60 protein-coding genes and 2 pseudogenes (2 of these 62 running past the window's edge) are annotated in these 55,382 nt (G+C 60.6%); 36 read left to right on the top strand and 26 right to left on the bottom strand.

What is annotated here, in order from left to right; translation table 11 throughout:
- A protein-coding gene (locus Q0908_RS13625) for a TIGR03862 family flavoprotein (RefSeq protein WP_299285347.1) crosses the window boundary here: on the bottom strand, positions 1-547 show its 5' end (the start). Its footprint begins 632 nt before the window's first position; the window shows 547 of its 1,179 coding nt (coding positions 1-547); it begins with the start codon at positions 545-547; its stop codon lies beyond the left edge, outside the window.
- Positions 544-1,875, bottom strand: coding sequence for a mechanosensitive ion channel domain-containing protein (locus Q0908_RS13620; RefSeq protein ID WP_299285344.1), 1,332 nt, complete (start codon positions 1,873-1,875; stop codon positions 544-546). Before Q0908_RS13620 ends, Q0908_RS13625 begins: the two co-directional genes overlap by 4 nt.
- Positions 1,876-1,950: 75 nt before the next feature.
- Here Q0908_RS13620 and Q0908_RS13615 point away from each other — a divergent pair.
- The 3 genes and pseudogenes from Q0908_RS13615 to Q0908_RS13605 all read left to right on the top strand — a co-directional run.
- Positions 1,951-2,091 (top strand): annotated as a pseudogene (locus tag Q0908_RS13615) (HNH endonuclease); the annotation flags it as partial.
- Positions 2,092-2,175: 84 nt separating this feature from the next.
- Positions 2,176-2,592: a hypothetical protein gene (locus Q0908_RS13610; protein WP_299285341.1), complete on the top strand. Its 417-nt coding sequence runs from the start codon at positions 2,176-2,178 to the stop codon at positions 2,590-2,592.
- The gene (locus tag Q0908_RS13605) at positions 2,589-3,080 is read left to right on the top strand and encodes an ImmA/IrrE family metallo-endopeptidase (RefSeq protein WP_299285338.1); all 492 of its coding nucleotides are present in this window, start codon (positions 2,589-2,591) and stop codon (positions 3,078-3,080) included. The genes Q0908_RS13610 and Q0908_RS13605 overlap by 4 nt, the downstream gene beginning before the upstream one ends.
- Here Q0908_RS13605 and Q0908_RS13600 read toward each other — a convergent pair.
- Entirely contained in the window at positions 3,070-3,276 is a 207-nt protein-coding gene (locus Q0908_RS13600; RefSeq protein WP_299285335.1) for a DUF6471 domain-containing protein, read from the bottom strand. The two genes, Q0908_RS13605 and Q0908_RS13600, sit on opposite strands and share 11 nt — an antisense overlap.
- Positions 3,277-3,380: 104 nt before the next feature.
- Here Q0908_RS13600 and Q0908_RS13595 point away from each other — a divergent pair, with 104 nt between their 5' ends.
- The 4 genes and pseudogenes from Q0908_RS13595 to Q0908_RS13580 form a co-directional block, all read left to right on the top strand.
- Complete coding sequence (locus tag Q0908_RS13595) at positions 3,381-4,349, top strand: IS1595 family transposase (RefSeq protein ID WP_299285332.1); 969 nt, start codon at positions 3,381-3,383, stop codon at positions 4,347-4,349.
- A 213-nt stretch (positions 4,350-4,562) separates the two neighbouring features.
- On the top strand, positions 4,563-4,739 hold the full coding sequence (locus tag Q0908_RS13590) for a hypothetical protein (RefSeq protein ID WP_299285329.1): 177 nt from the start codon (positions 4,563-4,565) through the stop codon (positions 4,737-4,739).
- Between the two features lie 68 nt (positions 4,740-4,807).
- Complete coding sequence (locus Q0908_RS13585) at positions 4,808-5,383, top strand: hypothetical protein (protein WP_299285326.1); 576 nt, start codon at positions 4,808-4,810, stop codon at positions 5,381-5,383.
- A gap of 460 nt (positions 5,384-5,843) precedes the next feature.
- Positions 5,844-6,002 (top strand): annotated as a pseudogene (locus Q0908_RS13580) (HNH endonuclease); the annotation flags it as partial.
- Between the two features lies 1 nt (position 6,003).
- On the opposite strand, the gene Q0908_RS13575 reads toward Q0908_RS13580, so the two are convergent.
- From Q0908_RS13575 to Q0908_RS13565, 3 genes are all read right to left on the bottom strand, one after another.
- Entirely contained in the window at positions 6,004-6,180 is a 177-nt protein-coding gene (locus tag Q0908_RS13575) for a hypothetical protein (protein ID WP_299285323.1), read from the bottom strand.
- Positions 6,181-6,244: 64 nt separating this feature from the next.
- Positions 6,245-6,853 carry an enoyl-CoA hydratase/isomerase family protein gene (locus tag Q0908_RS13570; RefSeq protein ID WP_299285320.1) on the bottom strand — a complete coding sequence of 203 codons (609 nt, stop codon included), beginning with the start codon at positions 6,851-6,853 and terminating at the stop codon, positions 6,245-6,247.
- Positions 6,850-7,602: an SDR family oxidoreductase gene (locus tag Q0908_RS13565; RefSeq protein ID WP_299285317.1), complete on the bottom strand. Its 753-nt coding sequence runs from the start codon at positions 7,600-7,602 to the stop codon at positions 6,850-6,852. Before Q0908_RS13565 ends, Q0908_RS13570 begins: the two co-directional genes overlap by 4 nt.
- Before the next feature lie 130 nt (positions 7,603-7,732).
- Between Q0908_RS13565 and Q0908_RS13560 the strand changes: the two genes are divergently transcribed.
- The 6 genes from Q0908_RS13560 to lpxK all read left to right on the top strand — a co-directional run bounded on the left by Q0908_RS13560 (position 7,733) and on the right by lpxK (position 14,014).
- The gene (locus Q0908_RS13560) at positions 7,733-9,265 is read left to right on the top strand and encodes a DUF2125 domain-containing protein (RefSeq protein ID WP_299285314.1); all 1,533 of its coding nucleotides are present in this window, start codon (positions 7,733-7,735) and stop codon (positions 9,263-9,265) included.
- 103 nt (positions 9,266-9,368) lie between these two features.
- Positions 9,369-10,718, top strand: a complete 1,350-nt coding sequence (locus Q0908_RS13555) for a TldD/PmbA family protein (protein ID WP_299285311.1) — start codon at positions 9,369-9,371, stop codon at positions 10,716-10,718.
- The gene (locus tag Q0908_RS13550) at positions 10,705-11,490 is read left to right on the top strand and encodes a 3'(2'),5'-bisphosphate nucleotidase CysQ (RefSeq protein ID WP_299285308.1); all 786 of its coding nucleotides are present in this window, start codon (positions 10,705-10,707) and stop codon (positions 11,488-11,490) included. The genes Q0908_RS13555 and Q0908_RS13550 overlap by 14 nt, the downstream gene beginning before the upstream one ends.
- Before the next feature lie 69 nt (positions 11,491-11,559).
- Positions 11,560-11,802 carry a DUF4170 domain-containing protein gene (locus Q0908_RS13545; protein ID WP_299147152.1) on the top strand — a complete coding sequence of 81 codons (243 nt, stop codon included), beginning with the start codon at positions 11,560-11,562 and terminating at the stop codon, positions 11,800-11,802.
- A gap of 8 nt (positions 11,803-11,810) precedes the next feature.
- Positions 11,811-13,031, top strand: a complete 1,221-nt coding sequence (locus Q0908_RS13540; RefSeq protein ID WP_299285304.1) for a glycosyltransferase N-terminal domain-containing protein — start codon at positions 11,811-11,813, stop codon at positions 13,029-13,031.
- Positions 13,031-14,014 carry a tetraacyldisaccharide 4'-kinase gene (lpxK, locus tag Q0908_RS13535; RefSeq protein ID WP_299285301.1) on the top strand — a complete coding sequence of 328 codons (984 nt, stop codon included), beginning with the start codon at positions 13,031-13,033 and terminating at the stop codon, positions 14,012-14,014. Before Q0908_RS13540 ends, lpxK begins: the two co-directional genes overlap by 1 nt.
- A gap of 89 nt (positions 14,015-14,103) precedes the next feature.
- On the opposite strand, the gene Q0908_RS13530 is transcribed toward lpxK, so the two are convergent.
- The 3 genes from Q0908_RS13530 to Q0908_RS13520 are packed head-to-tail and all read right to left on the bottom strand — an operon-like array spanning position 14,104 to position 16,438.
- Positions 14,104-15,222 (bottom strand): CaiB/BaiF CoA-transferase family protein, encoded by a 1,119-nt coding sequence (locus Q0908_RS13530; RefSeq protein WP_299285298.1) that lies wholly within the window; start codon positions 15,220-15,222, stop codon positions 14,104-14,106.
- Positions 15,222-15,920, bottom strand: coding sequence for a thioredoxin domain-containing protein (locus Q0908_RS13525; RefSeq protein ID WP_299285294.1), 699 nt, complete (start codon positions 15,918-15,920; stop codon positions 15,222-15,224). The genes Q0908_RS13530 and Q0908_RS13525 overlap by 1 nt, the downstream gene beginning before the upstream one ends.
- A complete protein-coding gene (locus Q0908_RS13520) occupies positions 15,917-16,438 on the bottom strand; it encodes a DciA family protein (protein WP_299285291.1) in 522 nt (173 codons plus the stop codon). Before Q0908_RS13520 ends, Q0908_RS13525 begins: the two co-directional genes overlap by 4 nt.
- A gap of 82 nt (positions 16,439-16,520) precedes the next feature.
- On the opposite strand from Q0908_RS13520, the gene mutY reads away from it, so the two are divergent.
- Together mutY and Q0908_RS13510 are read left to right on the top strand one after the other, a co-directional pair.
- Positions 16,521-17,564: an A/G-specific adenine glycosylase gene (mutY, locus tag Q0908_RS13515; RefSeq protein WP_299285288.1), complete on the top strand. Its 1,044-nt coding sequence runs from the start codon at positions 16,521-16,523 to the stop codon at positions 17,562-17,564.
- Between the two features lie 86 nt (positions 17,565-17,650).
- A complete protein-coding gene (locus tag Q0908_RS13510) occupies positions 17,651-18,787 on the top strand; it encodes an alkane 1-monooxygenase (protein WP_299285285.1) in 1,137 nt (378 codons plus the stop codon).
- On the opposite strand, the gene Q0908_RS13505 is transcribed toward Q0908_RS13510, so the two are convergent.
- From Q0908_RS13505 to Q0908_RS13485, 5 genes are all read right to left on the bottom strand, one after another.
- Complete coding sequence (locus Q0908_RS13505) at positions 18,784-19,158, bottom strand: GFA family protein (protein ID WP_299285282.1); 375 nt, start codon at positions 19,156-19,158, stop codon at positions 18,784-18,786. The genes Q0908_RS13510 and Q0908_RS13505 overlap by 4 nt on opposite strands.
- Positions 19,158-20,510, bottom strand: coding sequence for an adenylate/guanylate cyclase domain-containing protein (locus Q0908_RS13500; RefSeq protein WP_299285279.1), 1,353 nt, complete (start codon positions 20,508-20,510; stop codon positions 19,158-19,160). The genes Q0908_RS13505 and Q0908_RS13500 overlap by 1 nt, the downstream gene beginning before the upstream one ends.
- Positions 20,511-20,651: 141 nt before the next feature.
- Entirely contained in the window at positions 20,652-21,752 is a 1,101-nt protein-coding gene (locus tag Q0908_RS13495) for a site-specific DNA-methyltransferase (RefSeq protein WP_299285276.1), read from the bottom strand.
- A gap of 112 nt (positions 21,753-21,864) precedes the next feature.
- Positions 21,865-22,455: a ribonuclease HII gene (locus Q0908_RS13490; RefSeq protein ID WP_299285273.1), complete on the bottom strand. Its 591-nt coding sequence runs from the start codon at positions 22,453-22,455 to the stop codon at positions 21,865-21,867.
- Between the two features lie 197 nt (positions 22,456-22,652).
- Entirely contained in the window at positions 22,653-23,147 is a 495-nt protein-coding gene (locus Q0908_RS13485; RefSeq protein WP_299285270.1) for a hypothetical protein, read from the bottom strand.
- 164 nt (positions 23,148-23,311) lie between these two features.
- On the opposite strand from Q0908_RS13485, the gene Q0908_RS13480 reads away from it, so the two are divergent.
- The 3 genes from Q0908_RS13480 (at position 23,312) to Q0908_RS13470 (ending at position 25,205) form a co-directional block, all read left to right on the top strand.
- On the top strand, positions 23,312-23,593 hold the full coding sequence (locus Q0908_RS13480; protein ID WP_299285267.1) for a hypothetical protein: 282 nt from the start codon (positions 23,312-23,314) through the stop codon (positions 23,591-23,593).
- The gene (locus tag Q0908_RS13475; protein WP_299285264.1) at positions 23,565-24,269 is read left to right on the top strand and encodes a hypothetical protein; all 705 of its coding nucleotides are present in this window, start codon (positions 23,565-23,567) and stop codon (positions 24,267-24,269) included. The genes Q0908_RS13480 and Q0908_RS13475 overlap by 29 nt, the downstream gene beginning before the upstream one ends.
- A gap of 156 nt (positions 24,270-24,425) precedes the next feature.
- Complete coding sequence (locus tag Q0908_RS13470) at positions 24,426-25,205, top strand: HpcH/HpaI aldolase/citrate lyase family protein (RefSeq protein WP_299285262.1); 780 nt, start codon at positions 24,426-24,428, stop codon at positions 25,203-25,205.
- A 103-nt stretch (positions 25,206-25,308) separates the two neighbouring features.
- Here Q0908_RS13470 and Q0908_RS13465 read toward each other — a convergent pair whose 3' ends face one another.
- Positions 25,309-26,436 (bottom strand): DUF3095 domain-containing protein, encoded by a 1,128-nt coding sequence (locus Q0908_RS13465; RefSeq protein WP_299285259.1) that lies wholly within the window; start codon positions 26,434-26,436, stop codon positions 25,309-25,311.
- Positions 26,437-26,541: 105 nt separating this feature from the next.
- Here Q0908_RS13465 and Q0908_RS13460 point away from each other — a divergent pair, with 105 nt between their 5' ends.
- From Q0908_RS13460 to Q0908_RS13445, 4 genes are all read left to right on the top strand, one after another.
- Positions 26,542-27,714 carry an MFS transporter gene (locus Q0908_RS13460; RefSeq protein WP_299285256.1) on the top strand — a complete coding sequence of 391 codons (1,173 nt, stop codon included), beginning with the start codon at positions 26,542-26,544 and terminating at the stop codon, positions 27,712-27,714.
- A gap of 68 nt (positions 27,715-27,782) precedes the next feature.
- Positions 27,783-28,805, top strand: a complete 1,023-nt coding sequence (locus Q0908_RS13455; RefSeq protein ID WP_299285253.1) for an aspartate-semialdehyde dehydrogenase — start codon at positions 27,783-27,785, stop codon at positions 28,803-28,805.
- 174 nt (positions 28,806-28,979) lie between these two features.
- Entirely contained in the window at positions 28,980-30,602 is a 1,623-nt protein-coding gene (locus Q0908_RS13450; RefSeq protein ID WP_299285250.1) for a DUF4139 domain-containing protein, read from the top strand.
- Between the two features lie 285 nt (positions 30,603-30,887).
- Positions 30,888-31,097, top strand: a complete 210-nt coding sequence (locus Q0908_RS13445; protein ID WP_299285247.1) for a hypothetical protein — start codon at positions 30,888-30,890, stop codon at positions 31,095-31,097.
- 240 nt (positions 31,098-31,337) lie between these two features.
- On the opposite strand, the gene Q0908_RS13440 is transcribed toward Q0908_RS13445, so the two are convergent.
- Genes Q0908_RS13440 through Q0908_RS13430 form a run of 3 tightly spaced genes read right to left on the bottom strand, consistent with a single transcriptional unit; the run spans position 31,338 to position 33,310 of the window.
- On the bottom strand, positions 31,338-31,649 hold the full coding sequence (locus tag Q0908_RS13440) for a transcriptional regulator (protein ID WP_299285244.1): 312 nt from the start codon (positions 31,647-31,649) through the stop codon (positions 31,338-31,340).
- A 12-nt stretch (positions 31,650-31,661) separates the two neighbouring features.
- On the bottom strand, positions 31,662-32,633 hold the full coding sequence (locus Q0908_RS13435; protein WP_299285241.1) for a sodium-dependent bicarbonate transport family permease: 972 nt from the start codon (positions 32,631-32,633) through the stop codon (positions 31,662-31,664).
- Positions 32,634-32,659: 26 nt separating this feature from the next.
- Positions 32,660-33,310 (bottom strand): carbonic anhydrase, encoded by a 651-nt coding sequence (locus Q0908_RS13430; RefSeq protein ID WP_299285238.1) that lies wholly within the window; start codon positions 33,308-33,310, stop codon positions 32,660-32,662.
- Positions 33,311-33,479: 169 nt separating this feature from the next.
- On the opposite strand from Q0908_RS13430, the gene Q0908_RS13425 reads away from it, so the two are divergent.
- The 3 genes from Q0908_RS13425 (at position 33,480) to Q0908_RS13415 (ending at position 36,088) form a co-directional block, all read left to right on the top strand.
- Positions 33,480-33,860: a hypothetical protein gene (locus Q0908_RS13425; protein ID WP_299285235.1), complete on the top strand. Its 381-nt coding sequence runs from the start codon at positions 33,480-33,482 to the stop codon at positions 33,858-33,860.
- Positions 33,861-33,929: 69 nt separating this feature from the next.
- The gene (locus Q0908_RS13420) at positions 33,930-35,309 is read left to right on the top strand and encodes a M17 family metallopeptidase (protein WP_299285232.1); all 1,380 of its coding nucleotides are present in this window, start codon (positions 33,930-33,932) and stop codon (positions 35,307-35,309) included.
- Positions 35,306-36,088: an NlpC/P60 family protein gene (locus Q0908_RS13415; RefSeq protein WP_299285229.1), complete on the top strand. Its 783-nt coding sequence runs from the start codon at positions 35,306-35,308 to the stop codon at positions 36,086-36,088. Before Q0908_RS13420 ends, Q0908_RS13415 begins: the two co-directional genes overlap by 4 nt.
- An 84-nt stretch (positions 36,089-36,172) precedes the next feature.
- Here the strand turns inward: Q0908_RS13415 and Q0908_RS13410 are convergent, their stop codons facing one another.
- Positions 36,173-36,481 (bottom strand): DUF2794 domain-containing protein, encoded by a 309-nt coding sequence (locus Q0908_RS13410; RefSeq protein WP_366869183.1) that lies wholly within the window; start codon positions 36,479-36,481, stop codon positions 36,173-36,175.
- A gap of 149 nt (positions 36,482-36,630) precedes the next feature.
- Between Q0908_RS13410 and paaI the strand changes: the two genes are divergently transcribed.
- Complete coding sequence (paaI, locus tag Q0908_RS13405) at positions 36,631-37,065, top strand: hydroxyphenylacetyl-CoA thioesterase PaaI (protein ID WP_299285223.1); 435 nt, start codon at positions 36,631-36,633, stop codon at positions 37,063-37,065.
- The gene (gene paaK, locus Q0908_RS13400) at positions 37,062-38,354 is read left to right on the top strand and encodes a phenylacetate--CoA ligase PaaK (RefSeq protein ID WP_299285220.1); all 1,293 of its coding nucleotides are present in this window, start codon (positions 37,062-37,064) and stop codon (positions 38,352-38,354) included. Before paaI ends, paaK begins: the two co-directional genes overlap by 4 nt.
- Here paaK and Q0908_RS13395 read toward each other — a convergent pair.
- Positions 38,351-38,968: a TetR/AcrR family transcriptional regulator gene (locus Q0908_RS13395; RefSeq protein WP_299285217.1), complete on the bottom strand. Its 618-nt coding sequence runs from the start codon at positions 38,966-38,968 to the stop codon at positions 38,351-38,353. The genes paaK and Q0908_RS13395 overlap by 4 nt on opposite strands.
- 173 nt (positions 38,969-39,141) lie before the next feature.
- Between Q0908_RS13395 and Q0908_RS13390 the strand changes: the two genes are divergently transcribed.
- The 6 genes from Q0908_RS13390 (at position 39,142) to Q0908_RS13365 (ending at position 43,875) form a co-directional block, all read left to right on the top strand.
- Positions 39,142-40,065, top strand: coding sequence for an AEC family transporter (locus Q0908_RS13390; protein WP_299285214.1), 924 nt, complete (start codon positions 39,142-39,144; stop codon positions 40,063-40,065).
- Between the two features lie 97 nt (positions 40,066-40,162).
- On the top strand, positions 40,163-40,993 hold the full coding sequence (gene fghA / locus Q0908_RS13385) for an S-formylglutathione hydrolase (protein WP_299285211.1): 831 nt from the start codon (positions 40,163-40,165) through the stop codon (positions 40,991-40,993).
- Complete coding sequence (locus Q0908_RS13380; protein ID WP_299285208.1) at positions 40,990-41,439, top strand: YaiI/YqxD family protein; 450 nt, start codon at positions 40,990-40,992, stop codon at positions 41,437-41,439. The genes fghA and Q0908_RS13380 overlap by 4 nt, the downstream gene beginning before the upstream one ends.
- Positions 41,436-42,056 (top strand): HAD-IA family hydrolase, encoded by a 621-nt coding sequence (locus Q0908_RS13375; RefSeq protein WP_299285205.1) that lies wholly within the window; start codon positions 41,436-41,438, stop codon positions 42,054-42,056. The genes Q0908_RS13380 and Q0908_RS13375 overlap by 4 nt, the downstream gene beginning before the upstream one ends.
- Positions 42,053-42,964: an ornithine cyclodeaminase gene (locus Q0908_RS13370; protein WP_299285203.1), complete on the top strand. Its 912-nt coding sequence runs from the start codon at positions 42,053-42,055 to the stop codon at positions 42,962-42,964. Before Q0908_RS13375 ends, Q0908_RS13370 begins: the two co-directional genes overlap by 4 nt.
- Positions 42,961-43,875 (top strand): alpha/beta hydrolase, encoded by a 915-nt coding sequence (locus Q0908_RS13365; RefSeq protein ID WP_299285201.1) that lies wholly within the window; start codon positions 42,961-42,963, stop codon positions 43,873-43,875. Before Q0908_RS13370 ends, Q0908_RS13365 begins: the two co-directional genes overlap by 4 nt.
- A gap of 3 nt (positions 43,876-43,878) precedes the next feature.
- Here the strand turns inward: Q0908_RS13365 and Q0908_RS13360 are convergent, their stop codons facing one another.
- Entirely contained in the window at positions 43,879-45,120 is a 1,242-nt protein-coding gene (locus tag Q0908_RS13360; RefSeq protein ID WP_299285198.1) for an MFS transporter, read from the bottom strand.
- A 138-nt stretch (positions 45,121-45,258) separates the two neighbouring features.
- Here Q0908_RS13360 and zapE point away from each other — a divergent pair, with 138 nt between their 5' ends.
- Positions 45,259-46,314 (top strand): cell division protein ZapE, encoded by a 1,056-nt coding sequence (gene zapE, locus Q0908_RS13355; RefSeq protein ID WP_299285195.1) that lies wholly within the window; start codon positions 45,259-45,261, stop codon positions 46,312-46,314.
- Here zapE and Q0908_RS13350 read toward each other — a convergent pair.
- The 5 genes from Q0908_RS13350 to Q0908_RS13330 all read right to left on the bottom strand — a co-directional run bounded on the left by Q0908_RS13350 (position 46,311) and on the right by Q0908_RS13330 (position 53,244).
- Positions 46,311-46,817, bottom strand: coding sequence for a hypothetical protein (locus Q0908_RS13350; RefSeq protein WP_299285192.1), 507 nt, complete (start codon positions 46,815-46,817; stop codon positions 46,311-46,313). The genes zapE and Q0908_RS13350 overlap by 4 nt on opposite strands.
- A gap of 200 nt (positions 46,818-47,017) precedes the next feature.
- Entirely contained in the window at positions 47,018-48,298 is a 1,281-nt protein-coding gene (locus tag Q0908_RS13345; protein WP_299285189.1) for a folylpolyglutamate synthase/dihydrofolate synthase family protein, read from the bottom strand.
- Positions 48,295-49,203: an acetyl-CoA carboxylase, carboxyltransferase subunit beta gene (gene accD, locus Q0908_RS13340; RefSeq protein WP_299285186.1), complete on the bottom strand. Its 909-nt coding sequence runs from the start codon at positions 49,201-49,203 to the stop codon at positions 48,295-48,297. Before accD ends, Q0908_RS13345 begins: the two co-directional genes overlap by 4 nt.
- A gap of 58 nt (positions 49,204-49,261) precedes the next feature.
- Positions 49,262-50,167 carry a CPBP family glutamic-type intramembrane protease gene (locus Q0908_RS13335; RefSeq protein ID WP_299285183.1) on the bottom strand — a complete coding sequence of 302 codons (906 nt, stop codon included), beginning with the start codon at positions 50,165-50,167 and terminating at the stop codon, positions 49,262-49,264.
- Complete coding sequence (locus Q0908_RS13330; protein ID WP_299285180.1) at positions 50,164-53,244, bottom strand: ABC transporter transmembrane domain-containing protein; 3,081 nt, start codon at positions 53,242-53,244, stop codon at positions 50,164-50,166. Before Q0908_RS13330 ends, Q0908_RS13335 begins: the two co-directional genes overlap by 4 nt.
- A gap of 179 nt (positions 53,245-53,423) precedes the next feature.
- Between Q0908_RS13330 and ilvD the strand changes: the two genes are divergently transcribed.
- Positions 53,424-55,187 carry a dihydroxy-acid dehydratase gene (gene ilvD, locus Q0908_RS13325; protein ID WP_299285177.1) on the top strand — a complete coding sequence of 588 codons (1,764 nt, stop codon included), beginning with the start codon at positions 53,424-53,426 and terminating at the stop codon, positions 55,185-55,187.
- Positions 55,168-55,382: the 5' portion of a hypothetical protein gene (locus tag Q0908_RS13320; protein WP_299285174.1), read on the top strand. The gene runs 358 nt beyond the window's last position; 215 of the gene's 573 nt are visible here — the first part of the coding sequence; the start codon lies at positions 55,168-55,170; its stop codon lies off the right edge, out of view. The genes ilvD and Q0908_RS13320 overlap by 20 nt, the downstream gene beginning before the upstream one ends.

Raw genomic sequence — 55,382 nt, 5'->3', positions numbered from 1 at the left:
CGCCCGCCCCTTCCAGTGTCTGCGCCCATGCGCCGTCCGATCCCAACCGCGCCCAGCTTGCGCCACCAAGGGCGAGCACCACAGCATCACATGCCACGCTTTGCGGCCCCTCGGGGGTGTCAAACCGCAGGGCCTCCCCCTCCCATCCGGTCCAGGACCAGCGGGTTTTCGACACAACGCCAAGGCTATCCAGCCGCGCCAACCACGCGCGCAGCAAAGGCGAGGCTTTCATCGCGCGGGGAAAAACACGCGCCGTGGTGCCCGTGAACATCTCCTGGCCCAGCCCCTCGGCCCAAGCGACAATGGCATCGCTGTCGAATGCAGAGACGGCTGGCTGCAACCAAGGGGCCGCATCCGAGTATCCCTGCATCAAATCGGGCAATGCCGCCGCATGGGTCAGGTTCAAGCCCGACTTGCCCGCCATCAGAAACTTGCGGCCCAAGGACGGTTTGGCCTCGTAGATCGTCACCGCCAACCCGGCCTCGGCCATCACTTCGGCGGCCGCCAACCCCGCCGGGCCGCCGCCGATCACTGCCACTTGTTTCATTCGGCGCGTGTCCGCAACTCGCCCGTCAACTCCACCGTGCGGTGCGGATATGGGATGATGATGTCATTGGCCTTGAGCGCGTTCCAGATCAGGAACAGCACGTCAGATGTGTATTTGTTGGGCCCATCATCGATCCCATTCACCCAGAACTCGACCGCGAAATCGATGCCGCTGTCGCCGAACCCGCGCAACTCACAATCAGGCGGATAGGGGCTGTCGAGCACTTCGGGATGCGTGGCCACCGCCGCTTCGATCATGGCCGGGATGGCGTTGATATCCGTGTCATAGCTCACCGAAAATGGGGCCTCGTACCGGTTCGCCGACCCGCTGTCGGAGTAGTTGACAACGCGGGTGGTGATGAAATCCTCGTTCGGGACGACGATCCAGCGCCCGTCATAGGTCTCAAGGATCGCGGCGCGCGCGGTCATCTTCACGATGGTTCCCGACTCGCCGCCATCGAGCTCGACATAATCGCCAACGGTCGCCTGGCCTTCGACCAGCAGGATCACGCCAGAGATAAAATTCGATGCGATCTTTTGCAGGCCAAACCCAAGGCCGACACCGATGGCCCCGCCCAAGACGGCCAAGGCAGACAGGTTGATGCCCATGATGTTCATCAACACGAGGAAGGCGACGCCAAAGATCAGGAACTCGACCGCTTTAGTCACCAGTTGGCGCAGCGAGGGCCGCATTTCTTCCTGCTTTTGAATGAACTCGTTTGATTGCGAGTTTGACCACTGCCCCAGCCAGAAAATGACGCCCGCAACAGTGACGAATTGCAGTAACCACAACAGGTTGAACGACAGGTTGCCAAGCGGGATGACCGTCGCTTCAAGCTGGACCATCGCCGGAGTCAGCAGACCCACCGCATAAAGCGCGGCAATCGGGATCAGGACATAGCGGCCAAGCAGTTTGAGGAACGGATCGGCGATGATATCGCGCACCAACGCCCGCACCGCCAGGAACATGAACACGCGCTTGCCAAAGGCGATGACCGCACCGGAATCAAAGATCGAGCGGATGATCGCCTCGCCCACGGCTGTGAACATATAGGCCAGCAAGGCAAGCATGAGCGGCAGGAATTGCGCGACGAACCGACGGGCCTTGGCAATCACGGTAGTGCTTGGGCCCGGATCAAGAAGCTCGGCCAATGCCGGTCGCGCCCGGCGCGTCACCAGAACCGCAATGACATAGGCCACGATCAGTACGCCAAACTGGGACCATGCCGCCGGGCTCAGCAGCCACGTCAGCGCCAATTCCCACGCTTGAATGGCATAGCCTGCGATCGTCTGCACAATCTCCGGCTGGCTTTCCAGATCAAACTCCACGCCCCGCCCCCTTGTCCAATGCACGTCGTGGACCAATTGTCATGCCAAGCCCCATCCGCGCAAGGGATCACGCCCATGTCCGATCCAAAGACCGTCCCCCTGTGCCCGCTTTGCCGACGCCCCATCCCGGCAGATGCCCCGCAAAGCCTGCATCACCTGATCCCCAAGCTGAAAGGTGGCAAAGGCGGGCCAACGGTGCTGTTGCACCACATCTGCGGCCTTATGTATCAAACGCACCAAGCCTTCCAGTATCCTGTGATTTCAGATATCCGATGGTGAGTTGTTTCTGGGGTTTGCGTCTTGAAGTTGGCGAAAAGACTACTGATCTTATTCATCGCCATTGTCGGGGCAGCAAATCTTGCTTTCTTTGTCTACTGGTATAGCGCCTCTGAAGTAACTGCCCTCATGCCCGTCAGTCCTACTGGTTACACTGTTGAGGCGCTGGCCTTGAACGTCACGATACTTGAGATGATATTGGTGCTGGTGGGCTTTATCCTCGCAGCTCTAGGCCTTTTCGGTTACACTGAGATCAAGAATGCTGCCATTCGTGCAGCCGTAGAGGCAGCAGAGAAAGAGGCGAAAGACACTGTATCAGAGCAACTCAGCATACTTGACGCCGTAAGGGCGAGAGACGACAACAGCAAACCCGAACATAGCGGTGACTACGGCTTAGACGATCAGCCTATAGAGGGCGCAACGCCAGCGAAAGACGAATGAACCTTACTTATCCAGAGCAACTATCGGTCATTCAGCGACACCAGGCCTCGCCTCCGGTACAAACTGTCGCTATCGCCGATGATCTTGGCCTGAAAGTTTGGCACGTTCCGAACTGGCCTGACGACTTATCTGGAAAGATCGTAAAGTCTGCTGATCAAGGCGGCTCATCTGGATATGCGATTTATGTGAACAAGGGCCACCACATCAATCGCCGCCGGTTCACTACAGCCCATGAGATCGCTCATTTCATTCTGCACAGACGGTTCATCGGCGATGGTATTGTTGATGATGGACTTTACCGTAGTCGGTTGAGTAACGCCATGGAGGCGCAAGCCAACAAGCTAGCAGCGGACATTCTGATGCCTCGCGTATTACTTAATCAATACATCGCGAGTGGAACCACATCGGTGGCCGCTTTGGCAGAGATTTTTCAAGTTTCTGAGAGCGCCATGTCAATCAGAGTGGGCGCTCCAGCGACTAAATTCTAAGTTCCCCGACGTCTACGGCGTTCAAGCATTTTAGCATGTAGGCTGCACTAAACTTGCCGCGCGACAGTTTGTTGCGGACGTTCGGCTCTTTATCCCCAATTAACTCAGCAAGCTGTGCGTACGTAACGCCCTGCCGCTTCAACTCTGCTTTCAACATGTTCGCCGCTTTGGCTTCCCAATCAGTCTGATCTGGCATGGCGCTCTCTATATATGATAAAGGCACTATAAATGTGATATTTGCCATTGTAAACGTGATATGTATGTACTATATTTATGATATAGGTAATCACAGAGAGTACAATGGCCCAGCATTTCCTCCTTTCAGCAGCTTCTCGGACGCTTTCACTGCGGTCGATCTACAAGGCTGGCGAAAATGCGGCCTACGAGACGTTCTGCCAGATGCGCTGGCCTGAAACAGACGGTGAGGCGGTTTGCCCCCGTTGCAGCAACCACGAAACCTACAAGATCACCACGCGCCGCAAATTCAAGTGCAAGGCATGTGCGCACCAGTTCAGCGTAACCAGCGGCACCATTTTCGCCTCGCGCAAGATGGACTTTGTGGACCTGCTGGGCGCGATCTGCATCATCGTGAACGCCTCTAAGGGCGTGAGCATGGTTCAACTGAGCCGTGATCTGGACTGCCAGTACAAGACTGCCTTTGTGCTGGCCCACAAGCTGCGCGAGGCGATGGCCCAAGAGGTCCAGACGGGCGAAGTGTTGCAGGGCCATGTTGAGATTGATGGCGCGTATTTCGGTGGTCACATCCGCCCTGAGAACGCCAAGGCAGACCGCAAGGACCGCCGCTTGAAAGTGAACCAGACAGGCAAGCGCCGTGTCGTCATTGCCCTGCGGGAGCGTGAGGGCCGCACTTTGCCATTCGTTCGCATGTCTGAGGGCGAAGGCGTTGCGCTGGCAAACGAGAACGTAAGCCGCATGGCAACTATGTCAGCGGACGAGGCCAGCCATTGGGATATGCTGCACGCTGGCTATCACGTGGACCGCGTGAACCACTCAGAGATTTACAGCGACCACGGCAAGCACTCGAACATGGTGGAAAGTTATTTCTCACGCCTGCGCCGCATGGTGCAGGGCCAGCACCACCATGTTAGCCCGCAGTACCTGCATCAGTATGCGAACCACGCCGCTTGGTTGGAAGACAACCGCCGCACAGACAACGGTACTCTGGCGCAGATTGTAGTAAGTAACTCAATGGCCGCGCCTGTGTCGCGCAACTGGAAGGGGTACTGGCAAAGGCACTCCACTGGCTGACCGTTTGCTAGCGATCATTGAAAATTTGTTAACAATGTGTTATATCTTTTGGTGTAAGTTCATACGGAACCTTCAATGATCATGAGAAGTTCTTTTGAGAGGAAAAGGAGCTTCCGCGACGTATTTTTGCCAAAATGTCGTGATTGATGTCTAGTGGACTTGCAATGGTCGTGCTAAGCGACCACTAATCTAACACGCACAAGGAGGTGCACAATGGAAAAACTTTTCGCAGCACTCCAGGAAAAACACCCTGGATATGAGGTGCGTGATATCAAATTTATCATGAATGTTGATGACATTGATGGCCAAAAAGCATCTGATGTTGATGCGAACATGGCCAACATTGTTAAACACGCTGAAATCCTTGAAGATGCGTCCACACTCGGCTAAGTAGTGCCGTGTAGCTGGATGAACACAACATGATCGGTGCGTCCCTAGCAATATTGTAGGGTCACACCATGAAGTTTTCTCACATTTCTGAGCAATTGCGAAAGTATCGTCTTGCCAAATCTGGCAGGTCGATGAACGCTGCTATGCGTGTCCAAGAAATTTGGGACGCGGTCGAGGCATCTGAACACTCATCAATTGGACGAATCAATCTATCCGTCGAAATGCTTGAACGTCCCATAGATGGTATGTTTGTAAGATTGGTGAGTAGTGGGGAAGAACCAGACGTAGCACATGTCTTCGTCCACCGAGACTTGCACCCGCATTGGAAGGAGTTTGTAGCGGTAAAAGAGATGATGCACTGCTTCACACCCCCTGAAAAATACGCATCTACACCTCTGGCAGTCTCACAGCTATTCGACGAACTCAGCAGCGTGGACATGCCCTATACACCGAGAGTGGCGGCAGACGACGACGGCCTACTGGCTGCGGCTGAGATGATTTTACCGCACAGCGTGGTAGAGCCAATGATAGCTGCGGAGATGGACGAAGATCAGATAGCTGCGCATCATGGTCTTCATCCAGATATTGTCAGGTTTATATGCCGACTAGATGTGTTGCACATGCGTAAGAATGGATCGTTCTGATCTTGCGTGATGGCGAGACTAGTTGGGCGCTAGCCAAAATCGCCCAGTGTGTCTAACTCGGCCTGCCTTTTTCAGACCCCATAGACATACGTAGACCCGCCTGTAAACCTGTTGATAGGTTAGGTTGGGTTTGCAAGATTGGATCGCATTCGCAAGGTCCGCCCCTGTCTGCGGGCCACTCCTAAGCGTTTCAAGAACCATCCGACGCAGCTCGCCCTTGCGGAAGTCCTTGGGCGTCTTTGCTGGCATGTTGAGCGCCATAGGCTCGGCACCGTATAACCTAAGAAGGTAATCTACATGCTCTAGCCCATCGCGTTCCTCGCGCACCATTTCCTGTCGGACGTAGTGCAGCGTGTCGATCACGGTCTTGGGTTTAAGCGGGCGGAAGTATCTGCGTGTCATGACAACGTTGTAACGGATCACGTGTCAGATGTTTTGGTGCGTTTGATACATAAGGCCGGAAATTCACGCGACCCTGACAGAGACGGAACTGGCCCGCGACTATGCCACACCCGAGGCGTTGCGTGCCCATCCTCGCCTCGCCAAATTCGCTGAATGGGTGGCCAAGCGCCCGCCCGGCTTTGCCTCAAAGGTGCCGGGCAAGCGGCGCAAACGTTAGGTCAGCGGCGCGGCTTGATCGGGGGTGGGCCAGCTTTGCTGTCAAGATCATGCGCCACCTTGCCCAAGGCAAACGCAGCCAGCAACGCGACGCGTTCCGCGCGGGTCAGCGGTTTTGGCGCAGCCTTCGCAGGGCGGGTGGGGCGCGCAGGGCGTATGATATGGTTGTCTCGGGCCATCTGAAACGCCCTCGAATCGTATCACATTTTTCAGTTTCTTGCTACTCGCAGGACGGGTGGTCCGTCAGCGGCACAACGCCTTGATTGTTCGCGCCGTCACCATATCAGCATTCAGCACGTCGCTACACAAAACCCGCGCGCGCCCGGTCACATCCCCATCCTCGATGATTTCGTCAACCAGCCCGAACTGATAGGCGGTGGCTGCATCAATCTTTTGTCCCGCCAGCAGCACCATCTTGGTCCGCGCGGGCCCGATCAGCGCCGCCATGCGCACCGGATCACTGGGTTGCGGCAGGTATCCAAGCCGCATCACCGGATAGAAAAATCTGGTGCCGGGGGCGGCGATCCGCATATCGCAGGCCAGCACCATTCCGTTTGCCCCCCCTGCGACCGTCCCGTTGAGCGCGGCAATTGTCAGGCAGGGCAGCGCCGCAATGGCACCCGACAACTCCTCCCACAAAGGGGAGACGGCCAAACCGGCCTTTGCCGCATCTAGATCCGCACCGGCGCTGAACACCTTGCCCGTGCCAGTCAGGATCAGGGCGCGGGCGTCCTTGGCTGCGCGGCACTGCGCGACCAACTCTTGCAACATCTCTTCGGTCAATGCGCCGGCCTTGTCGGGGCGGTTGATTGTCAGCGTCCAGATCGGCCCGTCTGTGTCCGCCTCAATCACGCGAGGCCGACCCGCGCGCGAATGTCGGGATCACGCAGCGAAATTTCTGAGCCGATCCAGTGATCTGCATCGGCGCTGCACATCCACAGCAACGCCTTGGCCACCCAATCCGCAGGGATGTGGTCGGACCAGTCCAACTGGCTGACCGGGTTGATCCCGCTGGCCTTGATCTCGCGTTGCATCTCTGTGGCAACCGTGCCGGGGCTGAGGCCCATCGCACGGATACCATAGCGGCCGTTTTCCTTGTGCGCGCAGGCGGTCAGCATCGCGGCCCCCGCCTTGGAGGCGCAGTAATGCGACCACGCCTCGACCGGACCGTGGGCCGCGCCCGAACTGATCGTGAGGATACTGCCACCCCCCGCCTTAAGCATCACGGGCAAGGCCGCGCGCATCCCGTAGAAGACCCCCTTGAGGTTGATGTCGATGACCTGAGACCAGGCACCCGGATCAGCACTTGCCATATGCGAGATCGGCTCAATCGCGCCTGCATTGCCGATCAGTACATCCAGCCCGCCAAAATTCTGCACCGTTTGTGCCACCGCCGCCTCGACCGCCGCAAAGTCGCTGACGTCGCAGGGGATCGCGATGGCTTGGGACCCGATCTCGGTGGCGATGTCCGATATGGCTTCGGCGCTACGAGCCACCAGGGCCACCTGCGCGCCTGCCTTGGCGAACAGGCGTGCGGTGTCCGCCCCGATACCCCGGCTGGCACCTGTGATCAAAACCGACTTTTCCGACATATCCTGCATCAAACTATCCCACTCCTTGCGCAGTTTGCCCTGTGGTAGGCTGGGCAGGGCTTTACGTCTACCCCGTGACCTTGACGCTGTGCGCCCAACGGCGGACGATGCACCCAAATTGTGAATTGAGGATTCTTGTATGCCCCGTATGTCCCGCCTTATCCAGAGCACCGCGATTGCGTTGTGCCTGCCCGCCACGGCAGCCCTTGCAGACCTGACCGCTGCTGATGTGTGGGCGGACTGGAAGTCCTACATGACAGAGTCCGGATACAGCGTGAGCGGAAATGAAGAGGCGGCGGGCGATACCCTGACGGTCGACGATGTCGTCCTGAATATGGACTTCGCCGATGCCGATGAAATAGAATCGGCTGGCATCATCCTAGGCACGATGCAGTTTGTCGAAAGGGACGATGGATCCGTCGATATCGACTTGCCGGGTACCAGCAGTGTCGCGATAGCGTTTCAAAGCGAGACCGGCGAAACCATCAACGTGGCAATTGATGTCAGCCAGAGTGATCACAGCTATGTCGCGTCCGGCGATCCAAGCGCGCTGCGCTACGTCTATCAGGCGGGGATGGCGCAGGTGAACCTTGCCGAATTGATGGTCGACGGGGTGAGCCTTGGTGAGCAGGTGGCCAAGGTGAACATGACCATGAACGAGGTGGGCATAACCACGGACACGACCTCGGGCGATGGCCGATCGATAGCACAGGTGATGAGTATTGCGTCAATCGACTACGACCTCAGCTTTAACGATCCAGCGGGCGAAGGCGCATTCAGTGTGACAGGTGCAGTCGAGGGCGTTGGCGTCGACGGTACCGGCGCAATGCCTTTCGGGGTCGATACCCAGGACTTCAATGCCATGCTCAAAGCCGGTTTGTTCGGCGCAGGCACCCTCACGACGCAAGGCGGGACCTATGACGCGTCCTTCAACGGCCCCGAGGGCAGCGGCACGATCAATGGCGTGTCCGAAGGCTCCACCATCGGTTTCAGCATGAGTTCGGTGGGTCTGGCCTATGACATCGTGCAACGCAACGTGGCGGTCAACATGCTTGTGTCAGCCTTTCCCTTGCCCGTGTCCTTCAACGCGGCTGAAATGGGCAGCAGCTTCCAGATGCCGCTTCAGAAATCACAGGATGAACAGGATTTCGGCCTTGGCCTGACCCTCAGCGATTTCACCATGTCCGATGTGATCTGGTCGCTGTTTGATCCAAGCGCGCAACTGCCCCGAGAACCCGCCACAATCGCGGTGGACCTGTCGGGCAAGGCGAAATTGCTGCTTGATCTCCTTGACGCCGATCAGGCGGAGGTACTCGAAGAAACCGGTGCAGTACCGGGTGAGTTGAACGCGCTGACGCTCAACACGCTCAATATCGACGCCGCAGGGGCCAAGCTGACGGGCTCGGGCGATTTCGTCTTTGACAACACCGATCTGACCACCTTTGACGGGCTGCCTCGCCCCGAAGGCGGCATCGATCTGCAACTTGTGGGCGGCAACGGACTGCTGGACAAGCTGGTCAACATGGGCCTGTTGCCCGAGGATCAGGCCATCGGGGCCCGGATGATGATGGGCCTCTTTGCGGTGCCCGGTGAAGGGGCAGACACGCTCAATTCCCGCATCGAAGTGAACGATCAGGGTCACGTGCTGGCCAATGGGCAGCGTATTCGCTGAACGAACGGGCACGAGCCGACTGGCAAGGGCGGCGCATCTGCGCGCGCCCTTGCGCCCCAGCCCCGACACCTCTACCTGATGCGCAACCCTGCGGAGCGTTCTTATGACCCCATCTGATCTGTCCACCCTGACCGAACGGCTGATCAACGCGGCCAAATCCGCAGGTGCAGACGCCGCAGATGCGATGGCGGTACAGGGCACGTCGATCTCGGTGGATGTGCGCGCCAGTGCGCTTGAACAGGCCGAACGGTCCGAGGGGATTGATCTGGGTCTTCGTGTGTTTGTGGGCCAGAAGCAGGCCAACGTGTCATCGTCAGACGCCTCGGACCGCACGATCGAGGAGATGGCCGCCCGCGCCGTGGCCATGGCAAACGAAGCCCCCGAGGACCCGCATGCGGGTCTGGCCGATCCCGGCCAATTGGCTACCGACTGGGATCTGGACGCGCTTGAGCTGTTTGATCCGACGGCCGAACCCAGCCCGGCAGAGTTGCAGGCCGATGCGTTGGCCGCAGAAGCCGCCGCGCTGGCCGTTGCTGGTGTCGATCAGGTGCAGCAATCCACCGGCGCTTACGGAGCGCGCGACATCTGGCTGGCCGCCTCGAACGGATTTTCAGGCGGCTATCGGCGCACCGACCGGGCCACAAGCTGTGTGGCCATCGCAGGCACAGGGGCCGAGATGGAGCGGGACTATAGCGCGGACAGCCGTATCTTTCAAAGTGATCTGCGCGCGCCAGGCGAGATCGGACACGAAGCAGGCACCCGCGCCATCGCCCGCACAGGGGCCCGCAAGCCACCTACGGGAGCCTATCCCGTCCTGTTTGACGAACGCATTTCATCCTCGCTGATCGGGCACCTGTTGGCCGCGGCCAATGGGTCCAGCGTCGCCCGCGGAGCCTCATGGTTGCGCGATCTGTTGGGACAGCAAGTGCTGCCCACCTCGCTGGACCTGATCGAAGACCCTCACCGCCCCCGCACAGGGGGTACCCGACCCTTTGATGGCGAAGGGCTGCCCACACGGCGCCGTGCCATCGTCGAAAACGGCATCCTGACGGGCTGGACTCTTGATCTCGCCTCAGCGCGCAAACTCGGGCTGTCCTCGACCGGGAACGCGGCGCGGGGCACCTCTGCGCCGCCCAGCCCTTCGAATTGGAACGTGGCGCTGGATCAAGGCAGCGCGAGCCAGGCCGACCTGATCCGCGACATGGGCACCGGGCTGCTGGTGACGTCAATGATCGGCTCGACCATCAACCCCAACACGGGCGACTATTCGCGCGGGGCTGCGGGTCTCTGGGTCGAAAATGGCGAGGTCACCTATCCGGTCAACGAGTGCACCATTGCGGGCAGCTTGCCCGAGATGCTGCGCAATATAGTGCCCGCCAATGATGCCCGCACCTACCTTAGCCGCGTTGTGCCCTCGCTGCTTGTACCCGGAATGACCCTTGCTGGCAGCTGACCTGCCCCTTTTGATTGACGCAGCGCGGATCGCTGGCCGGGTGGCGACCAGCTTTGCCGGTGACACGGCGACGCGTTGGGACAAGCCTGGCGATGCAGGCCCCGTAACCGAGGCGGATCTGGCCGTGAACGACGCCCTGTCAGCCACATTGCGCACGGCGCGCCCGGACTATGGCTGGCTGTCCGAAGAAACCGAAGACGATGCAACCCGCCTGTCGCACGACACTGTGTTCATCATCGACCCCATCGACGGCACCCGCAGCTTTGTCGAAGGCTCACGGACATGGGCGATTTCAATCGCCATCGCCCATCTGGGTCAGGTGACGGCCGCGGTCGTGTATCTGCCGCTGCGCAATCGGCTCTATGCGGCAGCGCATGGCGCAGGGGCCGCGCTGAACGGGCAACCCATTGCGGTCAGCAATGCCGCGATGTCCCCTGCAAGCACTGTGCTGGCCGCGCGCCCCATCATGGACCCCAAACACTGGACCGATGGCATACCCGACATAACCCGCCATTACCGCCCGTCCCTCGCCTACCGTCTCGCATTGATAGGTGAGGGCCGCTTTGATGCAATGCTGACCCTGCGGCCCAGTTGGGAATGGGACATCGCCGCGGGCGCACTGATCATCACCGAAGCGGGCGGCACGATCACGGACCAGACCGGCGCGCCCCTACGATTCAACAACCCCCATCCTACGCTGAACGGGGTGGTGGCGGGCAGCGGGCCCGTGCATAGCGCACTGGCCCCCAGACTAAAGACCTACTGCGCTTGACCCCCGCCGCCATATGCGCAAACTGCGCGATACACCGCTTATTCCCGAACCGATCAAAGGAAACGCCCCATGTCTCAACGCCTGCACCTCGTCTTTGGTGGCGAACTGGTGGACCCTTCGAAAAATGTGTTCAAGAATGTGGACGACCTGCACATGGTCGGCATCTTTCCTGACTATGACACCGCCTACAATGCGTGGAAATCCGAAGCGCAGCGCACCGTGGACAACGCGCATATGCGGTATTTCATTGCCCATCTGCACCGCCTGCGGGACGAGGAAAACGCAGCTGCACCCACCGAAGAGTTGGGCTGAGGCCCCATATGCGCGGATCTCTGGGGCTTGCGGCCTATCGCACGCTGTCGGGTCGGCGCGCACCTCCTGATTATACGCCCGCGCAAGACCGCCCCGAAGGCGAAGTGGTGTGGATCCACGCCGCTGAAGAGGGCAACAACCGCGCTCTGAACGATCTCGCGCACCGGCTGGCGACGATGCGGCATGGCTGCCATATCGTCCTGACCTGCGCAAGCGACGGCTTTGAGGTGCAGCGCGGAGCCTCGGTGATCAATGCCGATGTCCCACCTGATCATCCTGTCGTTACGGATGCGTTTATCAAACACTGGCGCCCGGATGTGGTGATCTGGTCATGGGGCGGCTTCCGCCCCAATCTGATCCTGTCCGCTGCCGAAAGTGGCGCGCGCATGATCCTGATTGACGCGGCCCGCGACGGCTTTGACGGGCGGCGCGACCGATGGTTGCCCGAAGTCCCCAAGCGGCTGTTGTCCCAATTCTCGCACGTCATCGCACGCGATCAGCAGGCCCACCTGCGACTTGCGCAACTGGGGCAGGCGCTCAATGCCATCGAACTTGCCGCCCCGCTGCATCCGTTCGGGCGTACGCTCAGTGTCGCTGAAACCGACATCACCGAAATGACGCAAGCCCTGGGGGGACGGCCCGTCTGGTTGGCGGCCCGCGCCGCCATCAACGAGGGGCGCACGATTCTGGCCGCACATCGAATCGCCGTGAAAACCTCGCACCGGCTGTTGCTGATCTTGCATTTCTCGGACCAAAGCGAAGAGGAAAAACTGGCCGAAATCGCCCAGGAGATGGGTCTGCGCATCGCCCGGTGGAGCGTCGGTGAACTGCCCGATGACAACACCCAGGTCCTGCTTGCCGATGATGACGAAGACCTTGGCCTCTGGCTGCGGATCGCGCCCGTCACCTTTCTGGGCGGTTCCTTGCGCTCGGGGCAGTCGGTGATCGACCCCTACGCCGTGGCTGCCCATGGCACGGCAATGATCTATGGGCCCAATGTGGGCGCACATGTGGACGCTTTTACCCGACTGATGAATGCAGGGGCGGCCCGCATCGTGAATTCCACCGAATCCCTGGGCCGCGCCGTGATCCAGATGATCGCCCCAGATCACGCCGCCCAAATGGCCATGGCCGGATGGGAGGTCGTGACCCAGGGGGCAGACACGCTTGATCGGATCATCGAGCTGGTCCAGGCGCATCTGGACCGCATCGATCAAGGGCTCACCTGATGCGCACCCCGGCATTCTGGACCTCGCAACAGGGTGCGCGCGATTGGCGGGCCAGATTGCTGCGCCCTCTTGGCGCGCTTTACGGGAAGGCCACCGCATACCGGCTCAGCAAAGGGCCTCGCGCACGGTTGCCCGTCCCGGTCATTTGCGTCGGCAACATCAACGCAGGCGGCACCGGTAAGACGCCAACGGTCATGGCACTGGTCGAACGGTTGCGGAACCGCTTTGTCGACCCGCACATCATCAGCCGCGGCTATGGAGGCTCCCTTGCAGGCCCGGTGGAGGTTGATCCGGGCCGACACAGCGCCAAAGACGTCGGGGACGAGCCACTACTGCTCAGCGCCTTCGCGCGCACATGGGTCGCGCGGGATCGCCTCGCAGGGGCGCAAGCGGCGATCAAGGCTGGGGCGCAGGTGATTGTGCTGGATGACGGCTTTCAGAACCCAAGTCTGGTCCATGATCTTTCAATCGTTGTGGTAGACGCCCAAACCGGGTTCGGCAACGGCTTGTGCCTGCCCGCAGGCCCGTTGCGCGAACCAAGCGATGTCGGACTGCAACGCGCAGACCTTCTTCTGAGCATCGGGCCGCCGACGGCGCAGGCCAGCTTCGCACCCAACACCAAGCTGCCACGGGTACAGGCCACATTGGCCCCTTTGCAGACCGGGATGGACTGGACAGACACGCCACTGATCGCCTTTGCCGGGATCGGACGACCGCAAAAGTTCTTCGACACGCTCAATGATCTCGGGGCCACACTCCTGCGCGCCGAAAATCTGGCAGACCACCAGCCGCTCTCGCCTGCATTCCTCACCCGGTTGGAAACCGAAGCACGGGCGCGCGGCGCACAGCTGGTCACCACAGAAAAGGACGCGGTCAGAGTGCCGCCCGCCTTCCGCTCCAAGGTGATCACACTTCCCGTGCGGCTCCAGATTGCAGACCCTGCGCACCTGGACGCGGCCCTCGATACCCTGCTCACCCCATAATCTTCTTTTGACCAAAAATACCGCCCAAGCGGAGCGGAAAGCGCAGACCCCGGAGGGGGATGCAAAACATCATGCGGCGCGTCAGCGCCTCAATCATCCTCACCCAAGGCCGGCGCGGGACGATCAAAGGTCAGATCGGTATCCGAAAACCGGATGGGCGTGCGAATACCGGGCACACCGTTCAACTCGATCTGCATACCGCGCGCGTGGACCTGCGGATCAGCCATCACATCCGCCATGTCATTGATCGGACCCGCGGGCACACCCCGCGCCTCACAGGCAGACAGCAAATCATCCCGGCTGCGCACGATCGTGGCGGCAGTCAGCAGTCGGGTCATTTCATCACGATTGGCGATGCGGTCCGCGTTCTTGAGAAACGCCGGAGCCAAGGCCATCTCCGGTAGCCCCAGCAACTCGCACAAGCGTTGGTACTGCCCGTCATTTCCGGTGGCGATGATGATATGTCCATCCGCGCAATCAAACACCTGATAGGGGGTCAGATTCATATGGGCATTGCCCATACGCCCCGGCACATCCCCGCTGGTCAGATAGTTCATGCCCTGGTTCGAGGTCATGGCAACAGCGACATCCAGCAGCGCCATATCAATCTGCTGCCCCCGTCCGCTGCTGCTGCGTTGATGAAGCGCCGCCAGAATGGCCGTGGTCGCATAGACCCCGGTGAACAGATCGGTGATCGCAACACCCGACTTTTGGGGCTGTCCTTCGGGCGCGCCAGTGATCGACATCAACCCGGACATGCCTTGGATGATAAAGTCGTATCCCGCCCGGTGCGCATATGGGCCCGTTTGGCCAAAGCCTGTGATCGAACAATAGATCAGGCGTGGGAACTGATCGCGCAGGCTCTCATAGTCGAGGCCGTATTTGGCCAGCCCACCAACCTTGTAATTCTCGATCAGGATATCGGCGTCCCCAATCAGGTCCAGCAGCTTGGCCTTGCCCTCCGGTGTGCGAAAATCGACCGTAACCGATGCTTTGCCGCGATTGGTGGAGTGAAAATACGCCGCCGACACATCGCCGTCGCGGGTGACAAAGGGCGGACCCCACTGGCGCGTGTCATCGCCACGCGGGGCTTCGACCTTGATCACCTCAGCGCCAAGGTCGGACAGGGTCTGGCCCGCCCAGGGGCCAGCCAGAACCCGTGCCAGTTCAACGACGCGCAGGCCCGAAAGAGGCCCGCCGCCAGACATCAGCTGCCAGCCGCCTCTTCGATCAGACGGGCCATTTCTTCGTAAGCCATGTTGTTGTAGGTCGTACCGTTGATCACAAAGCTCGGGGTGGAGCGCACGCCGTCTTCCTCGGCGTTTTCCTGATACCACGCCACGAGCGTGCGCAACTGGTCGGCATCGTTCAGACAGGCTTCGACCGCATCGCCGCTCAGGCCGGCCAGCCGGCCGATCTTGCGCAGCTCGTCCGCTATCTGGGCTGGATCACCGCCGCCAGCACGGCTCCATTCGGCCTGGGTACTGTAGAGGATATCGGTGATCCCAAAGAAGGACTCAGGTGTGCCCGCACAGCGCGCAATGGCCGAGGCCCACAGCCCGAACCGGTCGAAATAGACTTCGCGGTAGACAAAGTTGATCTTGCCGGTGTCGATATAGTCCGCTTTCAGCTGCTTGTAGGGGCCTGTATGAAAGCTGCCGCAATGGGGGCAGGTATAGCTGGCATATTCGATGACTGTCACGGCGGCATCCGGGTTACCGATCTGCATTTCGACCACACCTGATGTGTCGATGTCTTCGGCAGCGGTTTGGGCGCTGGCAGCGCCCAGCAATCGCTCGGCCTGTGCCTGCTGGTCGGGCGAGGTGCCGCCGGTTTGCGTCGAGGAATACCAAAAATAGCCAGCCACCCCGATCACGATGGCCAGTATGGCAACAATACGGTTCATGTACGTGTTCCTTGTTTTTCACGTGTCAGAATGTTTGCGCCCAACCGCTCGAGCGCGGCGCGCAATCCGTCATCGGCCACCGGCGCGACGACTTGCCCGGCGGCCTTGTGCATCTCTGCATTCGGGGCCTTGGGGCTTTTGTCTTTGGGGCGATGATCAAAGGCCACCTGCCCTTCGGCGAACCCTGTGGCCGCCGTTTGCGTGATCCGGATGCGCGCGATGGCGTTGTAACCATAGACCGCGTTGACCTTGGCGCGCAGCTGCTCCTTTTGCATCTCAAGCATGGGGGCCTGTGCCCCGGTTGTCAGCAATGTTAGTGTCGCGCCCATACCGCCCCGTCCATAGCTGACCTCGACCGGTCTCGCGATGGCTGCCACATCTGCACCTGCCACCTCCGCCCAATCCGTCAACAGGCGGCTTTGCGCAAAACCCCGGCTTTCGCTGGCCTGCCTGATCCGTCCGGTCAGCAGCGAGGCTGTCCGTTTGAACCCTTTTGTTGTGGCGCGGCGCGCAGCCATGGCTATGTTCCTTTTCACCCGTGCGTGATCATAGCGGATGGGCTTGTGATAACCAGCCTTCCGATCAAGGATTCCATAACTCTTGCGTGACCTCAGCGATACCCTGCTCGACTGGTACGACGTACATGCGCGTGTGATGCCGTGGCGCACTGCACCTGCCGACAAAAAGGCGGGTCAACGCCCCGACCCTTATGCTGTGTGGATGTCCGAGATCATGCTGCAACAAACGACCGTGGCCGCCGTGACCGCCTATTTCCAGCGCTTCATGGCCCGCTGGCCCACGATCAGCGATCTGGCGGCAGCGCAGGATGCGGACGTGATGGGCGAATGGGCCGGCCTTGGCTACTATGCCCGCGCGCGCAACCTGCTGAAATGCGCGCGCGCCGTGGTGGACGAGCATGGTGGGGTGTTCCCCGCCGATCATGCCGCCTTGCTGAAATTGCCCGGAATTGGGCCTTACACAGCCGCCGCTATATCCTCGATTGCGTTCGATCTGCGTCACACGGTCGTTGACGGCAATGTCGAGCGGGTCATGGCGCGCATGTTTGATGAACACACGCCCCTGCCCGCCGCCAAACCGATCCTGACCGCCCATGCCGCGGCGCTGACGCCGCAAAAGCGCCCCGGGGATTACGCGCAGGCTGTCATGGATCTGGGCGCGACGATCTGCACCCCGAAGTCGCCCGCATGCGGGATCTGCCCTTGGCATGACCCCTGCATTGCGCGCGCAAAGGGCACCGCGCCGGATCTGCCTAAAAAGACACCCAAAAAGCCTAAACCCATCCGGCATGGCACGGTGTACCTGGCGCAGCGCGACGATGGGGCATGGTTGCTGGAAACCCGGCCCGACAAAGGATTGCTGGGCGGTATGCTCGGTTGGCCCGGATCCGACTGGGTCGACGTCCGCACCCCGCGCCCGACCGCGCCGCCTTTTGATGCTGCGTGGACGAAGCTTCCGGGGGATGTGCGTCACACGTTCACCCACTTCCACCTGATCCTCGATGTGATGGTGGCGCGCGTCACTGACGAGGTCCCGGATCGGGGCCGATACCTAAGCCGCACTGAGTTTCGCCCCTCTGACCTGCCCACTGTCATGCGCAAAGCCTTCGATCTAGCGCAAATGTGAGCCGCCCGACCGTCGCGTCATGCTTGGCAGCGCGCGCATAATCGCTCTACACATATCAGGTGCGCAACAACCCCAAGGACCCGACCATGATCCTGCCTCCTCAGACTGTGGCCAAGGCACAAAATGCCCTGCCATTCGCCCTCTCTTTCCTGCTGATCCCCCTGGCCTTTATCAGTGCCATTTACGGGGGTTGGACGGTGATCCTGTTGCCCTTGGTCACGTGGTATACCTTTTCATTCCTTGACCTTGCGGTTGGTTTAAACACCGACAATGCCGACCTCGAAACCACCGACGAAGAGCTGTTCTGGTACACCGCGATCACCATCGCCTGGGTGCCTGCGCAATTCCTGATGCTGTTCACGCTGATCTGGTACGTGGCCCCGGCCGAGCATCTGAACACCTTCGAGAAAATCGCGATCTTCTTTGGGGTTGGTGTGATTACCGGCACGGTTGGCATCAACTACAGCCACGAGCTGATGCACCAGAAGAACAAGCTGGAACGCTGGTTGGGCGATGCGCTGCTGGCCATGGTTCTTTACTCCCATTTCCGCTCCGAACACCTGCTGGTCCATCACCGCTATGTGGCAACACCGCGTGACCCGGTGACCGCGCGCATGGGCGAGAGTTTCTATCGCTTCTACCCTCGCGTCCTCAAACAGTGTTTCCAATCCGCGTGGAAGGCCGAGGCCGCGATGCTGGCCCGCAAGAACCTGCCCGCGACCGACTCAAGCAATCCATTCTGGAAATACGCCTACCTTCAGGGTGTGTGCTTTCTGCTGGCCTTCGCGCTTGGGGGTTGGGCCGGGATCGGGCTGTTCCTCGTGCAGGCCGGGGTCGCGATCTGGCAACTGGAACTGGTCAACTACATCGAACATTACGGTCTGACGCGCAAACATCTGGGCGACGGCAAATACGAACATGTGCAGCCCCGCCATTCGTGGAATGCCGCGCAAAAGGCATCGAACTGGCTGCTCATCAACCTGCAACGCCATTCCGATCACCACTACAAGCCGGACCGTCGTTTTCCGGTGCTCCAAACCTACACCGAGGCGGATGCACCCCAACTTCCCTATGGCTATCCAGTGATGACGATTGCGGCGATGTTCCCATCGCTTTGGCGGCGCGTGATGAACCCGCGAGTCAAGAAATGGCGGGATATGTATTATCCAGAGATCACGGACTGGAGCGCGTATAACAAGGCCGCCAACCCGCTGCCGCGCTAATCGTCCCGGCCCCGGTCATATTGGGTCATAACGGCAAAGGGTGCCAGCCACGGTGCCCTGCGCACAGTCCAGCACTCGTAGGTTGGTGTCAGGCCGTGTGGTTCATCCATCGCGCCAAGGTGCAGTTCGATCTCCGCCCCGCTGCGCGCAAACACCGATGATCCGCATGTGGGGCAAAAGTGGCGTTCGGCGTGATGCCGGGTTGGCCCGGTTATAGTCACGCTGCCTGCATCAAAGACCGCCGCGGCGTAAAACAGCGCACCGTGATGCCTGCGGCAATCAAGGCAATGGCAGATGCCGACGCGCAAGGGCGCACCCGTCGCCACAAACCGCACGGCACCGCAGGTGCATCCGCCTGTGACCTGTTCCATCAATCGATCACCCAGACCGACACGGGTGCGGCCACGCCGCGCACAGGCTGATCCGGGGCCGCCCTAAATCCCGCTGGACGCCCCGCCGCGGCGAGCGCTGCATTGCTGACAATGGCACGCACATCCAGCACCCGCGTCAACGCCTCAAGTCGGCTGGCCACATTCACCGTGTCGCCAAGCACCGCGAATTCCAACCGGTTGGCACCGATGTCACCTAAAACGACCTGCCCGAAATGCAGACCGAAACGTGCGTCGATCTCAGGCAAACCGTCAGCGCGCCGCGCCACGTTCAACGCGTCCATCCGATCGACCATGGCCTGAACACAAGCGACGGCACGTGCGGCATCATCATCCTGCGGCAGCGGGGTGCCGAACGTCGCCATCAACCCGTCGCCCAAATACTTGTCCAAAGTCCCGCCATGGGCAAACACCTCGCTTTCCATCCGGGCGTGAAAGGCGCGCAAGGTCTCGATCACCTCCTGCGCCGGGCGGCCATCGGAAAAGGCGGTAAAACCGACGATATCGACGAACAACACCGCCGCGTCATGGGTGCGGACCTGACCAAGCGGTTCATCCTTGGTAGATAGCGCCTCCACCATGGTCGGGGAAAAGTACCGGGCCAGATTGGTGCGCGCCCGCGCCGTCTCGGCACTATCGAGCACGAGGGTCTGATAGCGACGCACAGTGACGGCCAAAATCCCCGCAACAAGGATGAACACCACGACTTCCTGAATGCGAAAATCCCAATGCACGACACCCGGGTCCATCTGCGCACTCAGAACCGGGTTGCCCGGGAACAAGGCCAATGCGGCTGCGCTGACATCCGGATCGGTGCGACCGAACCACCAGACGCAAAAGGCCCCCAGCAACCATAGCCCCGTCGTCCAAGTCCCAATCGAAATGATCGTGCGCCAGGAATAGGACAAAACACCCGCCGCCAGCAGCACGTAGAAATACTGAAACACCTCGAACTGATATATCAGCGCCGTCGGGTTCTGCGCATCCGACAGCGGGTTGGGCAGCAACAGCGCCAAGGTCATCAACAACAGATCAGCAAACAGCCACGCCAACTCTGCACGCGATTGTCCAACCCGCCCCACCCGACGCTGCGCAAGACCGACAAGCACAAGGCAGCCCAAAAGGGACAAATACCAGATCACCTCCCAATTCGGGTTGAGATAGATCAGCAGCACGGCCGTGACCGACAAAGCCGCGATGCGCGCACGCACCGCCAGATCCATGCCTTCACGCTTGTTGCGCTCAAGGGCGGCGCGGGCATGCGGGTTTGCAGGAAGCTCGACCAAGGGATCGACCTGCAGAGGCACGCTATCGGCTTGGGTGATGTCACTCATTCCAGTTGCTCCTGCATTGCGTTGATCTGTACCAACTGTAGCGCAAGAAAAAAGCCCCGCCAAAAGAAAGGCGGGGCATAGGTGCAGTGCCATAGGTCGGCGGGTTAAGCCGCAGGCACCTGGCGGTGTTCGAAAAGTCGGTTAGTCGTGCATCTCTGCTCGGATTTGCTGGCGCAGCACGTCGATGGGCACAACCTTGCCCTCGCGCTTGAAGCACCAGTAGGTCCAGCCATTGCAGCTTGGGGCACCTTCCAGATGGGCGCCGACCTGATGGATCGAGCCCTTGATGTCGTCCCCGATCAGGGTACCATCCGCGCGCACCTTGGCCTTGTGGCGCTTGTTCATGGAATAAAGCTCTTCACCCGGACGCAGCATGCCGCGTTCAACCAACTGGCCAAAAGGCACGCGGGGCTCAGCCCGTTTTGAGGTCGATACGGCCAGCGCCTCGCGATCAAACTTGCGCACCGATGCGATACGTTTCTCGGCGACCTTGCGATAGGCGGCCTCACGCTCGATCCCGATAAATTCGCGGCCCAGCATCTTGGCAACGGCCCCCGTGGTGCCCGTGCCAAAGAAGGGATCAAGAATGACGTCACCGGGATTGGTCGCGCCGACCAGCACACGGTGCAGCAGGCTTTCGGGCTTCTGGGTGGGATGGGCCTTGTCGCCCTGATCATCCTTCAGACGTTCATGGCCCGTGCAGATCGGCAAGACCCAGTCACTGCGCATCTGAATACCCTCGTTCAGAGCCTTCAGCGCCTCGTAATTGAAGGTGTACTTGCTGTCCTCGGATTTGCCCGCCCAGATCATCGTCTCATGGGCATTGGTGAACCGCTTACCGCGGAAATTGGGCATCGGGTTGGACTTGCGCCACACCACATCGTTCAAAATCCAGAACCCTTCGTTCTGAAGCGACGTGCCAACCCGGAAAATGTTGTGATAGCTGCCAATGACCCAGATCGCGCCATTGGGTTTCAACAGGCGACGGGCGGCCTTGAGCCAGGCATTCGTGAACTCGTCATAGGCCTTGAACGAATTGAACTGATCCCAGTGATCGTCAACCGCATCCACCTTGGAGTTGTCGGGGCGATGCAAATCACCCTTCAGCTGCAAGTTATAGGGCGGGTCGGCAAAGATCAGATCAACGCTGCCAGCGGGCAGGCTGTTCATCACATCAATGCAGTCACCCGCAATAATCTGGTTCAAGGGAAGCGCCTCAGCGCCCTTTAAATGTTTCGTCATCGTCTGCCTCTGTCCCCGGCACATTTTGTGCTCGTTGGTTGGCCTCAGGATGAGTCATACCCGATTCGCGGTCAATTTCTTTTTTGAATCAGCAGGTTAAGAAAAATACTTGTCACAACATGTTGTGCACTGGTTTAAACGAACGTCTATGGTGTGGGGTCACCCCGAGATTCTGCAGCGCGGCCATGTGGCTTTTTGATCCATAGCCCATGTTCGTCTCCCAGCCATAGCCGGGATGCTGTTGCGCCAAATCCACCATGATCCGATCGCGACATATTTTGGCCACAATTGAGGCCGCCGCAATAGAGAGGGAACGCCCATCCCCCTTGATCACAGCTGTGGCCGGAAGGGACAAACCACGCGGGATCATGTTGCCATCAATCAACAGATGTTCAGGCAGGGCGCGCAGGCCCGCAACAGCGCGCTCCATCGCAAGGTGCGACGCGCGCAGAATGTTCAAATCGTCAATTTCGGCGACGCTGGCATGGGCAACAGAAACATCGGCACAAGCGATGATCTCCTCCCACAATACCTCACGGACGCGCGCACTCAGGTTCTTGGAATCATCCAGGCCCACAGGACACCGGGACATATCCAACACCACAGCCGCAGCCGTCACAGGCCCCGCCAAAGGGCCACGGCCTACCTCATCCACCCCGGCAACCCGACACCCAAGCACGTTCTCCAACTCAAAATCCGGCACGAACTCTCCCAACTTCTTTTGACCAAAATACCGCCGCCGGAGGCAAAACGCACTTTCGGGACGAAAGTGCAAACATCGCGTGCCACCGCGAGGTGGCGCATCAAGGTCCAACCCGAAAAAGAGGGCAGTGCCCGAACACCGCCCTCTTCAGTCTGATTGCGACATGGGGGACCATTGCCGCACTCACAGACCCGCTCTTAGCGACGGGCCAATTGGTAGCCATGGCGGTTTAGGCAGCGCGCGGCATATCCCTGACGCCAGCCACGGTTCGTGCGGAACTCGCGGTGGCACTGGGCGGGCAGGCTGTGCACATGACGATAGTTGTTCTCGAGGCAGCGCTGACCAAACACGCGGGCTTGGCCGCGATGGGTGTCAAAGCTGCGCAGACAGTGCTGCGGCAACAGCTTGCGGCTGACCCGGTTTGGGATTGGGCGCGGATTGTGTTTGTGCCGCTGGATGTGCTGTGGCGCTTTGTGAACTTTCTTGCGCTTGGTCTCTTTGCGATGGCGGTCCTCGCGATCATCCTTGCGGTCCTTGATGATCGCACCCACCACAGCCAGCCCAAGCAATGCAGCAATCGCGGCGGCAACCTGATCATCCTGCGCACGGGCCGGGGCGGCGCTGAAGCCGGTGATGACAATGGCAAGGGCGGCTATTGTCGCAATGAAGGGGCGATGCAGTTTGAGGGTCATGGGATGGTCCTTTTAGTTGTGGCAGGCCGCACGAGACGACGATGGCATCAAACTGGCGGCTGGACACTCAGACAGGCAATAACGGGGCCCTGCTATGCGATATCATCCACCCTACCCCACTGAGGTTATTGAATATCCGCGCCGTTGCGCCCACTCTGAGGACCATGAAACAGATCACTCTTTCCCTCGCATTGACCCTCGCCTGTACGGGTGCGGCTCAGGCGGCATGCTTTGCCGACTACAAGGCCAAGCAGGACAACCCCCTTCGGCTGCATTACGGCGTGGCCGAAATCTCGGGCCAATGCGCGCGCGCCTCTGCGCAATCTCAACTGCGCGCACGGCTTGCTGCAAACGGATGGACATTGTTGCAGGTTCTGTCCGTATTTGACGCCCAAGGGCTCGATCAAAGGAAAAACAGTGCCGGACAATACTACCTCCGCTTCTGACATGCGGCGCGCGGGCGGACGGCTGGTGACCTTCGGGATCGCCGGCATCGTCGCACTTTTGGTGCTCGCGGCGCTACTGCTGTTCCTGAGCCTGCCCGATGCCGGGGCCTTTGATGCGCGGGTCGAACGGATCTTTATCGAGAACACCGACCTGACCAGCCCCGCGGAAATCAAACTGCTCGAGATCCTCGCCCAATCAGGCACGGCCTTCTCGGACACACTCGCGAGCTACCGGGTCGTGATCTTCGTGCTCTTGGTCTTTGCAACCGGCATGATGATCGCAGCCCTCATCTTTCTGGTGCTGCTGGTCACCTTCAACCGCCGCATGGCCCAGATTGAACGGGCGGGCATACAAGTGAACTCGCTGCTGATCAGCCGCGAGGAAAACACGGTCTATCTCAACAATCTCGGGTTCAAGCTGACGGATGCGGCGATGGAAACCATGTCCGTACTGGCCGAGGCGCGGATGGACGATGACGTGCTGTCCGGCTCGGAAATCGAAGGGGTGATTTCGGGGCGCAGCGCCGCCGATTGTGATGAAGCGGCAGGGGCCACGCGGATCAAACGGCTGCGCGACACGCTCGGCAACCAGATCGTGAGCGAACTGCTGGTCAAAAACATTGCCCGGCGCGGCTACATGCTCAGCGTCGAAAAGGACGTGATCAAGGTCCTCTGACCCTTTCCTTTCGCCGACAAATACCTCCCCCGGAGGGCACGGGCTTTGCGACTGCAAAGGCCAAATATCATGTGGCGCGCATGCGCCTCATTTCGGCAGTGGCCATTTGGGGGCGCACGCCGCTAGGGTGCGGCAGGACCACAAGGAGAGATGCCGATGCCCGCCCCCCACAACCCCTTCAAGGCCGCAATCAACAACGGTGAAACCGTCATTGGCTGCTGGTTGTCTCTAGGTGACCCCCTCGCAACCGAAATCGCAGGCACCGCCGGGTTCGATTGGTTGCTGATCGACGGGGAACACACGCCCTACGACATCTCGCGCATGCGCATGCAACTGATGGCGCTGCAAGCCTCCGACAGCCACGCCGCTGTGCGCGTTCCGAGTTCGGAGACCTGGATTATCAAGCAGGTCCTTGATGCAGGCGCGCAGACCGTTCTTGTGCCCATGGTCGAAAGTGCTGCACAAGCCCGCCACCTGGTTGGCGACGTGCGTTATCCTCCGACCGGGCACCGCGGAGTGGGCTATTCCGGCGCGCGCTGCAGCCGGTTCGGGGCGATCACGGATTATGGTCAGACGGCGGATGATCAGATCTGCCTGCTCGTGCAGGTCGAAAACCGCGCGGGCATCGCCAATCTGGACGAGATACTTGCCGTTGACGGGATCGATGGTGTCTTTATCGGGCCTGCGGATCTGTCGGCGGATATGGGTCATATGGGCGATCTTACGCACCCTGAGGTGCAGGCCACTATTAGGGATGCGTTTCAGCGGATCGAAGCGGCGGGGAAAGCCCCCGGCGTCCTCGCAACGACGCCCGAGATGACGCAGGATTGCCTCGACTGGGGGGCGCGTTTTGTCGCCACCGGCATCGACCTTTTGATCCTTGCCAGGCAGTTGCGCAGCTTGGCGGCAACCTGGAAAGGCAAGGTTGCGCGCTAGCGCTGTGGTTTCGCCGCGCTGGCGCTGCGGCGACAGGCCGGGGGTTCCACCCCCGGACCCCCGAGGTATTTGAGGCGAAAGGAAAGACAGCCTTGCTGTGATGTCAGCGGCCCTTCATCTGCATGGCGGCTTGGGTATAGCCGCCCGCGGCACCGTCGATGAAGTGTACGTGCGTGTCGTCCATGATGGAGGGGACTATGCAGGTCATCATCGCCTCGTCCTGGGTGTGCAGCCCGTACTTGATGGTGCCGGCCGCGCGCGCGCGGTCAAGGATCTCTTTCAGCCGTGCCACAGTCGCGCTGTCGCAATCGATTGTCATTTTCAGGCCGTCGTCAAACTTGCGGTAATCCGCATTCGCGCCCACGGTTCGCTGGTAGTGGGCCGGGTCGAAACCGCCCAGCTTGATCTTGGTCTTAAGCAGCACCCACGCGATTGCCGTTTCAAACAGAATTTGGCGACGTCGTTTGGCAAGTGGCATGCCCCCCCGGCTTGCATGTGCCTCCAGCACCGCGCCGGGAGGCGGCCAACCTGTGCCCGGCCCCTCGGGTGGCGACGGATGCCCCCCTCGGTCGAGCGTTTGCACAACGTCCAGCACCTCTTGCGCCACCGGACTGAAGGTTGCCGCATCCACTCCGGCCCCCGGTTGCACCAGCAGTGACAGGATCGTCCCGCTTTGGGCTTTCATATGGCTCCACCGGCAACTCAGACCCGTGAGGTCTGGCTGCGTGCCTGCCGGCGCCATAGTCACCGTTTCGACCCCCGCTTTCATCTGATCTTCGGCCCAGCTGACGCCCCCGCCGGCGAACATGGCATAGTCCACCCCCTGGGACGCCGAATAGCGCGCCACGGCCACCTCGTGCCCTGCGGCGCGGATGTCGGAGACTGCAAACAGCCCGACCCGCAGACCCATATCGAATTCGGCCCGCGCCCAGACCTGCACCGCGGCCAAGGCCGCCGCTGCCTGCGCGCGAAACTTGGGTGGATGTGCGAACGCTGCCCCGTCCCCCCCAAAGACAAACGGAAACGCCCGCCCGTTTGCCGCGTTGATCTGGGCAGAGATCACGGCCGCTCCGATCATGTTTACGACCTTGTACTTTCCCGCTGCAATCGCATCCGTGGACCCGACAATGTCGGACGTTCCCACCACCCAGTCGCCCGGCAGCGGGTCGTAATGCGCAGGGTCCGCCAGTTCGGAAAAGGCCGCGCGCCGCGGCAGGTCATCGTAAAACATGCATCCCCTCTTTCATAACGGACCCTAGCACGCCGCAAACGATCAGCAATGAGGCTTGCGCCGCGGCCACGCCCATGCCACCCCGGTCTCCAGATCGGAGACCCCATGAAAGCTGGACTGACCCTGTTGGCCCTGGCCTATGTCTTGAGCCAGTTTTTTCGCGCGTTTCTGGCCGTGCTCACGGCACCTCTGGGGGCAGACCTTGGGATTGGCCCGGACGTTCTGGCCACCGCATCGGGCCTTTGGTTTCTCGCCTTTGCCGCCATGCAAATCCCGGTCGGCATCGCGCTAGACAGTTTGGGCCCCCGCCGCACCGCCGGGTGGCTGTTCCTGTTTGGGGGTGCGGGCGGTGCCGCTCTGTTCGCGGTTGCGCAAGGCCCCCTCTTTATCCATGCCGCGATGATCATGATCGGAGTGGGCTGTTCGCCTGTGTTGATGGCCAGTTTCTACATCTTCGCGCGCGAGTTCGAACCGGCCCGCTTTGCCACCCTTGCCGCGCTGATGATTGGGGTCGGGACAGTGGGCAATCTGATCTCGTCCTATCCTTTGGCTTTTACGGCCGACACGATCGGGTGGCGCGCGGCCCTGTCGGGGCTTGCCGCCCTGTCGGGAGTGATCGCCTTTGGTATCCTTACAACCGTGCGTGATCCGGCCAAGGTCACGGGGCCGGCGGAGGGTCGCCTGATGGACCTGCTCCGCCTGCCGGTGTTGTGGTTGATCATTCCGCTGGCGGCGATGAACTACGTTCCGGCGGGGGCCGTGCGCGGCCTTTGGATCGGCCCCTATCTGCGCGATGTGTTCGAGATGAGCACGAGTCAGATTGGCCAGGCCTCGTTGGTGATGAGTGTTGCCATGATTGCCGGGGTCGTGGCGTACGGCCCGCTTGATCGCATGTTGGGGACGCGAAAATGGGTGGTCTTTGCAGGCAATGTGCTGACAGCGGTCTGCGTGCTTGCCCTCGCTGTCTGGGTCGACGTCTCTCCCATCCTTGCGATTGCGCTGATGGCCGGGATCGGGTTTTTCGGAGCCACCTTTCCCGTCATCGTCGCCCATGGGCGCAGCTTTTTCCCGGCGCATCTGACGGGACGAGGGGTGACGTTGATGAACCTCTTTGGGATCGGGGGCGTGGGGGTGATGCAATTTGCATCCGGTCGGGTCCATAGCGCCGCTGCGGGCAGTGATCCGAGCGCGCCCTATGTGGCTGTCTTTGCCCTGATCGGCGTGGCCCTCGTGTTGGGCCTGATCCCTTACGCACGCAGCCGTGACAACGTCGGCTGAACCGCCCCCTTTCCCCTCGCGGCTATTGCGTATAAAGCGCCCTCACCTACCCAAAAAGGAGAAGTCGCATGGGGTATCGTGTCGTTGTCGCGGGTGCCACCGGTAACGTGGGCCGTGAAATGTTGAACATCCTGGCCGAGCGCCAGTTTCCCGTGGACGAACTGGCCGTGCTGGCCAGCCGCCGTTCGCTCGGGACCGAAGTGTCCTTTGGTGACAAGACATTAACGACGAAAGATATCGACACGTTTGACTTCACCGGTTGGGACATGGCGCTGTTTGCCATCGGATCGGACGCGACCAAGACATACGCACCCATCGCGGCCAAGGCAGGCTGCGTGGTGATCGATAACTCTTCGCTCTACCGTTATGATGCGGATGTGCCGCTGATCGTTCCCGAAGTGAATGCCGACGCGATCATGGGCTATTCCAAGAAGAACATCATCGCCAACCCCAACTGCTCGACCGCGCAGATGGTTGTGGCCCTCAAGCCCCTGCACGACCGCGCCACGATCAAGCGTGTTGTTGTCAGCACCTATCAGTCCGTGTCCGGCGCGGGCAAAGAGGGCATGGACGAGTTGTGGGACCAGACCAAGGCGATCTACAATCCAACCTCGGATGTGCCCCCCAAGAAGTTTCAGAAGCAGATCGCCTTCAACGTGATCCCGCAGATCGACGTCTTCATGGAAGACGGCACCACCAAGGAAGAGTGGAAGATGATGGTGGAGACGAAAAAGATCGTCGATCCGTCGATCAAGGTCACAGCCACCTGTGTGCGTGTGCCCGTGTTCGTGGGCCACGCCGAAGCGGTGAATATCGAGACCGAGGATTTTCTCGATGAGGACGAGGCCCGCGATATCCTCCGCGAGGCCCCGGGCATCATGGTCATCGATAAGCGTGAAGATGGCGGTTATGTCTCTCCGATTGAATGTGCGGGGGACTATGCGACCTTCATCAGCCGTATCAGGCAGGACAGCACCATCGACAACGGGCTGAATTTCTGGTGCGTGTCGGACAACCTGCGCAAAGGGGCTGCATTGAATGCGGTTCAGATCGCGGAGTTGCTGGGCACGCGGGTGCTGAAAAAAGGCTGACGTCGGGGCGGAGGACACCTCCGCCTTACGGGGCCAAAGTGACAGGGTAAGGCGGAGGTGTCCTCCGCCTACTTCATGGCCGCTCGCGCCGAACCTGCGCGATCATTCCCCTTTCCCTTTGTTGCTGTTGCATGCACCCTGTCCACGAGTTCGAAGACAAAAGGTGCTTGTTCCATGCGTTTGCTTACACTTGCTTTGCTGCTGTGCCCCCTGCCCGGGCTTGCCGATGACATCACGCTGAACGCGCCACCTGTGGCCGTCACAGCCTATGCCAGCGGGGCCCAAATCACTCGCCGCGCCACCTTTGATCTGCCCGAAGGGCAGCACACGCTCCGCATTGCCGACATGAACCCGAACATATTGCCCGAGGCGATTGATATCCGCCTGCAAGGAGCTGTGGTCACCTCGCGCCAGTGGACGCAGGCACCTGACCAACCCTACCGCGCACCGCGCACGCCAGCTTGGCTGGCCGCCAAAGAGGCGCGCGATCAGGCTGCCGAGGCACTGGCCGCACGTGACGACCAGATCGCACTGACCATTGCCAAGGGCGAAGCCGCGCAGGATCAGATCGCGTTTCTGAACGGCATCGATCTGCCGGATGAGGCGGGCACGGACGTGGATACGTTGCGTGCCATCGGCCAGTTGATCGCAAGCGACGGCACCGCCGCCCGCGCGGCCATCCGTGCGGCCGAAGCCGAGGCGCGCGCCTTACGCGCAGATCGGGCTGACCTCGAATTTGCCCTGCGTGAGGCCGAAGCCGCCTTGCGCGCCGTGACGCCGTCCAACACACAGCCCGCCGCGCTGACTCTCAACGTCACTGCGGAACAGGCGGGGACGGCGACGCTTGAGCTGAACTATATCAGCGATTTCGTGCAATGGGCCCCAACCTACCGCGTGGTGCTGGCCGAGGATGACACGCTGACGATTGTGCGCGGCGCAAGCGTCACACAATCCTCAACGGAGGACTGGAACGATGTCAGCCTCACCCTGTCGACCCTTTCGCCCTTTGAAGGGTCCGCACCCGGCACTTTGCGCCCCCTGCGCCGCCGCATCATTGACCCAAAGGAAGAGGCCGAAACATTCTCGCGCTTGCGGGCGCAATCGGGTGTGGCGGATATGGCCGCGCCGATTGCGGAAGCGCCCGTCATATTGGAAGAGGCCACCGCCACCGCCGATTTTTCAGGGGTCGGAGTCAGCTACACATTGCCCGGCACGGTCTCCATTCCCGCCCAAAGCGACGCGGTGCAGATCGCCCTCGACACCCTCGACTTTGATGCGACCCTGACGGCCCGCGCGGTTCCGATGCACGACGACACCGCCTATCGACTGGTGAAATTCGAAAACACATCGCCCGAAATCCTGTTGCCCGGCGAAGCGCTGCTTTACGTCGGCACGCAATTGGTCGGGGCGACTGATCTTGACGCGCTTCCACCCAACGACACAGCCGACATCTTCTTTGGCCGCATCGAAGGGCTGCGCCTGACCCGGACGGTGCTTGATCGCAACGAGGGGGATCGGGGCATCATCACCCGCTCAAATGAGCAACGCGAGGACGTGCGGATCGATATCGAGAACCTGACCGCGCGGACATGGGATGTCACCCTGCGCGACGCCGTGCCGTTTTCGGAGCAGGAGGACCTTGTGATCGAGTGGCGTGCCACACCGCCTCCGAACGACACCGCAGTAGACGACCGGCGCGGTATCCTTGAATGGGACCTGACGCTGGCCGCAGGCGAAACGCAGTCCATCGCCCTACAAACAGAGCTGAGATGGCCCGAGGGCATGATTCTCAGATAGCCGTTTTTGCACGATCTTGGTTTCTATCTGCTTAACAAAAATCCTGCGTAAGCCTGCTGCATTGTCGGATGCGGCAGTAGTTATAGTTTTATCTATGTCTTTTTCCCGCCTAAGTCGTTGATATAAATATAAATCCATAACCTTAAACGCGATCGTTAAAACTCGCGCGGATCACGCAAGAAATTAGTAATTAGCCGGTGTCATACCAGTCTCATCAAACCGGTCGGGGGGCCGGGGAAAGTGTCAGCACCGAGGCTGATGCACAACATAAAGGTGAGTGGGATTATGATGATGAACTGGATGATAACGCTGATCCGCGGATCGAAGACTGAAACAACTGACGGCGTTGACGAAGGTCGGCCCCAAGTGACACGCGACGAGGTGGCCGATCTGTTTGCCGCCGACCTCGCCCGCCCGGTGCTGCAAAAGCGCGCCAAGGTGCAGCGCCGAAAGCCGCGCCGCTTCACGGCAGTCAGCCTTCCTATGTGTGCCTGAAATCACGCCAGGACTGCGCAGGACACAGCGCGCCCGGACTCTGATCAGAGCGCGACAGGCCACAGGGCTTTCAAGGAATAACAATCAAGGTCCGGACCACATACCGGCCTGACAAGAACTCCATACGCATTTGGGTAACAAGCGTTGAGGTGCGTGGCGTATGGATAAAGTGGGGTAACGAGTGGCGAGGCGGTGGACCGGACAACGGTGCGCCGCCTCATTTTTTGCGCTGCGACGGGCTCAGAACCGTTCGGCGCGCACGACTTCGCAGTCGCTGATCGACACGATCCCGATATGGCGATCCACCACTGCAAATGCGGCGTCCAGCAATCCATCCAGCCGGTCGGGTCGGATCACGCAGACGACCTGCACCATACCTGTGCCCCGGCTGACCTGACCTTCACGGCTCCACCCGCCGGATCGGCCTGATCCGCCAAGAACAGGCAGCACGGACCATCCCGTGACCCCGGCCCCTTCCAAAGCGTCCGTCAAACGGCTTTGCATGACCAGTTCGATGATGATGGCGACCCGTTTGGCTTTGTGCGTCTGCATGATAGTGCTCCTTCAGGTCAGTGCGCTGGCCACAGCCACATAGATCGGCAGCCCAAGCGTCAGATTGAACGGGAATGTCACCCCAAGGGACAACGTCAGGTAAATCGACGGGTTCGCTTCGGGCAGGGCCACCCGCATGGCCGCGGGCACCGCGATGTAGCTGGCCGAAGCCGACAGCACCATAAACAGCGCAACCCCGCCCGTGCTCAGCCCCAACAACAGCCCGGTGCCAAGGCCCAGGGCCGCGCCCACAAGCGGCATCACAACCCCGAACGCCAGCACACCCGGCTTCAAAACACCCGACCCGCCGCGCAATCCGCGCCCTGCGACCAACCCCATATCCAGCAGGAACAGGCACAAGACCCCCTGAAAGGGGGACACGATAAAGGCCTCGATCTTGGCCAGCCCTTCGGCCCCCGTGATCCACCCGATGGCAAAGCTGCCCACCAGCAACACGATGGAGCCGTTCAACATGATCTCGCGGATCAGATCCTTGTCCATCCGGCGGGCATCGCCCCCCCGCGAGATCAGCCAGAGGGCGGACAGGATCGCAGGGGCCTCCATCGCTGCGGCGACCGCAACCATGTACCCTTCGGACGCGATCCCGCTGCTTTCCAGCACAGATGTGCCCGCCACGAAGGTCACGATCGAGATCGAGCCGTAATGCGCCGCGACCGCCGCCGCATCCAGCCGGCTCAGCCCGCTCATCACCTGCAACAGCGCAAACGCAATAAGCGGAAGGACGGCTGACAGGATCAGCCCGGCAATCAACGACAGGGCGAGGGTGGCGTCGATGCCGTGATCGGCCACGCTCACCCCGCCTTTGAACCCGATGGCGAACAGAAGGTAGATCGACATACCCTTGGCCACCGCCTCGGGGATATTCAAATCAGACCGCGCCAGTGCTGCGGCCACCCCAAGCGCAAAGCTGAGGATAATGGGCGACAGCAGGTTCGTCGCCGCAAGGCTCAGGATTTGATCCATGCGGATCCTTTCAGTCAGCCGGCGCCCTAGACGGGTTGAAAATCAAGTGTTTTACCCATGAATTGGCTCATCCCGCCTTCGGCGATATCCGTCCACAGCCCGTGAATGCTAAGGGAGCCGTTGTTGACCCGTTCCTCGACAAAGGGGAAGGTCATCAGGTTTTCCATCGACGTGACGACAGCTAGTTGCTCAAGGCGTTGGGCCTTGTCCTCCGGCCCCTGAATGTCGGCGACTTCGCTGAATTTGGGCCGCAGAATATCCATCCATCGCCCGACAAAGCTGGACTTTTCCTCAAGCTCGGGGGCTCGTCCCTCGCACATGTCGATACAGCCCTGCACCCCACCGCAGCGTGAGTGGCCCAGCACGACGACATGCGCGACCTTGAGCACGTTCACCGCGTATTCCACGGCCGCCGAGGTGCCGTGGTGATCCCCGTCCGGCTCGTAAGGCGGGACAAGGTTGGCGATGTTGCGGTGTATGAAAAACTCACCCTGATCCGCCCCGAAAATTTGCGTCACTTGCACGCGGCTGTCACAGCATGAAATCACCATCGCGCGCGGGCGCTGGCCTTCGGTCGCCAGGCGGCGATACCACGCGGAGTTTTCGGTATAAGTGGTCGCTTTCCACCCCTGATACCGTTGCAAAAGAAATGTCGGAAGCGGTTTGACCCTGTGCATGATGTGGTTTGGCCTGTCCCTAAGTGGCTTTGAGGGCGGTAAATACCCGGAATTGTCAGCAAATTCGAGCGAAAAGGCGCTTTGGTCCTAACGATTTGGGAACCGTCTTTGTGGCATCACAGGGTCAACCGTGGGGGCGGACCACAATGTGTGACAAGAGGTGATAGTTTTGAAAAATGTAACTCAAATCAGATTGGCTGAGGCAGTGCATGTCGATCAGGACCGTTTGGGCGCACTTTATTCCCAGATGGATGCCGACAGCGCCGAAGATGTCGTGTGCCGCGCGATGGAGGAGTTGGCGTTGCGCATGGGTCATTGTGACCGGCAGTACCGCGCGGGCGATCTTGCGGCGTTGCACAAGTCCAGCAAGTCGCTGATCGCGATTGCGGATCAGATCGGGATGACGGTTCTGGCAGGTGTGGCCCGCGATGTTGCGACTTGCGCAAAGACGGGCGACCCTGTTGCACTTGCCGCCACCATCGGGCGGCTGATGCGGACCGGCGAAGGATCGCTGTCGGCCATATGGGAGTTGCAGGACATGACCATCTGACGCCGCGCCCTTGCAGCGGCAGGCAAAGCAGATAGGCTGACAGGCATCACATGATCAAAAGGTGCCCAAATGCCACTTGCCTTCGCCGCGCCAGACGCTGCCGCCATCCCATTGCACCTGCTGGCCGAGGATGCCGTGCAACCTTGGCTCGACACCCAAAGCGATGCGGTGAAACACTGGGCCGGGGCGCAGGGCTTCACAGGGGCCATTGGACAGGCGCTGACCTGCCCCGGCGCGGATGGGATCGGCGTGGCCGCCATCGGCTATGGCACCGACACCACACGAAAACGAGCCCGGTTTCATCTGGCCGCCGGAGCTGCGCGATTGCCAGCTGGCACCTACGATCTGAAACACACGCTGGAGGCTGACACGCTCGATGTCGAAGCCCTCGGTTGGTTGCTCGCCGCCTATCGGTTTGACCGCTACAAGGATCAATCCCCGATGAAAGCGGCGCTGGTCGCGCCCAAGGGCATAGACGCCTCAAGGATTGAGGCGATTGCCAATGGCGAGGCCCTCACCCGGACCCTGATCAACACGCCAGCCTCCGACATGGGCCCACCGGATCTGGAACAAGCCGCCCGTGATCTGGCCGCAGACTTCAACGCGCGTATCAGCGTCATTGCAGGCGACGACCTGCTCAAACAGAATTTCCCGATGATCCACACGGTCGGCCGCGCGGCCAATCGTGCCCCCCGCCTCATCGACATGACATGGGGAAGCACCGGACCTCGCCTGACGATTGTGGGCAAAGGCGTGTGTTTCGACACCGGAGGGCTGAACCTCAAGCCCGGCGCGTCCATGGGGTTGATGAAAAAGGACATGGGCGGATCTGCCGCCGTCCTTGGGCTGGCGCACATGATCATGGCAACCGGACTCGATATCCAATTGCGGGTCCTGATCCCTGCGGTCGAAAACAGCGTTGCGGGCGATGCCTATCGGCCTGGTGATATCCTGACCTCGCGCAAGGGGCTCACGGTCGAGATCAACAACACGGACGCCGAAGGGCGGTTGGTGCTGGCAGACGCGCTCACTCTCGCGGACGACGACAAGCCCGATCTGATCATCTCGATGGCGACACTGACAGGGGCGGCGCGCGTAGCCGTCGGTCCCGATCTTGCGCCCTATTTCACCGATAGCGATACTGTAGCTGCCGCCTTGGAAACAGCAGCACATGCGCAAGCAGACCCCGTCTGGCGCATGCCATTTCACGATCCTTACGAGGCGATGATCGAGCCGGGGATCGCCGACCTCGACAACGCCCCCAAGGGCGGGTTTGCCGGGTCCATCACCGCCGCCCTGTTCCTGCGCCGTTTCGTAACCGAAACGCCCTACATGCACTTTGACATCTACGGCTGGCAGCCAAGCGATGCACCCGCCCGCGCAAAAGGGGGCGTGGGGCAAGGGACCCGCGCGTTGTTTGCGGCCCTGCCGGGCGCGCTCAAACTATGAGCGACCCGCGAACGACACCCAATCCCGACTATCTGGGCGTTGATCGGCCTGGCCAAATCCTGTGGCCCCATGTCGATCTGTGCCGCACGCCGGGAGGTGCCCGCGACCGCCAGCTGTTGTGCGGCGCGCATGTGACGGTCATAGGCGAGGACGACACACATGCCTATATTCGCGCAACCTTCGATGGCTATGTCGGTTTTGTACCCAACCGCTGTATCGAGGCGCAACGGACCCCGACGCATCACGTCACAAGTCCGGGCGCACATGTCTACCGCAAGGCATCCATCAAAGCCGCCGAAACCGCCGCGCTCAGCTTTGGGGCCGCGCTCACCGCCCGCTCGACCTCGGATGAATTCATCGAAACGCATCTCGGGCACGTGCCCAAAGCACAACTGACACCGCTGCCATCAACGAACCCGACAGACACGGCACGACTTTTCCTCGGCACACCGTACCTCTGGGGCGGCAACACGCGCGCAGGTATCGACTGTTCGGGGCTCGTTCAAATCGCGCTCAGAACCGCAGAACATCCCTGCCCCGGCGATAGCGATCAGCAAGAGGCCGAAATCGGCGATCCCGTATCCGGAGCGGACTACCAGCAAAACGACCTGCTGTTCTGGGACGGGCACGTGGCACTTCTCACCAGCCCGGCAACCATGATACATGCCAACGCCCACCACATGCAGGTCGTCGAAGAAGACATCGCGCCCGCACTCGACCGCATCGCCAAAACGACAGGCCCCGTGACCAGCCACAAACGGATCGCATCCCTCTTTTGACCGAAAATACCGTCGGGAAGTTTGAAGGGGCAACGCCCCTTCATCAGCAAAATAAGATAGCGCCCGCGCAAGCGGACAATCAGGTCACTCCACGGCGCGGATCAGCTTGCGCTCAAGCACGCGCAAGACGGTCTTCAGGTCATGACCGCGCCGCAGGATCTGACCGTCAAGACCAATCACCGCATACATCCCCTGACGCCCCCGCAGCTTGGGACGCTTTTCGATGCGATACAGCGGAGTCTCAGCCGTCCGGCGAAAGACCGAAAACACAGCCACCTCGCGCAAACAGGAAATTCCGTAATCCCGCCACTCGCCCGCAGCGACCATCCGCCCATAAAGCGACAGGATCACCGCCAGCTCGGTGCGGTGAAAGGCCACCTGCAGGCTGGGCATCTCGCGCGAGTTTGAAGGGGGGGGCGTATGCAACGTCATACCGGACAGTCGCGCGGCACGGCGCACATTTCAAGAGGCGGCGTGACGAATGCTTGAATGCGTTACAAAATGCAGGCAACATCCCCACATTCGGAAACACGTGAGGGGCCATGACACCGCAAGACCGCGCAGAACGCAGCGCAGACATCATGTGGGCCAATGACGCCGCCAGCCAGTCTTTGGGCATGCATATAGCCGCCATCGCCCCCGGTATGGCGACCCTCAAAATGCAAGTGCGCGCTGACATGCTGAACGGGCACGGCATGTGCCACGGCGGGTTCATCTTTACGCTGGCCGACAGCGCCTTTGCGTTCGCCTGCAATACCTACAATGCCCGCACGGTCGCCCAATCCAACCAGATCACCTACCTTATGCCCGCTCAACCGAACGAGACCCTGACCGCGACAGCGACCGAAGCTGCGCGCCATGGCAGGTCCGGCACCTATGACGTCACAGTCACCGGAGAGGCCGACCAGCAAATCGCCCTGTTCCGCGGACTGTCGCGCACCATCAAAGGCCACCATTTCCCCGAGGACAGTGCATGAAAGACCTCACACCGCCCAAACACACACTGGATCCGATCGAGATTGCCAGCCGGGACGAGATCGAAGCGCTCCAACTTGAGCGATTGAAATGGTCCCTCTTGCACGCTTACACACATGTCCCGCATTACCGGGCGGCCTTTGATGCCGCAGGGCTGCACCCGCATGATCTGCGCAGCCTCGCGGACCTTGCCAAATTCCCCTTCACCGTCAAACAGGACCTGCGCGCCAGCTACCCCTTTGGCATGTTCGCCGTGCCGCGCGACCAGGTGAAACGCATCCACGCGTCGTCCGGTACAACCGGGCAGCCAACGGTTGTCGGCTACACTGAAAACGACCTGAAACACTGGGGCGGCGTCGTGGCGCGGTCCTTGCGCGCGGCGGGAATGCAGCCGGGGGATCTGTTGCACAACGCATACGGCTATGGGCTGTTCACTGGCGGTTTGGGTATCCATTTAGGTGCCGACGCGCTTGGGCTGACGACGATCCCGATCTCGGGCGGAATGACCCCACGCCAGGTGCGTCTGATCACAGATTTTGAGCCCAAAGGGATTACGGTCACCCCCTCCTATGCACTCTCTATTCTGGATGAATTTGCAGCCAAGGGCGTTGATCCGCGCACATCCTCTCTCGAAGTCGGCATCTTCGGGGCCGAGCCTTGGACAAACGCCATGCGCCACGAGATTGAACAGGCCTTTGATATGCATGCCGTTGATATCTATGGGCTATCAGAGGTCATCGGCCCCGGCGTCTCAATGGAATGTGTCGAAACCAAAGACGGGCTGCACATCTGGGAAGACCACTTTTTCCCCGAAATCGTCGATCCCGTATCAGGCGATCCCGTGCCCGAAGGCGAAATGGGCGAACTTGTCTTTACCTCGCTGACCAAAGAGGCATTTCCGATCATCCGCTACCGCACCCGCGACCTGACCCGACTGTTGCCCGGTACTGCTCGGTCCATGCGGCGCATGGAAAAGGTGACGGGCCGGTCAGATGATATGATCATTCTGCGCGGGGTGAACGTGTTTCCAACGCAGATCGAAGAGTGCCTGATGGCCACCCCCGGCCTTGCACCGCATTTCCAGATTGAGCTGACCAAACCCAGCCGTATGGATCAGATGCGGGTGCTCTGTGAGGCTGCGGATGGGTCTGTGGATACAGCACTGGCTGCCAACGCCTTGGGGGGTCAGATCAAGCAAAGCATCGGGATCAGCGTCGCGGTCGATGTGGCGGCGCCGGGCAGTGTTGCGCGTTCCCAAGGCAAGGCAGTGCGCATCATCGACAACCGCTAGCGCGCATAACGGGCTAAAAAGGTCGCCACGGCACCGTCGACCACCCGGTCGATATCAGCCTCGCTCACCGTATTAATGACCCCGAACATCAGCCGCGGCCATAGGTCGGCCTTGCATAGCTCGCCAAACTGATCCGCAGCGAGGGTCAGATCGTCGATCTGCAACTCACCGCGCGTGACGGATTCGGCAAAATAGGCCGCCATCTCGCCCCGCATCCGTTCCGGGCCGGATCTGTAAAAGGCGCGCCCAATCTCGGGGAAACGATCCGATTCCGCCACACAAATCCGAAATATCTGCTGTCCAAACTGCGAGGTGATAAAGCGCAGAAAGTGGCGTCCGGCTTGGCTCAACACCTCGCGCGGCGGGGCTGACATATCGATGTTATCGATGGCCGCTTGGCTTTGGCGGGCACATTCGGTGTTGGCAACCTCCATGAATAACAATCGCTTATCGGGGAAATAGCTATACAGCGTCGCCTTGCTGACCCCTGCCTCTTTAGCGATGTCATCAACGCTTGCGCCCTCAAAGCCGTCGGCCATAAACACGACCCGTGCCCCTTCAAGCACCTGATCGAATTTTCGGCCCTTCCGGACGATAGGGGTGGCGTCGTTCATATGGTGTCCTGTCTGGCAAGGACCTGAGTCATAAACTGATCTGTTCAGTTTCGATAGACAATTCCACTCAGTTGTTATCGGACGATGCGTCAAAGGACGCTGCGTTCTCTATTCTTTACCCCAAACGCGGATCGCAGGTGGATAGCGCCGTGCGCACGCGATACGCTTGGCCCATGCTCGCGATCTTGTTGAAAACCCTGCCCTTCTTTGCACTGATCGCCCTTGGATATTGGGCGGGGCGCACCCGGTTTTTCAGTCAGGAGGCGACGGCCTACCTCACCAAATTCGTGTTTTATTTCGCCCTGTCGGCCATGATCTTCCGCTTTGCTGCCAATCTTGAACTGGCGCAGGTCTGGGACGGCCGGCTGGTGGCTGCATATCTGTGGGGAACCGCGTTCGTCTACGGCATCGCCACAGCCGTCGGATTCCTGCGCGGGCTGGACGTGCAGACAACCGCTGTCGAGGCGCAATGCGCAGTGATCGGTAATGCAGGCTTTCTCGGGCTGCCAATGCTCGCGCTGCTCTTTGGTCCGCAGGCCATCGGGCCGGTGATGCTGGTGCTGGCCACGGATCTGATCGTCTTTTCCAGCCTGATCGTCATCCTGATCACCGTGGGGCGGGACGGGCGTATGTCACTGGCCATTGTCCGTACCATCGGGGTTGGCCTGATCAAGAACCCCATGATTGTCGCCATGGCGTCGGGGCTTATCTGGGCAGGACTGCAACTGCCGATCCCGACCCCGATGAACGACTTCCTGAGCATTCTGGGCGGGGCCGCCACCCCCGGCGCACTTTTTGCAATTGGGGCTTCGCTCGCCTCAAAGTCAACAGAACGGATCGAAATCGCAGGCTGGCTCAGCTTTTGCAAACTGGTGCTGCACCCGGCCTTCGTGGCGTTTTCTGCCATCTATCTTTTCAAGGTCGAAGCCTTCGGGGCCGCCATGATCATCGCCTGTGCAGCCATGCCCGTGGCAGGCAACATCTACATGCTCGCCCAGCATTACGGTGTGGCACCGCAAAGAGTGTCAGCAGCCATCCTTGTGTCAACCGCGCTCAGCGTGATCACCCTGACAGCCGTTATCGCATGGATCAGCTGATCCTCTTCATTTCGCCAAATAAACCGCCGCCGGAGGCATCCCGCAGTTGCCGCACGCGCACAGGCCCGATAGCGATAGAACAACGAAAGGACAGCCCATGAAAACTGTATCCGAAAATGCCTGCTTTGGCGGCACCCAAGGGGTCTATACCCACAGATCAAACGCTTGCGCCTGTGACATGACATTCGGCCTGTTCCTGCCTCAAGAGGCGCGCGACGGACCTGTGCCGCTGTTGTGGTATTTGTCGGGACTCACCTGCACCCATGAAAATGCGATGACCAAGGCGGGCGCACAGGCCTGGGCGGCCGAGCAAGGTATCGCGCTGGTCTTTCCCGACACCTCCCCCCGGGGCGAGGGTGTGGCTGATGACGACGGCTATGATCTGGGTCAGGGCGCGGGGTTCTATGTGAACGCCACCCAAGACCCTTGGGCCGCGCATTATCAGATGTGGGATTACGTGACAGACGAACTGCCCGCTCTGCTTGGCGAGACGTTTGCGCTGGATATGGACCGTCAGGCAATCACCGGGCACTCGATGGGCGGTCATGGTGCGCTGACGATGGCCATGTCCCTGCCGGGGCGTTTTCGGTCGGTTTCTGCCTTTTCGCCCATCGCCAATCCCACGGCCAGTGACTGGGGGCGCAAGCAGCTTTCTGCATATTTGGGGAACAATGAAGAGCTGTGGTTACCACACGACGCCACCCTGTTGATGCGCGCAAAGGGGTTTGACGGCCCGACGCTGATCGACACCGGGACGCAGGACCAGTTTCTCGACCTGCTCAAACCAGAGGCGCTGGCCGAAGCTGCCGCCGCCCGTCGCCAGCAGATGAGCTTCCGGATGCAGCCCGGCTATGACCATAGTTATTTCTTTGTCTCGTCGTTCATGGAGGACCACGTGAATTTCCATGCCGAGGCTTTGTGGGCGTGACCACGCTTTACATCGACGCCGATGCCTGCCCAGTGAAAGCCGAGGCTGAACGGGTCGCCACCCGCCACCGGGTCGCGATGAAAGTTGTCAGCAATGGCGGCTTGCGCCCGTCACAAAATCCGCTGGTCGAGCATATCATCGTCGCCGAAGGCCCCGACGTCGCTGATATGTGGATCGCGGATCGTGCCGGTGTGGGCGATGTGGTGATCACCGGTGATATCCCACTGGCCGCCAAATGCGTCGAGGCGGGCGCGCGGGTTCTCAAGCACAATGGCGAGGCGCTGACGGTTGCCAATATCGGCAACGCGCTCGCCACTCGCGATTTGATGAGCGATTTGCGCGCCGCCGACCCCTTTCGTCAGGGTGGCGGCAAAGGGTTTACCAAAGCCGACAGATCGCGTTTTCTGGACGCGTTGGAGCGGGAACTCAGGGCGGCCACGAAATGACCATCAAGGCAGTTGTATTTGACATCGGCAATGTTCTGATCGAGTGGAATCCCGAGCGGTTCTACGACAGTACCATCGGCGAAGACCGCCGCCGCGCCATGTTTGATGCCGTTGATCTGCACGCGATGAATGACAAAGTCGATCTGGGGCATCACTTTACCGACACGATCTATGCCACGGCCGAACAATACCCGGACTGGCGCGCCGAAATCCGGATGTGGCACGACCGGTGGATTGAAATGGCAGCGCCGGTGATTGATCACTCGGTACGGCTGATGGCTGCATTGCAGGCCAAGGACATCCCCGTCTTTTCGCTGACCAACTTCGGCATTCAAAGTTATGACTATGCGGCCATGCACTATCCGTTTTTGCGTCAGTTTGATCGTGATTTCATTTCGGGACACATGCAGGTGATAAAGCCGGATCCGACGATCTACGAAATGCTCGAAACGGCAAGCGGGCTGTCGGGGGATGCGCTGATTTTTGCGGATGATCGTGCCGACAACATTGCGGCCGCCGGTGCGCGCGGGTGGCAAACACATCTGTTTGAGGGTCCACAGGGCTGGGCCGACCGGCTCGTCTCCGAAGGGCTGCTGTCGCAAGCCGAAGCGGCATGACAATCCCCATCATCTCCTTTGACGAAGGCGAGGCGCTGCTGGATTGGATCGGCCTGACCGACGCCTTGGCCGCCGGTCACGATCTGCCCCGGGCCGAGATTGGCGATACGTTCTTGTACCGCGATCCCGACACATTGCTGAGCCGGGCGGCGTGGATTGACGGGCTGGGAATGGCTGTGAAATCCGCCACCATCTTTCCGGGCAACCCGGCCAAAGGCACGCCGATGGTCAATGGCGGCGTCGCGCTTTATTCGGATACTGACGGCACGCTTGAGGCGATCATCGATTTCCACCTGGTCACCAAATGGAAGACCGCCGGTGACAGCCTGCTGGCTGCGCGCCGCCTCGCGCGCCCTGACAGCCGCAACATCCTGATCGTCGGGGCCGGAACGGTGGGTCATGCGCTGCACGACGCATATCGCACCCTCTTTCCCGACGCGGGCTTCGCGATCTGGAACCGAACCATCGCCAAGGCCCAAGCCATGGCAGATGCCTGCCCGGGAATGACCGTGGCGCAGGATTTGGCGCAGGCCGTGCAGGACGCGGACATAGTTACATCCGCGACCATGTCCACCGATCCGCTGATCAAGGGCGACTGGCTGCGCCCCGGCCACCACATCGATCTGATCGGCGCATACCGCCCCGACATGCGCGAGGCGGATGATGCGGCCTTGCTCGCGTCCCGCATCTTTGTTGACAGTTATGAAACCACTCTCGACCATATAGGCGAAATCAAGATTCCACTGGAGGCCGGCATTATTTCCCGCGATCACGTTCAGGCGGACTATTACGATCTGACCGCGTTCACCCGCGCGCCGGAGGAGATCACTTTGTTCAAGAACGGGGGTGGGGCACATCTGGACCTGATGACGAGCCGCTACATCCTTGATCGGTGGCGCGCGCAATGACGTGGTTTGTCGTTATTCTGCTAGGGCTGATCGCAGTCCCCGTCACGGTCGAACTGATGCGCAACAGCGTTGACGACAAGGCCCGTGCCGATGCGCCCGGCGATCTGGCGTTGTTGTCCCAAGGCACCACGCATTACGAATGGATGGGCCCCGAACGCGGCCCGGTCGCGGTGTGCATTCACGGTCTGACCACCCCGTCTTTCGTGTGGCGGGGCATGGCGCGCGGGCTGGCCCTCATGGGTTTTCGGGTGCTAGTCTATGACCTTTATGGGCGCGGGTATTCAGACCGGGTGCGCGGCACGCAAGATGCCGATTTCTTTCTACGCCAATTGCTGGACTTGCTGCGATATGAACAGGTTGGCGGTGAATTGACGGTGTTCGGCTATTCGATGGGGGGCGCGATTGCGACGCATTTCAGCGCCAAACATCCCGAGCTCGTCAAACAACTGGTGCTGATCGCGCCCGCAGGCATGGTCGAACTCGGCGGGGGCAAATTGGCCTTGGCGCGCGATCTGCCCATTATCGGCGACTGGCTGTTCCTGCTGGTATATCCGTTCGAAGTGCGCCGCGGCATTGCGCGAGACAGCGTGCTGCCGACATCCGTGGATGGCGTTTATGACATGCAGCAGCGCGAAACCGGGCGGCGTGGTTATTTCCCTGCGGTGCTGTCCAGCCTGCGTGGCCTTTTGCGCGGCACGACAAAGGATCAGCATTTGGCTATCGCACAGGCAGGGGTGCCTGTGCTGGCGATCTGGGGGGACGAAGATGATGTCATCCCGCTGTCGTGCAAGGACGCATTGGCCGAATGGAACCCCGACGCGCAACAGGCCGTCGTCGAAGGGGCGGGGCACGCCTTGATACACACCCACACCGATTATGTACTTGAGGCGTTGCGCGGCTCGCGGAGTTAGGGCTCAGGCCGGGCGCGACGCGCGCAAGGGGTGTTCGCGGATGGGCAGATGCACAATCGCGCTGAACGCTCCGATAGCGACTCCGATCCACCAGACCTGTTCATAGGATCCGAACGCGTCATACATCCGCCCGCCCAGCCACACGCCCAGAAACGATCCCAATTGGTGGCTGAAAAACACGATCCCATAAAGCGTGCCCATATACCGCAACCCATAGATGTGGGCGACAAGCCCGCTGGTCAGCGGCACGGTCGCCAGCCAAAGGGACCCCATAGCAATTGAAAAGACGATCACCGTCATCGGCGTCATCGGGTAGATGATGAACAAGGCGGCGACGATGGTGCGGGCGGTATAAATCCCGGCCAGCAGGTACTTTTTGGAATACCGTTTGCCTGCCCATCCGGCAGCAAGAGTGCCCGCGATATTGGCCAGACCGATCAGCGAAATCGACACCGCCCCAAGGGCGGATGTGCTTGTGACCCCGATATTGTGCAGCATGCTCCCGGCCAGAATGGGGCCGCACACTTCCGTTACGAAGGCTGGAAAATGCGCTGTGATAAAGGCCAGTTGATAGCCACAGGAAAAGAAGCCCAGAAAGATGAGCGTATAGGTCGGGTCCTTGAACGCTTTGATCAGGACCTGACCCAAGCTGTCTTCAAGCTCGGTCCGGGATGCGGTGACGGGTGCGCGCATCAGCGGCAGCGTCGCGAGCATCGCCAAGATCACACCGGCAAAGACCAGAAACACGTTCTGCCAACTCATCAACCCAAGCAGCCATTCGGCAACCGGCGCGCCAAAGACCTGCCCCGCTGAACCGGCCGCTGTGGCGATGGCAAGACTCATGGATCTGTTCTCATCGCTTGCGGCGCGCCCCACAACGGCCAGAATGACCCCGAACCCGGTGCCCGCGATCCCGAACCCGACCAGCCACGCATAGGCCTGATGCTCGACCGGGGTGGTGGAATAGGCCGACAAAACCAGACCGGCGGCATAGACCAGCGCGCCCATGACGATCGCCTTGCGATCCCCGATCTTTTCGGCGATGGCCCCGAAAATCGGTTGCCCAATCCCCCATGCAAGGTTCTGGATCGCAATCGCCAGCGAAAATTCGGACCGCAGCCAGCCAAACTCATCCGCAATCGGAATCTGGAACATCCCGAACGAGGCACGTACCGCAAAGCTGACCATGATGATGAAACAGCCCACCAAAAGAACGGGCGTGAACAGGGGCATACGGGCTTGCATGGGACATCTCCGACGGTGTTGCGCTGACACTAGTCATCGCGGAATCATCCCGTCAAATCAGGAATTCTTGGCCTCGCATCACAATCGCTGAACCGTGCGATCTTTTCACATCGGCGTTGGCGCGGTAGGCATGATGCGATGACAGATTTACTGACCGAGTATCAAGCGCTTGTGGAGGCAGGCACCTTGCAGCGTGACGACGCGCAAGAGGCCGTCTTGCCCGAATTCGAGCGCATCCGCGCGGCTTTGGCTGAGCCGGTCAAGCGTGGGTTGTTCCGCAAGGCTCCCGAACCGCCCAAGGGGCTGTACCTTTGGGGCGGGGTGGGCCGGGGCAAGTCGATGCTGATGGATTTCTTTGTCGACCGGGTCGAGGCCCCTGCCCGCCGCGTTCATTTTCACGCCTTCATGCAGGAAATCCACGCAGCCATGCACGCGGCCCGCAAGCGTGGGGTGGATGATGCGATTGCGCCTGTCGCCGCGGACGTTGCCGCATCTGTGCGCCTGCTCGCCTTTGACGAGATGCAGATCAACGACATCACCGACGCTATGATCGTAGGCCGTCTGTTCGAGGCGCTGTTTGAGGCTGGTGTCGTTGTCGTCACCACCTCGAACCGCATTCCTGATGATCTTTACAAAGACGGGCTGAACCGGCAGCTTTTCGTACCCTTTATCGAGCTGCTCAAGAACAAGATGGTGGTATGGGAACTGGCCTCGCCCACCGATTACCGGCAGGACCGCCTGACCGGCAACACCACCTATTTTACCCCACTTGGCCCGCAGGCCCGCGCCGAGATGGATGCCATCTGGGCCGACTTTTCTGGCGGCCAGTCTGGATCGCTAGAGTTGAAGGTGACAGGCCGCACCATCACCATTCCGCGGTTTCGCAACGGTGTGGGGCGCGCCAGCTTTTTCGATCTGTGCGCGCAGCCCCTTGGTCCGGCAGATTATCTGATGATCGCCGATGCGTGCAACGTGCTGATGATCGACGATATCCCGTGCCTGTCACGCAGCAACTTCAACGAGGCCAAGCGCTTCGTGACCCTGATTGATGCCCTATACGAAGCGCGCGCGCGCTTGATCTGTTCCGCGGCGGACAAGCCTGAATTGCTGTATCTTGAGGGCGAAGGCACGTTTGAATTTGAACGCACTGCCTCCCGGTTGCGCGAAATGCAAAGCGACGCCTGGGCCGCCTAGTTCTGCGCCTTATCCACCAACGCCGCCAGCAACCTGTTCGTGTCCATCCGGCCCGATGACATTTGCAAGTTACGGGGGGGCACGAACTCTCCGCGTGCGGCGGCGGTGTTCAGCAGCGCGTCAATATAGGCGTTGGATTGCCCTTCGGTCAGGGCCTGCACCAACAGCGTATGGAGCCGATCCCCCGGCCCTGCGGTGTACCCAAATCCCGCGAGGACGTTCGCCGTCAGTGCGCGCAGATCGCTGTGATTCGCGTCGGTATCCGTCAACCTGATGGGCTGTCGCAATTGTCGGCTGACCGCTTGTGAGGCCGAAGGCGCCTCAATCGACAGAAGCGAGGCGTCGGCGCGCGTGACGTCCGAGGCCGTTTCGCTCAGCGGTTGTTCGGGGGCCTCGGCGCTGGCGTGATCCACGTCCGGGTCAAAGCCGGGTTGCATCAGGATCAGCCCGATTGTGACCAGCAGGAACGCCGCCGCAATCGACAACATTTTGATGTTCGACATGGAGGGGTCGTCACGCGACAGCGCGCTTCGCCATAACCCGCGCATCCTGCTGATCAGCCTGTCCATACCGCTTCCCCAAGGCTGACTGTCGTGACGATACGTCGTCCGCAGCCCTTACCCACAAAATATAGCAAGGCATGCCGTAGTTGGTCAACATAATGTGGGTATGTCAAGGGGTTTAAGGGCCCGACGCCCTCGGCTTAGCCGTTTTCGCGCAACACCGCGCCTGCCAGATAGAGCGATCCGCAGATCAAGACCCGCGCTTGGGGGCTGGCCGCCAAGATGTCCGCCAATGCGGTGTGCACATCAGCCGCCATTGAGGTTTCAAACCCCACATCATCCGCGGCTTTGGCTGTATCTGCCGCTGTCAGCGTGTTCGCCTCACCCGGAATAGACACCGCGACCAGCCCCTGAGCGACCTTGGCCAGCGGTGCCATGTATCCGCGCGCGTCCTTGGTGTTGAGCATGCCGCAGATCAGAAATGTGGGTCGTTCATGCAGACCGCGCAGCACGGCCGCCAAGGCGGCCCCGGCGGCGGGGTTGTGCCCACCGTCCAACCACAACTCAGCCCCCGTCTCAGCTGCCACCTCTGCCAGCGGGCCGGTGCGCAGCCGCTGCATCCGCGCAGGCCACGTGGCACGAGTCACCGCCGCCTCGCAGGCATGCGCGTCGCACCCAAGGTGGCGAAGCGCCGCCAGCGCCATACCTGCGTTTTGAATTTGGTGATCCCCTGGCAGAATGGGGCGCGGCAGGTCGAGCAAGCCCGCCTCATCCTGATAGACCATACCATCCCGTTCAGGACTGGCGTGCCAGTGCTGCCCATAAGCCAGAACCGGTGCGCCCAGTCGGGCGGCACGCGCTTGGATCACGTCCATGCCTGCGTCGTCCTGTGGACCGACGACGCAGGGCACAGCGCGCTTGATGATCCCTGCCTTTTCACCCGCAATCGCGGCTAGGGTGTCCCCCAGAAAAGCCTCGTGATCCATCGACACAGGCGTAATGATCGTGAGCGCGGGCGTGTCGATCACATTGGTCGCATCCAACCGCCCGCCAAGCCCGACCTCAAGCAATGTGAAATCCGCAGGCGTGCGCGCAAAGGCAAGGATCGCAGCGCAGGTCGTGATCTCGAAATAGGTGATGTCTTTGCCGCCATTGGCCTCGTAACACTCATCCAGCAACGCCGTCAGCGCGGGTTCGGAAATCAGCTCTCCAGCCAGCCGGATACGTTCATGAAAGCGCGCGAGGTGGGGCGAGGTATAGGCGTTGACGCGATACCCGGCGGCCTCAAGCCCGGCGCGGATCATCGCTTGGGTCGATCCTTTGCCATTGGTGCCTGCAATGTGAATCACCGGGGGCAGGTCGTTTTGTGGATTGCCCAACGCGTCAAGCAGCCGCCACACCCGGTCGAGTGTCAGGTCGATGATCTTGGGGTGCAGCGCCATCATGCGTGCAAGGATGGCGTCAGACGTGGGCGCGGTCATTCCGGGGCGGCGACAGCAGGTGCGTCCGGCGCAGGCAGATCACCTTTCACTGCCGGAGGCTGACCCATGAGCATCCGCGTGATCGTGATCAGCTCATCGCGCATTTCGGTGCGCGATGTCACCCGATCAAGCATCCCGTGGTCCAGCAGATATTCAGCGCGCTGAAACCCTTCGGGCAACTTTTCGCGGATGGTCTGTTCGATGACGCGCGGGCCTGCGAAACAGATCAGCGCATTGGGTTCGGCAATATGCACGTCCCCCAGCATCGCATATGAGGCCGTTACACCACCCGTCGTCGGATGGGTCAGGACGACGATATAGGGCAGCCCTGCCTCTTTGAGCATCTGCACCGCAACGGTTGTGCGCGGCATTTGCATCAGGCTCAGGATGCCTTCTTGCATCCGGGCCCCGCCAGCGGCGGAAAACAGGATCAGCGGGCGCTTGAGCTTTACCGCCTCTTGCGCAGCGGCGATGATGGCGTTGCCGACATACATCCCCATGGACCCGGCCATGAAGTTGAAATCCTGCGCGGCGGCCACGATCGGCGTGCGCCCGATCTCGCCAGTGGCGACTAGCATGGCCTCTTCCTCACCCGTGCTTTTCTGGGCGGCGCGCATACGGTCGGGGTATTTCTTTTGATCGCGGAAATGCAGCGGGTCGGCGGTGGGCGCGGGCACCGCCACCTGATTGAACACCCCACCATCGAACAAGGCAGCAAACCGATCACGCGGGGTGATCCCCATGTGGTGATTGCAATTCGTGCAGACGTTCAGGTTGTCGCTGAGTTCGCGGTGAAACAGCATCGTGCCGCATTCATCGCATTTGGTCCACAGATTGTCCGGCGTCTCGCGGCGCGAAAAGATCGAATTGATCCGGGGCCGGACGTAATTGGTGATCCAGTTCATGGGCACTTCCTGCTGCGATGTCTTGCGCTCAGATAATCCTGACGCGTTCGAAATGCAATCAAGCGCGAATGGCAAGCCGCGCTGTGAGCCAACTGACCAGCATGAATGCAAAGTCCACAGGCAGCCACGCGGCCATCTGCGCCTCGTCCCCGATGCCGAAAGGCAACACGTAAAGGGCAAGGCCAGACATTTCGTCCGGAGTGGCCGTAAGCACCATGGCCGAGACGTTGTTGGCAAAGTGTACAGCCATCGCTGGCCCGAGAGTGCCCGACCGCGCCGTGAGGTCCGCCATGAGGATGCCGAACATCGTCGCCCACAGCGCGATCACCCACGCATTGCTGCCAGCGCTGGCGGGCATGTAGTGCCCGACTCCAAACAGGGCCGCCGGTGCCAGCATCCAGATCAGCGGAGAGCGAAAGCGTGCCGCAAGTTGTTGCTGGATGTAGCCGCGAAAGAAAATCTCTTCGGCGCTGGTCTGGATCAGAACCGCCAGTAGCGCGATGGGCAGCAGGGCAAACCACCGCCCAAAGCCCATGTTGCGGGTCAGCGGCTCGTTGAAATCATATGGCGGCAGCATCCAAAGGGCCGCTGTCAGAAGTATCATCGCAAACAGGACAATCGTGAACTGCCGCCCTGCGAGGCCGGGCACGCCAATCAGCGAGACGGGCCTGCGTTTGTGAACCATGATTACGACCAGCGCGGCGGTCACCGACAATAATCCAAGCTGAAACAGGATGATAAGCATCCCCGTTGCTGTCTGACCCGTTTGCCCATCAGCCATGATCGCGCGCACTGTTTCAGGCTCCATCAGCCCAAACAGGGTCCCGAACACCAACTGGCTGAGGGCCAGGAAAATCCCCGCCGCCAGTATGATCCCAAGGATCAGCCGCCAGATTTGCGGGCTGCCCGTCGCAGGCTCGATAAAGCGCGCGTGCGGGCGATAATCAAAGGACAGAACCCTCATTCGTCAATCGGCGGGGCGGGTGGCCCTTCGTCCTGTGGGATTGAGACATTGGCCTGGCGCAACAGGTCCGCAGCGCCCGTGAGGTGGCTCGCAACCGTCTGGAGCAGGATTTTCAGAACGCCCGTGTCATTGTCGAGGACCGAGCGGAATTCCTCGGCCCCGATGCGCAGGAACTTGGCCCGGCTGGACGCAGTCAGGTGCAACTGGCGCGGCTCATCCAGGATGATTGCAAGATCGCCAATCAGGCGGCCGGGTTCGACGGTCGTGACGGTCCGCTCCTCACCGTCCGCTGCATCATAGCTGAGCGCCGCCGTCCCTGATACGCAGAGATAGGCCGCATCCGCCCGCTCATTCATCGAGAATATGCGCTGCCCCGGTTCGGCCTCGTACCACTGCGCGGCAAAGGCGAGCAGGCGCTGGTTCCGGCTGTCCACGCCTTGAAACAGCTCGGTCCGCGCGATGACCCGTAATTTGCGGTTCAGATCGTCGCCTTCTTCTTCGTCGTCATGGTCCTGCACCCCGTCGATACGCCCGTCCTTGATCTCGACGAACAAATCGTAGGCATCCGGGTTCTCGAACTTTTCCTCGAGGAAGATCAGCGTGGCCTCGGGCAGCAGTTTGCGCAATTCGCCACGGGTCTTGCGCCGCTCGTTTGCGTCATGGCTGGCCAGCGCACGGTCCAGGACCAGCACATCAGGACGCTTGATGCCAGCCCGTGAGAACGCGGCGCGTTCATGGAAGATCGTGGGCAGGTTGGCGCCGCCAAGACCGGTGCGAATGTCGAAAATCGTTTCCGCCACCAGCCTGCGCAGGCCCTTGTCGCTCAGCAATTCGGCCACAAGGTCTTCAATCAACTCCCCCTTGGTGCCCGCGACCATGGATATCCGCCCATAAAGCGCGTTTTCCAGCAAGGTCAGGCGGGGCAGGTAGTTGTCAGGCTCAACCGGAATGAAGAAATCGGTCGTCTGTTCGCGCAACGCCGCCCCGTTGGTTTTGCGAATTTCCACGATTTCTTTCTTGAAGCTTTCAGGGAATGCAGGGCCAATCTGTTCCGCAGTGAACGCAAAAGGTACCGTCAACAGCAGCGCGAATTCCTCGTCCGTCAGTGCGACATCACCCTTTTCACGGCGGCGTTGCGAGATGTCGACAAGGCGTTCGTAGAGTTCTTCGTCGATGTTCAGGGCGGTGAATAGCGGATGGCTGGTGCCGTCCATGCCAAAGGTCTGGTGCAGCGTCTCGATAAGCGTTTGCGAAATCGCGATGCCTTGTTCGGCCAGCCCGTTGTCAAAGACCAGATTGATGAACACCGTATTTGCGGCCAGCCCTTCCTGGCTGATGTCGCGTGAGGGGGACGCAAAAAGCAGGTTGCCCCCTAACGGGACTGTCGGGTTAAATTCATCCGGCTCAAAGCGGTAGACGGCGTCGATTACGCCCTTTTCACGCAAGCACTCTTCGACGGCGGGGCGCATCTCGACAATAGCCTTGGCAAGCTCGGGGTGCCGCTCGGCGTCGATGCGGCTGTTGAGCATGCGGCGGAACATGAACTCGTCGATGCCCATCGCCTGCACCAGTTCGAACCACCACTTTCCGATCTCGTCCTCCGTGGTGAGACCGGCAAGGGCCGGGTCCACCCAATCCGCATCCAGCCGGTCAAGGCTGTTGCCCGAGCGGATCGCCTCAGTCGCGAACCGATCCCGTTTTCCCTCGTTCCAGGGCACTGTCTTGGGGCTGGTCATCAAGGGCATCAACAGGTTGGTGCCAAGCGTCCCGTCAAAGAGATAGGGGCGCGAATGGGCGTAGCCGATGCGTGCGGAAATCACCGCCTGATGCAGCTGCGACAGGTCATAATCAGCAATCGCAATCTTGCCCCGCGTCGGCAGCACCTCACGTGTCAGCAATTCGGCCATGGCGGTGCGTTCGGTCTGGTTCTTGGCCTGAATGGCAACGCGTGCACCTTGGGGGATTGTCAGGTCGATCTGTTCCAGCACAGGATTGTTGTCGGCGTTGCGCACGGTGACATCCTCCAGCACGATATCGCCGCGCAGATGCGGAATTTCGTCCGGCTCGCCTTCGAACAGGCTTTCGTCGATCATGTCGCGCGGCGCAAAACGCTCGGTCACGATCTCCCACCGCAGCGCCATATCCTGCGTCTGATTGTAGTAGGTCAGCAACTCTTTCCACGGGCTCGACAGGTCTTTGTAGGCCGCCAATGCCGCCACCAGCGCGCCCACGGTGATATCGCCCTGAATAGCGAGATAGCCCCCGACCGAGTAGAAAAAGAACGGGGTCAGTTGGGTGATGAAGTTGTTGAGAAACTTCATGAAAAACTTTTGCTGATAGATCTTAAAGCGCAGCTCGAAGATATGGCTCAGCCGGTCGGTGAATTGCGCCAGCCGGTAGCGCAGCCCGCCATTGGTGCGCAGGTCCGAAATGCCAGCCGCGCTTTCCCCGATTTCCGAGGAGAACGCCCGCACCTGCTTGATCCGGTCCTTGTTCAGCAGGTTGATGCGCCGTTGCAGGATCGGGATGACATAGGCCTGAAGCGGGATCAGCGCGACACCGGCCAGCCCGAACCACACCGATTGCAGGAATAGGAACACGACGATGATCAGCATCTGACCGGCCTGAAACACGGGCTGCGCCACCATATCGCCCATCAGCCCGCCCATCGGCTCGGCTTCGGAGGTGACCATGCTGACCAACTCGCCTTGGCTTGTCGAACGGAAATAGCTGCGCGGAAAGCGCAACATGCGGCTGATCAACTGAAACCGGAAGCGGCGCAGCAGCCGTTCTGCCGTCACCCCCTTCATCGTGTTGAGCCGCATTTTCAGCAGCCCGTGGGCCAGCACAGCCGCCAGATAGCCAAAACAGAGCGCCAGCAGGAACTGGATCTGCGTCACCTCAAAGCCCCACACATCAATCGAGCTATCTGTCGCGCCGATCGCGTCGTTGATGACCCGTTTCGGCAGTTCCAGTGTCGCGTAGAGAAACGGGAATGTTACAATCGTCAGTGCCAGCAGCATCATCTGATCGCGTTTGGAGTGCTTCCAGATGAAAGCGAAAAGCGTGGAATCCATACGTCGTCCCGATCGGTCGCCCGCTGGACCATAGGTTGATATCACAACCGCGCGCGTGCCGTAGCGGCAAACCTAGTGCCCGCCAACACCCTTTACAACCGCGCCGCGCCCGATGCAGGCGCTTGCAGGGGTGCCGACCAATGGCTATTCCGGTGCCAACACGTTCAGGGAGACGCCAGATGCTTAACGGCAAGTTCGACAAATCAAAGCTGCCCAGCCGCCATGTGACCGAAGGACCAGAGCGCGCGCCGCACCGCTCGTATTACTACGCTATGGGCATGACCGAACAGGAAATCCATCAGCCCTTGGTCGGTGTCGCAACCTGCTGGAACGAGGCCGCCCCCTGCAACATCGCCCTGAACCGGCAGGCTCAATCGGTCAAAACCGGTGTGAAATCTGCATTCGGCACCCCGCGTGAATTCACCACCATCACCGTCACAGACGGTATCGCCATGGGTCACGAGGGCATGCGATCCTCGCTGGCGTCGCGCGAGGCCATTGCCGACACGGTGGAGCTGACCATGCGCGGCCACTGCTATGACGCCATTGTGGGCCTAGCAGGTTGTGACAAGTCCCTGCCCGGCATGATGATGGCGATGATCCGGCTGAATGTGCCCTCCGTGTTCCTCTATGGCGGGTCGATCCTGCCAGGCCGCGCGCCCGTTGGCGCTGCCGTGCCTGCCGCATACGCAGACCGCGACCTGACCGTGCAGGATATGTTCGAAGCCGTGGGCCATCAGCAAAACGGCACCATGACCGAAGCTGAATTGGACATCCTCGAGCGCGTCGCCTGCCCCACCGCCGGGGCCTGTGGCGGCCAGTTTACTGCCAACACCATGGCCTGCGTGTCCGAGGCGATTGGTCTTGCGCTACCCAACTCCTCTGGTGCCCCCGCCCCCTACGAGAGCCGGGATTCCTATGCCGAAGCCTCGGGTGCTGCGGTGATGACCCTGATCGAGAAGAACATCCGCGCCCGCGATATCTGCACCCGTCAAGCGTTCGAAAACGCAGCACGGGTCGTCGCTTGCACCGGCGGATCTACCAATGCCGGGCTGCACCTGCCCGCCATGGCCCACGAGGCGGGCATCGATTTCTACCTCGATGACGTCTGCGAAATCTTCCGCGACACGCCCTATTTCGTCGATCTCAAACCGGGCGGGCAATACGTGGCCAAGGATCTTTACGAGGTCGGCGGCATCTATGTGGTCATGAAGGAACTGCGCAAAGCGGGTCTGATCCACGAGGATTGCATCACCGCGACGGGCTATTCCATCGGCGAGGAACTCGACAAGATCGAAGGCGAGGCTGACGGCAAGGTGATCTATCCGGTCGAAACGCCGATCACCAAAACCGGCGGCGTCGTGGGCCTCAAGGGCAATATCGCCCCCGAAGGCGCCATCGTGAAAGTCGCTGGTATGGAGGCACAACACCAGTTGTTCACCGGCCCAGCACGCGTGTTTGAATGTGAGCAGGATGCGTTCGAGTCCGTCCAGAACCGCACCTATGAAGAAGGCGAAGTGTTCGTCATCCGCAATGAGGGCCCGTCTGGCGGCCCCGGCATGCGAGAGATGCTGGCGACGACCGCCGCCCTGTCCGGTCAGGGCATGGGCAAGAAGGTCGCCCTGATCACCGATGGCCGTTTCTCCGGGGCCACACGCGGGTTCTGCGTGGGTCATGTCGGCCCCGAAGCGGCGCATGGTGGCCCTATCGCATTGCTGCGCGATGGCGACATCATCACCATCAACGCCATAGAAGGGTCGATTAACGTGGCCCTGAGCGACGAGGAACTGGCCGAGCGTAAGGCCGGATGGAGCGGTCCGCGCGAGACAATCTATGCTTCGGGTGCGCTGTGGAAATACGCGCAACTCGTCGGCGAAACCTACAAAGGGGCCGTCACACATCCCGGTGCGAAGGTTGAGCGGCATGAGTACATGGACCTGTAAAGGCCTGATTGCGGCGGCCTTTCTGGCCCTCGTGGGCTGCGATGAGGCCGCATTCGGGCCCAGCTCGCAAGCACTGTTGTCTGCGGATCTGGGCAACAGCGGCGTCCGATTGGTCCCGCCGCAGGGCTACTGCATCGACAGGCGCAGTCTGCGCGCAAGTTTTGCATTGATGGCGCGTTGTGACACCCTTGGCGG

It is taken from the genome of uncultured Tateyamaria sp., assembly GCF_947494755.1.
Classification (GTDB): Bacteria; Pseudomonadota; Alphaproteobacteria; order Rhodobacterales; family Rhodobacteraceae; genus Tateyamaria.
This window is presented reverse-complemented; position numbering and strand designations above follow the sequence as displayed.

Coding starts and splice junctions, on each gene's coding strand:
- Q0908_RS13605 (WP_299285338.1), top strand. CDS start 2,589: ATGAACCTTACTTATCCAGAGCAACTATCGGTCATTCAGCGACACCAG.
- Q0908_RS13600 (WP_299285335.1), bottom strand. CDS start 3,276: ATGCCAGATCAGACTGATTGGGAAGCCAAAGCGGCGAACATGTTGAAA.
- Q0908_RS13595 (WP_299285332.1), top strand. CDS start 3,381: ATGGCCCAGCATTTCCTCCTTTCAGCAGCTTCTCGGACGCTTTCACTG.
- Q0908_RS13590 (WP_299285329.1), top strand. CDS start 4,563: ATGGAAAAACTTTTCGCAGCACTCCAGGAAAAACACCCTGGATATGAG.
- Q0908_RS13585 (WP_299285326.1), top strand. CDS start 4,808: ATGAAGTTTTCTCACATTTCTGAGCAATTGCGAAAGTATCGTCTTGCC.
- Q0908_RS13575 (WP_299285323.1), bottom strand. CDS start 6,180: ATGGCCCGAGACAACCATATCATACGCCCTGCGCGCCCCACCCGCCCT.
- Q0908_RS13565 (WP_299285317.1), bottom strand. CDS start 7,602: ATGCAGGATATGTCGGAAAAGTCGGTTTTGATCACAGGTGCCAGCCGG.
- Q0908_RS13560 (WP_299285314.1), top strand. CDS start 7,733: ATGCCCCGTATGTCCCGCCTTATCCAGAGCACCGCGATTGCGTTGTGC.
- Q0908_RS13555 (WP_299285311.1), top strand. CDS start 9,369: ATGACCCCATCTGATCTGTCCACCCTGACCGAACGGCTGATCAACGCG.
- Q0908_RS13545 (WP_299147152.1), top strand. CDS start 11,560: ATGTCTCAACGCCTGCACCTCGTCTTTGGTGGCGAACTGGTGGACCCT.
- Q0908_RS13540 (WP_299285304.1), top strand. CDS start 11,811: ATGCGCGGATCTCTGGGGCTTGCGGCCTATCGCACGCTGTCGGGTCGG.
- lpxK (WP_299285301.1), top strand. CDS start 13,031: ATGCGCACCCCGGCATTCTGGACCTCGCAACAGGGTGCGCGCGATTGG.
- Q0908_RS13530 (WP_299285298.1), bottom strand. CDS start 15,222: ATGTCTGGCGGCGGGCCTCTTTCGGGCCTGCGCGTCGTTGAACTGGCA.
- Q0908_RS13525 (WP_299285294.1), bottom strand. CDS start 15,920: ATGAACCGTATTGTTGCCATACTGGCCATCGTGATCGGGGTGGCTGGC.
- Q0908_RS13520 (WP_299285291.1), bottom strand. CDS start 16,438: ATGGCTGCGCGCCGCGCCACAACAAAAGGGTTCAAACGGACAGCCTCG.
- Q0908_RS13510 (WP_299285285.1), top strand. CDS start 17,651: ATGATCCTGCCTCCTCAGACTGTGGCCAAGGCACAAAATGCCCTGCCA.
- Q0908_RS13505 (WP_299285282.1), bottom strand. CDS start 19,158: ATGGAACAGGTCACAGGCGGATGCACCTGCGGTGCCGTGCGGTTTGTG.
- Q0908_RS13500 (WP_299285279.1), bottom strand. CDS start 20,510: ATGAGTGACATCACCCAAGCCGATAGCGTGCCTCTGCAGGTCGATCCC.
- Q0908_RS13495 (WP_299285276.1), bottom strand. CDS start 21,752: ATGACGAAACATTTAAAGGGCGCTGAGGCGCTTCCCTTGAACCAGATT.
- Q0908_RS13485 (WP_299285270.1), bottom strand. CDS start 23,147: ATGACCCTCAAACTGCATCGCCCCTTCATTGCGACAATAGCCGCCCTT.
- Q0908_RS13480 (WP_299285267.1), top strand. CDS start 23,312: ATGAAACAGATCACTCTTTCCCTCGCATTGACCCTCGCCTGTACGGGT.
- Q0908_RS13470 (WP_299285262.1), top strand. CDS start 24,426: ATGCCCGCCCCCCACAACCCCTTCAAGGCCGCAATCAACAACGGTGAA.
- Q0908_RS13465 (WP_299285259.1), bottom strand. CDS start 26,436: ATGTTTTACGATGACCTGCCGCGGCGCGCGGCCTTTTCCGAACTGGCG.
- Q0908_RS13460 (WP_299285256.1), top strand. CDS start 26,542: ATGAAAGCTGGACTGACCCTGTTGGCCCTGGCCTATGTCTTGAGCCAG.
- Q0908_RS13455 (WP_299285253.1), top strand. CDS start 27,783: ATGGGGTATCGTGTCGTTGTCGCGGGTGCCACCGGTAACGTGGGCCGT.
- Q0908_RS13450 (WP_299285250.1), top strand. CDS start 28,980: ATGCGTTTGCTTACACTTGCTTTGCTGCTGTGCCCCCTGCCCGGGCTT.
- Q0908_RS13445 (WP_299285247.1), top strand. CDS start 30,888: ATGATGATGAACTGGATGATAACGCTGATCCGCGGATCGAAGACTGAA.
- Q0908_RS13440 (WP_299285244.1), bottom strand. CDS start 31,649: ATGCAGACGCACAAAGCCAAACGGGTCGCCATCATCATCGAACTGGTC.
- Q0908_RS13435 (WP_299285241.1), bottom strand. CDS start 32,633: ATGGATCAAATCCTGAGCCTTGCGGCGACGAACCTGCTGTCGCCCATT.
- Q0908_RS13430 (WP_299285238.1), bottom strand. CDS start 33,310: ATGCACAGGGTCAAACCGCTTCCGACATTTCTTTTGCAACGGTATCAG.
- Q0908_RS13420 (WP_299285232.1), top strand. CDS start 33,930: ATGCCACTTGCCTTCGCCGCGCCAGACGCTGCCGCCATCCCATTGCAC.
- Q0908_RS13415 (WP_299285229.1), top strand. CDS start 35,306: ATGAGCGACCCGCGAACGACACCCAATCCCGACTATCTGGGCGTTGAT.
- Q0908_RS13410 (WP_366869183.1), bottom strand. CDS start 36,481: ATGCCCAGCCTGCAGGTGGCCTTTCACCGCACCGAGCTGGCGGTGATC.
- paaI (WP_299285223.1), top strand. CDS start 36,631: ATGACACCGCAAGACCGCGCAGAACGCAGCGCAGACATCATGTGGGCC.
- paaK (WP_299285220.1), top strand. CDS start 37,062: ATGAAAGACCTCACACCGCCCAAACACACACTGGATCCGATCGAGATT.
- Q0908_RS13395 (WP_299285217.1), bottom strand. CDS start 38,968: ATGAACGACGCCACCCCTATCGTCCGGAAGGGCCGAAAATTCGATCAG.
- Q0908_RS13390 (WP_299285214.1), top strand. CDS start 39,142: ATGCTCGCGATCTTGTTGAAAACCCTGCCCTTCTTTGCACTGATCGCC.
- fghA (WP_299285211.1), top strand. CDS start 40,163: ATGAAAACTGTATCCGAAAATGCCTGCTTTGGCGGCACCCAAGGGGTC.
- Q0908_RS13375 (WP_299285205.1), top strand. CDS start 41,436: ATGACCATCAAGGCAGTTGTATTTGACATCGGCAATGTTCTGATCGAG.
- Q0908_RS13370 (WP_299285203.1), top strand. CDS start 42,053: ATGACAATCCCCATCATCTCCTTTGACGAAGGCGAGGCGCTGCTGGAT.
- Q0908_RS13365 (WP_299285201.1), top strand. CDS start 42,961: ATGACGTGGTTTGTCGTTATTCTGCTAGGGCTGATCGCAGTCCCCGTC.
- Q0908_RS13360 (WP_299285198.1), bottom strand. CDS start 45,120: ATGCAAGCCCGTATGCCCCTGTTCACGCCCGTTCTTTTGGTGGGCTGT.
- zapE (WP_299285195.1), top strand. CDS start 45,259: ATGACAGATTTACTGACCGAGTATCAAGCGCTTGTGGAGGCAGGCACC.
- Q0908_RS13350 (WP_299285192.1), bottom strand. CDS start 46,817: ATGTCGAACATCAAAATGTTGTCGATTGCGGCGGCGTTCCTGCTGGTC.
- Q0908_RS13345 (WP_299285189.1), bottom strand. CDS start 48,298: ATGACCGCGCCCACGTCTGACGCCATCCTTGCACGCATGATGGCGCTG.
- accD (WP_299285186.1), bottom strand. CDS start 49,203: ATGAACTGGATCACCAATTACGTCCGGCCCCGGATCAATTCGATCTTT.
- Q0908_RS13335 (WP_299285183.1), bottom strand. CDS start 50,167: ATGAGGGTTCTGTCCTTTGATTATCGCCCGCACGCGCGCTTTATCGAG.
- Q0908_RS13330 (WP_299285180.1), bottom strand. CDS start 53,244: ATGGATTCCACGCTTTTCGCTTTCATCTGGAAGCACTCCAAACGCGAT.
- ilvD (WP_299285177.1), top strand. CDS start 53,424: ATGCTTAACGGCAAGTTCGACAAATCAAAGCTGCCCAGCCGCCATGTG.